Here is a 57,671-nt window from a genome sequence, read left to right as displayed (position 1 = left end):
GCAAATACAGGGGGCGTGGTCAAAACGATCGCCGATAGCACCAGCAAGGAATTTAACTTCTTTGGCTCAAGTGCGATCAACGATGCCGGGACGATCGCGTTTTTTGCGAGTTTTGGTGCTGGTGAATCTGGAATCTTTAGTAGCAGCAATGGGAAAGTGACACCCGTGGTTAGCACCCTGGGTGAGTTTAGTTCTTTTGTAGGCGGGATTGACACCGTGGGAGGCGACGGCCCATTCGCTATTTACACTATTCCTGGAATCAACAATTCGGGTAAAATTGCCTTCTCAGCAACCTTAGATACAGGTAAAAGCGGAGTCTTTGTCAGTGATGGCGGCACCGTCAAAACGATCGTTAGCAGCAAATTCAACCGATTTAGTTCTGCTGCTATCAATGATCAGGGAACGGTGGCGTTTGTCGGAGAATTGATCGGTGGAGATCGCGGAATCTTTACGGGCACGGAGAAAGGGTTGAAAACGATCGCCGACACCAGTGGCGCGTTCAGCCTTTTTACCTCTGATCCGGCATTGAACAACAATGGCGAGGTGGCATTTCTTGCCGAGTTAGATAATGGCGGCAAAGGAATCTTTAATGGAGCAGACCCGATCGCCAACAAAGTGATTGCAGTCGGTGACTTTCTTAACGGTTTGTCAGTGCTAGATCTAACCATCATCGACAAAGGCTTAAACGATTCAGGGCAGATCGGTTTTGGGGTGCTGCTATCAGATGGCAGTGAGCGGATCTTTAGGGCAAAGCCAGTTCCTGAACCGGGCAGTGTTGCCGGACTTGCAGCAGTGGGTTTGATCGGTGGGTGGCTTAAGCGTCACCGCCGCAAAAGTGTAGCCTAATCACGGTTGATGATCGCGCGATCGATGAGGCACTCAAAAGGGTGCCTTTTTTGGCGTTGCAGAACGAGGAGATAAATGGCTGTAGGGGTTAGCGCCCCCGTGCCTACCCCTGACGGAGGGCAACCACGGGATTGCCCCTACCCAAACCATTCCTCATTCAGCAACGCCTCTTTTTTCATGGTTAGACGGTGCCATCGTTTTGAACGGAATATAGCAATACGCTCGCGGCGGCAAATTCTCTAGAATGACTGATCGATAGATTGATTGCCATACGCTTGTCGTGGCACCACTGAGTCAGGTAATTTTTTAACCCAATGTAGGGACGACCGTTAGAGTCATGGCACACTTCAATGTCTAAGAATGGGCAGCGAGGAGACTGGTCAAGATTAGCGATCGCTTGGCTAAACGCTTCTTTTGCACACCAGATTCCAGAAAACGACGGCAATGGCTTTGATTTGCTTAAACAGTAATGACGCTCATAGGACGAGAAAAACTCGATATCACTCAGAAGTGAAAGTCTGCGATCGAGTTCTGCAATGGAGTGAATGACGCTTTTAATAATAAGCACGATCGTCAAAAAGTAATTCCACAAGTCAGCAGAGTTTCTCAATATAGACAGAATTTAGAAGGAATTCAAGATCTGACAACGCGAAGCAGATTGCTATAGAAAAACATTCATAACACAGACACAACTCCTACAGTCTTGATTCATCGGTTAGACATGCTCATGGCTCTGACATGCGAGACTGAAAGCCATCTGAGTTGCTCTATAGAAACTGGTATCCCTATTTAGCCATGATGCAATCCTTACTAGATGTGAATACGCGTGTGAAAGTCCGAGAATTTTTTCGTCGTCCTCAGCGCACCGAGACGGTGCCGTTAAATCGGGTCGATCGTGATGCTAAGACGGCTACTCACAAAGCCAATGCTCGACTGCATCGCAAAGTCATTAATGCCTCTGATAAAACGCTGCGCTCTCCGCTAGAGGGGTTTCGTCAAACCCGTGCCCTCGCGTCAGTTAGCTATCCGATCGCAGGCAACAACTTAGTAGAAACGATTCGCTACACGCTGCCTGAGTCAGATGTCGAAAGCGGGCTAGTTTGGATTAATCAAACTCAATATTTTGAAGGGGTTTCTCCAACCGTTTGGAACTATTCGCTAAGCGGAAGGCAGATTTGTCAGAAGTGGCTTCAAGAGCGTCAGGGCTGCACACTTTGCGAACAGAGCATTTATCACTATCAGCAGATTGTGATGATTCTCAAAGATGTCATTGATCTGATGACTGGAATTGATGGAATTGTTCAAGAACGACAATCCAATAAGGGACATTTAGCGATCGCGTTTTCTCACTAAAAATTGTCGCCCGACGCAAATATTGATTGATTTGCAGTAATCGTTTTTAGATTGGTATTAGATCCAAATTTACATTCCTAAACGGGTTGAGAATTATGGTGGTTACGAATTCAGAAAAAGCCAGTTCGCGTCCCACGGGTGCCTCGTCTATGCCCCCGCAAGTGGTCATGCTGCAAATGGCAAATGCTTATCGGGTTTCGCAAGCGATTCATGTCGCTGCAAAGTTGGGCATTGCCGATTTATTGACCGACGGTGCAAAAAGTATCTCGACCTTAGCAGAGGCAACGCAAACCCACCCTCAATCGCTCTATCGACTATTGCGATCGCTGGCCAGCATGGGCATTTTTGCCGAAACCGAAACGGGTGATTTTGAGATGACTCCACGCGGGGCAACCTTGCAAAGTGGCGGCTCTGGTTCGCTCAGAGACTATGCGATCGTCGCGGGTGAGCAGTGGCACTGGCAGACTTGGGGCGACGTTCTCTACAGTGTCAAAACTGGAAAGCCCGCGTTTGATCACGTTTATGGCATGGAGTTTTTAGACTATTTTGCTCAAAATCCTGACCTTGCTAGCACGTTCGATCGCAGCATGGTCAGCTTGCTAGAAACCATTGATACGAGCATTCTTGCAAATTATGATTTCTCAGATGCGGGCACGATCGTCGAGATCGGCATTCCGGGTGGATATGGAAATCTGCTGGCGCGAATCTTGACCGCAAATCCCGTTCTGCGCGGCGTGTTTTTTGACCTTGCCCCTGGGTTAGAACTGGCAAAAACCCTACTCACTGAGCAGGGAGTCTACGATCGCTGTCAACTTGTTGAGGGAGAGCCATTTAGCTCGTTGCCCAAAGGCGGCGATCTCTATATTCTCAAGAATTTTATTCACGACTTTAATGATCAGGATGCGGGTCGAGTTCTAAAGCACTGCTGTGAAGCGATGGATGACACTGCCAAACTGCTGGTCGTCGAAATGGTAATTCCGCCAGGAAACGCGCCTGCACTGGGCAAAATTGTCGATATCGAGGCGCTGATCATGTCATCGGGCGGCTATGAGCGCACCGAAGCGCAGTATCGATCGCTGTTTGCCGCCGCAGGGTTGACGGTCATAAATGTGATTTCGTCTCGATCTCCTTTCAGCATTATTGAAGCGGTCTGCGCCTAATTGCTCCATCATTCGCTGGGAGGAACGATCGATGAAAACGGCATGGGTGTTTCCAGGTCAAGGGTCTCAGTCTGTAGGGATGGGCAGCGATTTGCTCAAAATTCCAACAGCAGCCGCTAGATTTGAGCAGGCAGAACAGATTCTAGGCTGGTCGGTTTCTGAGATCTGCCTTCAAGAAGACCGCCTCTCGCAAACGCTTTATACTCAACCTTGCCTCTATGTGATCTCCGCCGTTTTAGCTGATCTGCTGCAAGCCCAAGGCGATCGACCCGACTTAGTAGCAGGTCACAGTTTAGGAGAATATGTCGCGCTCTATGTCGCGGGCGTATTTAGTTTTGAGACTGGGTTGCAGCTAATCAAACGACGAGCCGAATTAATGCATCGAGTCAACATTGGCAGCATGATGGCGCTGATTGGGGTCGATCGAGATCAGCTAATGGCACAGATTGAACAAACGCCGAATGTCGTGCTTGCTAATGACAACCATCCGGGACAGGTAGTGATTTCGGGGTTGAGCGACGCGATCGCAACGGTGCTGTCTCAGGTTAAAGTCCGGCGAGTCGTGCCGCTGAAAGTGAGTGGCGCGTTTCACTCTCCAGTGGTGGCCGAGGCGGCAGAGGCGTTTTGTCAAGTCCTCAAAGCGGTGCCGTTTCGGTCGGCTCAGATTCCGGTAATCTCAAATGTTGAGCCGACTCCGCAGACCGCAGCCGATCGCCTAAAAGCTCAATTAATGCAGCAGATGGCTGGCTCAGTCAGATGGCGCGAAATCTCTTTAAGACTCGCGATCGAAGGAGTCGATCGCGTGGTCGAAGTCGGTTGTGGCAACGTGTTGACGGGTTTAATTGCCCGAACCTGTGAGGCTCTGATTCTAGAAAACGTGAGATCTTCAGAAGATCTGGCTCACGATCATAAATTAAATGACTCCGAGAACTTTGTAGCTCAGGCATCTTGACTTAGACCCATTTCAAAAACAATTGCGACGTACGGGCGTGGCAATGCCGTGCCCTCTTGCGGATCTGTCACGTAAATCAACGTGAGTCCGACGAGTTTTTTCGCTTCGTTCTTAGCGGCTTCTGCCCCCTAAATCCCCCAATTTGGGGGACTTCAAGCCAAAATTTCTGGTTCAAAGTTCCCCGATTTTGGGGGATTTAGGTAGCTCTCCCGAATTCATCATCGGAGTGAACCACTTCTATCGAACTCACGTTAAATCAAACTGGCATTAACCCTTCTGCTGCTCGACTTTTCGCGCACTCACCTTTCGTGCTTGCACTAACTGGGTTCGCGCCGCTTCTAACTGAGGGCCCGGATCGGTTGTGACCCAGCTAGACCCTTTCTGCTGTCTAGTTTCATAGTGCAGGTGCGGCCCGGTCGATAGCCCTGTGCTGCCGACTCGCCCAATAATCGTGCCCGGTTTGACTTGCTCACCAGGGCGCACAAACATCTGTGACATATGAGCATAAAGCGTGTCTTGCTTGCCCTTAGCATGCTGAAGCACCACCGCTATTCCATAACCGCCCATGCGATCGGCGACGGAAACTCGTCCGGTGCGCGTGGCTAAGATAGGCGTTCCTTGAGCCGCACCCAAATCAACGCCCGCATGAAACCGCCGATCGCCGTTAACCGGATGGACGCGCCAACCATACTTAGAAGTGACAGGTGCCGGGACGGGCAGAGGATACATAATCTGTTCGCCCGTCAAATTGTTAGGAATGGGCACGGTGCCTCGATAGGCTTGCAGCTCTGGTGCTGACGGGTTGGTAGTGCTGTAATCTTGATTGGCTGCTCGTAGCCCTGATGAATCGCTGCCACTCGCTGCACTGGCTGCGGCAACTTGGCGATTAATCAACGGCTGGGTTAAATGCTGAATGGGGATCGGCACCGACTGAAAGCCTGGATTCACCGACGCTTGACTAGGCGCAGGCTTAGGCAGGGGTGGCAGACTGGGCACCGATCGCAGCAGATCTTGCTGGCGCTGTGAAAGTTGGCGCTGGTTGAGCACAATTCTGACAGGTTCGGTTGCTTGAGTAACGCCTACTTTGCGACTCTTGGCTTCTAGACCATTGATAGTATTCACCAGGTCTGCCCGCACCGTTCCCGAAAGGGTAGGATCTTGCAGCAGTTGCCGAGCCTGGGCAAATTCTCCCTTGCTGACAGACTCATAAGCGCGAGTGACTAAACCCTCCTGAGCTGCTTTTTTGGCGGTGTCTTTGGCAACAATCTCCGCGAGGCGTTGCTTTAAGACTTGTCGGCGTTCTAATAACTGATTTGACTGATTAGAGCCACTGTTCTGCAAAGGCGTTTTTTGCTTGATAGACGGCTCAGTTGTCGGAGTGGCTGCGGCTTGATTCTGAACTGAATTTTTGACGATCGGCAATGCAGCACTAGTCGGAAGAGGATTGGCGATCGCAGTACCTGAAACTTGCTCTGCTGGTTTCTCTGGTGCTGGCGCTTCTCGATCCACAACCACTTCAAAAACTGGTGCTGGTTTCTGCTGAGGGGTGGATTGAGCCGTGAGTTTTACCGTTTGAGGCGGCGGGGTGCTTTGACTCACGACCTGTGGGCGTTGCATGGTAGATGAAGCAGCCAGATTAGAAGTTTGAATAGTGGGTGCAGTAGCAACCGGGGGTGGAACTGGCACAGGCGGTAATTGCTTTGAAGAGGCTGAAGGTGCTGGAGATGATGACTCAGGTGGCGCGATCGTGACGATCGGAGCAGGAGCCGCAACTTCTTGTTGAAAAACAAGTTCAGTCCCCGTTGGCTGAACGTCATCAAGCGCGAGCTTTTGAGTCGTGAGTTGCGATAACAGAGAAGGGATCAGGTCTAGCATTCTACTCCGGGTGAGGGGGACACCTAGCTAATACGCAGACCCGTCGTCATTCCAGGACAACTTCACCGATTCACCGTAATCCTACTGGTCCCACTACGAAAGCTTTATATAGATGAAGATTGAGGGTCAAAAAATTCCTCGTGTGTGACTCAACCCAGACGCGGCTCAGAATCGGTCTCTGTGCCACTGATGTCACTGTTAGAACTGGAGTGCTAAGTTAGAAATACTCGCCCTCCCGTACAGATCAGCAAGCTGCAACCTAAAACTACCCAGCATGTCAAAACAAACCTTCACAACGTTGGATTATGAGACACCGCAAGACTCAGGGGTGTTGTCTGCTTCGCCCATGCTTGGAGGCAGTATTGTGTTAATTCTCTTAAGCGGAGTGGTGGGTTGGCAGGTGATTCGTCAGCGTCGATCGTTAAAAGTAACTCAAGGGCTGGGTTCCCAGAAAAGCACCGAGAATGCAGCAGATATCCCCCCGCGCTTTACTCAAGCTCTGCAATGGATCGCCTACGCAAAAGAGCAAGAGCGATCGCAGCACTATGAAGCGGCGATCGCAACTTATAACCGGGGCTTGAGTGATCATCCTGACGATTTTCGGCTGTGGCATGAGCGCGGGTTGGCATTGGCAAAACTTCAGCGATTTGAGGCAGCAATCACAAGCTACGATCGCGCCTATGCCCTGCAACCCAAACAGCGAGATTTAGCTCACGAGCGCGGTGATGCCCTCTTGCAGCTAGAGCGCTATGAAGAAGCCATTGCCTCGCTGGATACGTTTTTGCGATATAACCCTGGCAATGCCCACGTCTTAACCGATCGTGGCTATGCCTACTGTCAACTCGATCGCCCTGAAGAAGCGTTGCAATCGTTTAATCAAGTGCTGACAACCGAGCGGCGCGATCGTAATTCTCTCATTCGTGCCCGCTACTATCAAATCGAGGCACTGCGTCAGTTAAGACAGTTTGAGGCAGCGCTGCGATCGTCTCAGGAAGCCATGAAGCAACATTCTGAAGAATTCTTTAAAACGCAGCACGATGCCTTGAGACGACAGATTGCTGATGATTAACGTCCCGGCGTTGCAGAATCAGGTCAGTAACGCCCATTATTTGAACTCAACATTACGCGCAGTGCGACTTTCCCAAAATTGCCCAAAAGCATCCCTCTCCCACCGGAGAGCTACTGTGTACACACGAGTCTTCTGATCACTGTCATCGCCGAGGTCTTCGCCCCCTAAATCCCCCATGAGTGGGGGACTTTGAGCCGAGATTCCAGTTTCAAAGTCCCCCAGAATGGGGGATTTAGGGGGGCTGAAGCCGACTGAAACGGAGCGACGAACAACTTGTGTGTACACAGTAGCGAAGGTGAGGGTTCTTAGTCGCACCTCACGTAACATTAAATGATCTCAGAGGCAGTTTCAACTTGTGCTTGCGCTTGCGGCTGAAACTGAAACAACGAGTACACCACGTCTCGACGGATGTTGATCATCATCTCTAAAAACAGTTCGTAACCTTCGCTCTTATACTCAATGAGCGGATCTTTTTGTCCATAACCCCGCAGACCAACCGATTCACGCAGCGCATCCATTTGCTGAAGGTGTTCTCTCCAAAGAGTATCAATGCGGTTGAGAATGAAGAATCGCTCGGCTTGACGCATTAAACCAGGTTGAAGTTGATCAACTTCGGCTTCTTTGAGGTCATAAGCGATGCGCGCCTGTTCGTGCAGGAAGGTTTTGATTTCTCCGATCGTCATATCTGATAGCTGGTCTGGCTCTAAGTCAGACAGTAGATAGACAAATTCTTTAACCTTGCCCACTAGCTTATCGAGTTCCCACTCTTCGGGAGGCAGGTCAACATTAATGTAAGCCGTGACGATATCATCCATCGTTTGCTCGGCATATTTGACAACTTGCTCTTTGAGGTCTTGCCCCTCTAGCACTCGACGACGCTCGGCGTAAATCGCACGACGCTGATTGTTCATCACTTCGTCATACTCAAACACCTGCTTCCGAATGTCGTAGTAGTAGGTTTCGACTTTCTTTTGAGCGCCTTCGAGCGATCGGGTTAACATTCCCGACTCGATCGGCATATCTTCTTCAACGCGGAAGGCGTTCATCAAGCCCGCCACGCGATCGCCGCCAAAAATCCGCAGTAAGTTATCTTGCAGGCTGAGAAAGAACTTGGTCGAACCGGGGTCGCCTTGTCGTCCCGCTCGTCCGCGCAGTTGGTTGTCGATTCGCCGCGACTCGTGACGCTCGGTGCCGATCACGTGTAGTCCGCCGAGGCTAACAACTTCTTCATGCTCACGATCGGTAAACGCATCGTATTCTTGACGAACTAGCTTATAGACGGCTCGTAGTTCTTGAATCGCCGGATCACTCGTGGGCGCTTTTTCTGCCGCCGTTGCGATCTTGTCTTCTGCCTCTAATTCGGGAAGGCTGCGTTCGCCATATTGTCTAACGGCTGTAGAAACGGCATCTTTAAGCAGTTGCTCGGTTTCACGAGATAAATCAGTGGGATAAATGTCAGATTTGACTTTCCAGGTTTTCACCTTTTGACCTGCACCAAAGCCTTGTCCGCCACTGCGCGTATCGCCAAACCCGCGCCCCCCACCAAATTGGTCTTCGTCTTCAGGCTGCACGATCTTGGGCATTAAATATTCACGAATCTTCAGACGCGCCATATAGTCGGAGTTGCCGCCGAGAATAATATCGGTGCCGCGCCCTGCCATGTTGGTGGCGATCGTCACTTTTCCTTTACGTCCGGCTTGAGCAATAATCTCAGACTCTCGCTCAACGTTTTCGGGTTTAGCGTTGAGCAGGTTGTGAGGAACGCCCTGATCTGCCAGCAAGCCTGAGAGCAATTCTGACTTCTCAACGCTCGTGGTGCCGACTAAAACTGGACGACCATCGCGGTGCATCTCGGCACATTCTTCAGCGATCGCAGTCCACTTAGCCTCTTCGGTCTTGTAGACAACATCGGATTGATCAGTTCGCTTGGTGGTGCGGTTAGTCGGAATGATCGTGACTTCTAGCTTATAGATCTTCTCAAATTCGGCCTCTTCAGTCTTGGCGGTGCCCGTCATGCCAGCGAGTTTGGGGTAGAGCAAGAAGAAGTTTTGATAGGTAATCGTCGCCAACGTTTGAGTTTCGTTTTGAATCTCGACGTGCTCTTTGGCTTCGATCGCTTGGTGCAAGCCATCGCTCCAGCGACGACCGGGCATCACCCGCCCTGTAAACTCATCGACAATCACAACTTCATCATTGCGAACAATATAGTTTACGTCTTTGATAAACAGTTCTTTGGCTTTGATCGCATTAAACATATAGTGCGCCCAAGGATCTTGCGGATCAAAGAGATCAGTAACTTCTAACAAGTTTTCGGATTCGATAAACCCTTCATCGGTCAGCAGAATGTTGCGCTGTTTTTCGTCTACTTCGTAATGTTCATCGGGGCGGAGGGCACTGGCGATCGTCGAGGCTTGCAAATATTTCTCAGTTGGACGCTCAACCTGACCTGAAATAATTAGCGGAGTTCGGGCTTCATCAATCAGCACCGAGTCTACTTCGTCAATCACACAATAGTTAAACGGACGCTGCACGACTTCTTCCATCGAAGTTGCCATGTTGTCGCGCAGATAGTCAAACCCTAGTTCGCTGTTGGTGGCGTAGGTGATGTCACAGGCGTAGTTTTTCTGACGCTCGGCGGGACTCATATTTTGCTGAATCAGCCCGACACTCAAGCCCAAAAAGCGGTGGACTTGACCCATCCATTCCGCGTCGCGTCGGGCTAGATAATCGTTGACCGTCACCACGTGAACGCCTTTGCCTGAGAGCGCATTGAGGTAGGCAGGCAGCGTTGAAACGAGGGTTTTGCCTTCTCCCGTTTTCATCTCGGCAATTTGCCCATTGTTCAGCACCATGCCTCCCAAAAGCTGCACATCAAAGTGACGCATTCCTAAGACGCGGCGGCTCGCTTCTCGCACGACGGCAAACGCTTCGGGCAGCAAATCATCTAAAATTTGCTTCTGCTCGTTGTCGTTTTTTGCCTTTTCGAGCCGTTGCCTAAATTCTGTGGTTTTTGCGGTCAACGCCTCGTCTGAGAGTGCCTGAATTTCATCTTCTAAGAGCTTGATCTCAGTGATGTAGGGTTGATATTTTTTAAGCTTACGTGCGTTGGGGTCGCCCAGCAGAGTTTTAAGCATGTCAGGAGGAATAAGACGTTTTTGAATCTTTAGGATTTTGAGCGGGTTGAGTGGGCGATCGAGCCACTGCAAAACCGTCAAAACTAGGGACTGAATTACTCATTCAGCGTATACCAATCTTATCACTCTGGGAGAGTGGGTGACGGGAGAAGGCGATCGGGTGAAATCCGTACTCTTGCCTGGGCGATCGATCAGCAGAAACAATTTACCGCTTCTATCTCGATTTGAAAGGTTTTCAGTTAACGTCAGTTCGACGAGTTTTTTCGCCTCTCTCAGCGGCTTCTGCCCCCTAAATCCCCCAGAATGGGGGACTTCAAGCCAAAATCTCCGGTTCAAAGTTCCCCAATTTTGGGGGATTTTAGGTAGCTCTCCCGAATTCATCAGCGAAGCGAACGACTGCTGTCGAACTGACGTTCAGCTAACGAGGTTCACGGAGGCGACGGGTGTCACATTCTGAGCGTTAAGCCGTTGTGCTAAATAAGCATCTACCTGAGCTTCAATCTGATCGCGCACAATCTGGCGATATTCCAAAAAATGTTCTTCGTGGGCGCAGGTTGAGAGATAGTGTTTCCAGACGGCAGGGTTGCGCCTGATCATACTAAACAGATGATGCCAGAACTTCCAGCGAGTGTTGCGCTTGATGCCCTGTCGCCAAATGATGATCAAAAGCGCCCGTAACTCGATCCAGCTAATCGGTTTTGCCGGGAGTTTGCATTTAGGCGCACCCATAATTAAGAAGTGACGATAGGTACGATCGAGAAACCGTTCCGGGTCGTATAACTCACAAAACGCCTCGATATATTCTCGCGCAATCTCTTCTAAGGGGCGAGTCGGGACGAAATTCATCAGCGTCGTTTGATTTAGATTGCTTTGTCCGAGCATTCTGCCTTCTTTTTCGAGACGATGCCAAAGTGCGGTGTTGGGCAAGGCTTGCAGCATCCCAAACGTGGTGGTGGGAATGTTGGTGGCTTCAGCAAACCGGACAATGCGATCGCCCGCGCCTGCTTTTTCGCCATCAAAGCCGATGATAAACCCTGCCATAATTCGCAAGCCCGATCGGGTGATCGCCTCCACAGAATCCGCGAGAGAATTGCGGGTATTCTGAAATTTCTTCGTCATTGCCAAGCTTTCTTCGTCGGGCGTTTCAATCCCTAAAAAGACGGCGTTGAAGTTGCACTGACTCATCAACTCTAGCAACTCGGCATCTTGACCCAAATCGATCGAAGCTTCGGTGCTAAACCGAAAAGGAAACTGATGATCTTCTTGCCAAACTTTGAGTTCTTTCAGAAACAGTTTGACGTTGCGCTTGTTGCCAATGAAGTTGTCATCGACCATAAAAACAGGTCGTCGCCAGCCGAGATCATAAAGATAATCCAGCTCTGCCAATAATTGCTGAGGGGTTTTGGTGCGGGGTTTGCGTCCGTAGAGCACAATAATGTCGCAAAACTCGCACTGAAAAGGGCACCCCCGCGAAAACTGCACCGACATCGCATCGTAGGCAGTGAAATCTAACAAGTCAAATCGAGGAATCGGCGTGCCTGTAATATCGGGTTTTTCACCATCCGATCGAAACGTTCCGTGAGTTTCACCTCGTTCTAACGCGGCGACAAACAGAGGTAAAGTGATTTCGCCCTCATCAAGGATTAGATAATCTACTCCCGCGTCCGCAGGCTCATGAGGAATTGATGTCGGATACGGCCCGCCAACGGCAACTGGCTTGTTGCGGCGTTTGGCTTCTCGAATTTGGTCGAGCATATCTTCTTTCTGTACGATCATGGCAGAAATGATGACCAACTCTGCCCAGTTCCATTCATCGTCAGTGATTGAGCGGACATTGCGATCGACCAGCTTAAACTCCCAGGTTTGGGGCAAAATTGCGGCGACTGTGACCAAACTTAAGGGAGGCTGTAGAACTTTGCGATCAATTAGTTCCAGTAATTTTTCATAAGACCAGAAAGTCTTGGGAAACTGAGGATAAATAAGCAAAACGCGCATAGCTGAAGCCTCACACAGAAAAACGTGCTACAACCGTAATTCTCCTGAGAGTATCGCCTCACCGCCGCGTTTCTGCTATTTCCTGGGAGAGATTTTAGAATTCGTATCAGTCTTGGCTCAATTTGATGTCAGTTCGACGAGGTTTTCCGCTTCGTTTGAGTCGGCTTCTGCCCCCTAAATCCCCCATTCTAGGGGACTTTGAAACTGGAGTCTCTGCTCAAAGTCCCCACAAGTGGGGGATTTAGGGGGCTTCCCGAATTCACAACCGGAGCGAACCAATTCCTGTCGAACTGACGTTAATTTGCTATCTGCGTCGCCGAGGAATTCCACTAATTTTTAGAACGTCGTAGAGCGTCGCACAGTAGGTCGGCAGCCCAAACGTCGCCGGACTGACCGCATTTTGGTAAGTGAAGTGCAGATAGTGGAGTGAAAACCGTTCCCAGTCGCCCATCTGAATGCGAAACAGAAAAATAAAGAAATCTGCCAGCCAGAGCGAGAGCGGAATGCGGAAATAGATTTTTTGGTTGAGATAATCACAGGTTTCTTCGATCGCCTGATTCACCGTGATTTTTTCGTTGCCTAACACCATGTCACGCGGCTCGTTTTCATCGGCAGCATGCTCAACGAGATGGCGCACCACTTGGGCAATATCTCGACCGTGAACAAAGTGAAAACTCCCCTCTGCGTCTAAAAATCGGATCAGCTTGATCCACTTCACCACATCTGATATTCCCGATGAGATGTGTGAGTAGGGATAGCCATCGCCGCCGCCCAAAACCAGAGTCGGAAAAACGGTCGTGACTTTGGGCGCGATCGCCAATTCTCCAAGTCTTGAATAGCAAATATATTTAGAGCGAATGTAATCGCTACCGATCTCTCCGGCTTCTTTGAGCGGCTGATTATCGCGACCCAACACACTCGCTGTGCAGAAATAAATCACCCGATCGCAAACGTCTGGGTCAAGCAGACTCATTAACTCCAGTGTTTTGACCACGTTGATCTCATGAACATCGTCGCCGCCCCAGGCTGTCGCCGTTAGCACCGCACAGTTAATGGTTTTCAGGAGACTGCTGTGCTGCCCAATGTCTCGCATATCAGCGCGAATCACCGTCACACCAGGACGAGCATGAACGTTTAACTTGAGCTTGTCAGGGTCTCTGACCAGCAAAAACAATTCATGCTCGGTTTCTTGAATTAAGGCTTCGGCAATGTAGTGACCGATGCAGCCACTCGCACCAGTCACCAAGATTCGCTTTAAGGTCATTTGAGCGCGGGTAGGGTGTCGGGGTTTCACCCTTAATAAGTTGATGTAGCTAGTAGCTTATCAACCTGTTTGGCAGTTTCAAAGAAGAACGCCGCATTTTCTTCAGGTGTAAGGGGAAGAATACCATGTCCGAGGTTGAGAATGTGTCCTCGATTACCTGCTTTGCGAATGGTGTCGAGAATGCGATCGCGGATGAACGCTTTAGACCCAAACAAAACGCCGGGGTCAATATTGCCCTGCACTTTGACATCTTTGCCTAATCGGGCCCGCGCATCTGCCATATCGACTGACCAATCAACCGAGACGATATCTGCCCCTGATTTTCCCATTCTTTCTAACACACCCGCGCTGCCGCTGACCAGCAAAATGAGCGGCGTGTCAGGATGGGTGGCTTTGACTTGCTTGAAGACCTGCTGCTGATAAGGCAGGGCAAACGTGTCGTAGTCTTGAGGGCTGAGTTGACCCGCCCACGAGTCAAACATTTGTACCACCTGAGCGCCACAGTCAATCTGATAGCGAATGTAAGTGGCGATCGAGTCTGCCAATTTCCCTAGCAGTTGATGCAAAATGGTCGGATCTGAGAACGCCATGTTCTTGATCACCGAGTAGGTTTTAGAGCCTTTGCCCTCAACCATATAAGCAGCCAGCGTCCAAGGTGCGCCGACAAAGCCCAACACCGTTGACTGGTTGCCGACTTCTTGACGCAGCGCGGTGAGGATTTGTTTGATAAAGGGCAGCGATTCTTCTGGCTCTAGGGGGCGCAGTTGATCGACTTGCGCCTGAGTGCGAATCGGCGAGTCAATAATCGGTCCTTTGCCCTCAGCAATATCCATCTCAACGCCCATCCCTGGTAGGGGCGTAACGATATCTGAAAAGAGAATCACGCCGTCTGGCTGAAACGCTTTCCAAGGTTGGAGAGAAATCTCGATCGCCACGTCTGGAATCTCGGAGCGCTCACGAAACGAGGGGTAGCGATCCCGCAAATCTCGATAGGCTTTCATATAGCGACCCGCTTGTCGCATCATCCACACGGGAGGACGATCGAGGGCTTCTCCTCGTGCCGCCCGCAATAAGTAAGGAACCTGCTGCCCCGTCATTTCCGCCTCTTTTGATAAGTGTTTCAAATTCATCTGTCAGCTTATCACTGTGAGTCTTCGCTTTGGCTGAGAAGTCTTGTAATGTAACGGTTTTGAAATGTTTGCCGAGAGTCAGGAGTCTTTCAATAGGTGTACGATCCCGATCGCTCAGTTAACCAAACCGCTACTTAAAGAAGATAGGGATCTCAAGCCTAAGAATGATTCTGAACGAGTAGAGACTGCATAGGCTTGTATTGTTCAAGCGAAATATTAGATTAAGGGACTTCAATCATGAAAACAAATGCAATCACTAAAGTTTTAGCAGCCAGCGCAGTTGCGATGAGTCTGGCAGTTCTCCCAGCTTCTGCTCAAACCGGAGGCACAGGCACCGGAACTACAGGTACAGGCACCGATGCGACGGGCACCACAACGACCCGAACTGATTACAATAATAACGACGATAGAAATGGTTATTGGGGCTTGATGGGCTTATTAGGTCTGTTTGGCTTGATGGGTCGCCGCAGCAAGCAAGATGACACAGCGAGTGCTTACCGTGACCCCAGCACGTCTGAAACGACGGGTTCACGCCGTTATTAATTCAGTCCTTTGATCAGGCATTTTTTGGGGCAAGCGTGATGTTTGCCCCATTTTCATTTTCAAGAAACTCTAGTGTAAATCTGCATCCCACACGGCAATGTAAATCCGATCGCGGTTATTGCGCTCAATTACGCCTTTCAATCCACCTTGCTGAAAGCTATATTGATTGGCTTGCCGTTGGTAGACACGCTGAAGCCCTGCCATCACATCGGCTGGGGCCTGACTGCCCAACATCCCGTTAACGGTGACTCGCATCAGTAACTCATCCAGCGAGGGAGCAAATGAGGCTTCGGTTTGACGGACTTTATTAGAGGTGCGATCGTAGCTATACGCTAAAGTCACCCGATCGGGAATGACTTCATACAAATCGCTGCGTGTGTTTGCCCAATAGCCTTTCTGGGTGGTGGTAGGTTCGCCCAAGGTAGCTTTAATCTCAGATTCAGACGTGCCTGTAGGAAAGCCTGGAATTCTAGAGGGAATTTGACCAGAGGGTTGAGATTCTTTGGGCTTTTGAGTCGGTTGGTCGGGCGGAGTGGGATCTGAGACTGGCGGGGGCGTTGGCTCGATCGAGACGCTAACTTTCGGTGAGGGTTGCGGAGATGCAGAGACAGTGGGACTGGGTGAAGATTCGGGGGATGGCGCGATCGAAGGCGAGGGTGAAGGTTCGATCGCAACGGGACTTTCTGACGGTTGAGGCCTAAATAGTAAAGCTGCGATCGCAACGACCATAATCGTGATCCCAGAGGCAGCCGCCATCCACTTCACTAATCTCAAACCGGATTTGCGCGGCGATGCTTCGATGCTTCGATGAGAACTGCCAATCTCGCCGATCACTTGTGTTCCGGTCGAGATTTCGCTAGGCAGGTTGCGATCGGGTGAACGAGGAATCGGCGGGCGCGGCACCATCGGGACAGTCGGCTCATGCACTTCGTAGAGATTGGGTGATTGAGAACCGCTTAAATTGCCTGGAAGGGTCGCTTCACGGGGGACAGTAAGGTCAGGACGCTGTGATTCAGAAGTTGGTAAGAGTTTTAGCCAAGCCTCCACCGTCGCCGGACGATATCGCACATCGAGTGCCATGCCTTGCATAATGGCTTGATTGACGGAGGCGCTGAGGTGAGGCTGCAACGATCGTGGGTCAGTCATCGGCTGACGATCGCGCAAAATCGAAGCGGTCGGAATCTGAGCCGTTAGCAGGGCATAAAGCGTGGCTGCCAGTCCATACACATCCGTGGCTGGGCTGCGCTTTTCTTGGACAAAATATTGCTCGATCGGCGCATAGCCTGACGAAATCATATTGGTGTGGGTTTGCGTCGAACCGGGCGTAAACTCACGAGAGATGCCAAAATCGATCAAAACAACTTGCTGAGTTCCGGTTCGTAGAATAATGTTTTGGGGTTTGATGTCTCGATGCAGCAGTCCGTTTTGATGCACCACTTGCAGCGCCGAGCCAATTTGCCGAATGTAGTGAATGGCGGTTGCTTCGGGCAGGGGGCGATCGGGAAAGACACACTCTTCTAGCGTGGGCCCAGGAATATAGTCCATCACCATAAACGACAAGCCATCTTCTAAGAAGAAGTCACTGACCCGCACGATGTTGGGATGAACGCAGATCGCTAAACGTCGGGCTTCATCTTGAAACTTACGCTGAAACTCTAAGAAGTTGGGATCGTTTCTCAAAGCTTCGTTGAGCGTCTTGATCACCACGACTTGATTGAGGTAGTGATGAGTCGCTTTGTAGTTAATGCCAAAGCCCCCTCGTCCGAGTTCTGCGTCGAGCGTATATTTGCCACCCTGTAGCGTTTTGCCGATTAGCGCATCCATGTTTTGTCGGTTGACGGCTTGTCCATTCTAAAACGACTTCACATTAACGTAATTTGCGGAACGATCGATCAGGCTTCTAGGGCAATCACAGGAATGGAACATTGAATGCGATTGAGCGGCTCTTGAGTGTCTGCGGAGTTTTCTAACCGTTCTAATCGCCCATTCATGACCTCCATCAAGGTTTGGCTCAACAGAAAGTTGAACCCCGACGATCGCGCTTTCAGTGGCTCAAAGGAATCTGATTTCGGCGATTCATCCGAGATCGTGACCGTTTTTAACAGGTCGATCGACTCACGCCAAAAATCCGCAGGGCGTTCGTCTTCTAACACCACATGGGCAAATTCTGAATCGACCGCGATTGCTGAGAGAGTGATTTTACCTTGCTGCATGGTGTCGATCGCGCTGTTGACCAAATTGAGCAACACTTGTCGAAACCACTTGGGGTCTGCCAGCACGTAAATCTCAGGGTCAGGCAACTCAACGGTCAACCACAAGTTGCGATTTTCGGCTTTGAGATGGGTCAAGTCTTTAACTTGTGATAGCAACCCTGCGAGTTGAACAGGCTGTAGCTCTAGCACGTCGGTTCCTTGCTCAACTCTGGCAACGCCAATGACTTCATCTAAAATCTGCACCATTTTGAGAGCAGATTCGTGAGCTTGAGTGATGAATTCTCGCTCCTCGGCGGTGTTTTCGCACAGGTCAGCCAGAATGAGTTGATGAACGCCAATGATGCCATTAAGGGGCGATCGTAGCTCGTGAGAGGTGCGTGAGAGAAACCCGCCTTTAAACTGACTCATCTCAACTGCCATTTGGTATGCCAGTTCAAGCTGCTGATAGCGGTTTGATAAAGAATCTGCGCCAGTTGTCGGTGCTACTGACTGAGAATTCTCTGGGCGGGGTTTTGTATGCCAGAGCCACCAGCCTGCTGTGAGTCCTAACCCTAGCCCGCTTCCCAGACACATCCAATTTATCCAGTTCATTTAATTAACACTGTTCTAATAGGACTTGACAGGTGCATCGAAGGGTTTCTAATCGAATGGGTTCCAGCCTCGTCATCAAATGATGAAGTGATTCACAAGTATTCTAAGATTCTCCCTGATTTGGCAGATTTAACTCGATCGCGCCTTGACGAAGAATCTCCCATCCGTGACCCGTCCATTTTGCAACAGTAGAAGGCATCCCGGAGCCAGCCTGATTGTCAAATTTTAAGCGATCGAGTTCCAAGGGCAACAGTGTCATCACTTCTAAAAATGCTGTCTCGATTTCAGACATGGTTTGGAGGGCGGGTTGTCCTGACTTGTTAGCGCTGGTGGTTGCTAGAGCGCCCGTCTCTGACAAAATAGCGCGAGCGATCGAGTGATTGGGGACTCGAACTCCGATCGTAGTGGGATTGTTGGGATTCATCGTGGCAGGCACGCGATCGCTGGCAGGAAGCACTAATGTTAATGCACCTGGTAAGTAGCGTTCAGCGACTTGTTGCCAAACTTGCCGCTCTGCGTCAGTACCAGTGACATATTGCCATAAGTCAGAGACTTCTGCTGCCATTAAGATCAGTGGTTTGTCTAAACTACGCTGTTTAGTAGTGAAGATTAGATCGGCTCGATCGGGTCTAGCGGCTAATGCTGGAATGGTATCGGTCGGAAAGCTGATTAAGTGATCACCCGATCGAACGCCATCAACTAGGGTTTGAAGAGAGACTTGAGACATTAGATTGTACGGAAAAAGAGAACAAAGATTCTATGTTAATAGTTTTGGATGAGTAGTTCTCGACCTTGAGCAGCACATTCTTGCTTGTAGTTGTTCATCCCATATTGAAGCGTCCATTCAGTAATATTGGCAAACTCGAACAACTTCCTAATCTCAGGAGAGTCGTCATAAGTAATTAGCCATTTGTGCTGACATTGACGCATGTTGTCAGCAAAACGCTCATGATCAAAAGCAGTATGTAGGTTTCCTCTCAAGCCGTAGAGCTTTGATTTTGTAGCACTTAAATAGGGCGGATCGAGGAAGATAAAAACGTTTTCGCCGTTTTGAAACAATAGGTTTTCGTAGTCGCCATGAGTGATGTGAATAGACGATAAGTGAACAGAGAGGTTTCGTAGCCTGGCGATCGATGAATCTGTAAACCTTCGGTCAAAAGCTTGCTGAGAGTAGCCACCTGAGTCAACGGTGCCTGAAAAAGTAATGCGATTTAAGACAAAAAAACGGACTGCTCGCTCAAAGTCACTAAGTTTTAGATCCTCACGAGTGAAATACTTAAATAGCTCTCTACCATCAATACATTTTTGTTTGATTCTGTCTACTTCGTCAGCCAAAGATTCGATCTCTGTTTTTGCATATAGCCAAAAGCAACACAAATCAAAGTTTAAGTCATTGACCCAGTATTGTTTTATTCGGCTACCAAATAGTTGTTTTACTGCAAGGAAAACTGAACCACCCCCTACAAAAGGTTCTCTATATTCGCCAACGTTTAACGGAATATGCGGAATTATTTTATCGAGAGCTTTTGACTTGCCCCCAGGGTAACGGAGCGGGCTTTTGGCTTGAGGCATAGTAGTAAGATACTTCCGTGTCATCGGTTTGTATGAAGTCACTTGCACTAGATCTGTTAGGGTCAAAATCTGCAAAAGGTACAAACGCAGCCTCTTTAGAGCAGTGCGCCTTCTGAAATAGGTTGATGATGCAGCACCATTAATTGTTCATCCCTTAAAGTTTCCACTGCATAATTTCGTCCTTGCGTATCGCTGAACTCAACCTCAAATACCCCAGGCTCATACACTTCAACAATAGTTCCAACTTGTCCACGATATAGCTCTAGTTCTGGTAAGTTTTCAATTAATGCAACAACATCCAGCAATTGCATGGGTGAACTCATTTGCTAAATCTCCTTAACGGCTTGGTCAGAGTTTGGCAACTTCATAGACACAATGATAAGTCTGTCGCCGCTCAACCGCATTGTTAGCTCGTTAAACCCGAAAGCCAAAGTTAAGCTTTAAATACGATCGCCCCAACCCTCATCAAATTCCTCAGCAGGAATCCAACATCTTCCTCTAAAGTGGGAAAGCTGTCTAAAAAGCGTCTGATGACCGATCGGAGATCTGCTGAAAAACACTTGATTATTTTTACTCGCTACCCAAAGCCAGGGAAAGCAAAAACTCGACTGATTCCAGCGTTGGGCGCAGCAGGAGCCGCAGCGCTACATCGGCAAATGGCAGAACACACGGTGTCACAGGCAAGACTGCTTCAAGGCGATGTAGACATTGATGTGCTGTTTGTGGGGGGCGATCGCGCTCAGATGCAAGACTGGCTCGGTCACGATTTGCACTATCACCCTCAGAGTGTTGGAGACTTGGGCGATCGCATCACTCACGCATTTCAATCAGCGTTCGATCGCGGTGCAAAATTTGTCGTCGCGATCGGAACTGACTGCCCTGATCTCGATGCGTCTCTATTAACACTAGCATTCCAAAAATTAGTCACTCACGATTTAGTCATCGGTTCTGCTACAGATGGTGGCTATTATCTAATTGGATTACATTACCCGATTCCAGATCTGTTTCAAAATATTACTTGGAGTACTTCGATTGTCTATCAGCAGACGATTGCGATTGCAGAGAAATTACAGTTATCAATTGCGAATTTACCTATGTTGAGTGATATCGATCGTCCCGAAGATTTGGAGAAATTCTGAACCCTGTGACCGAAACCATCTCTATTATCATTCCCGTTCTCAACGAAGCTCATCAGCTTTCTAAAATTCTGCACATTCTGCAACAAGCACTTGATGTAGAAATCATTGTCATTGATGGCGGAAGCCAAGATCAGACGCTAGAGATTGCAAAAAGAGCCGGAGTCAAGATCATCCAATCCCCGATCGGACGTGCCCACCAAATGAATGCAGGAGTCGCCGATGCAACAGGCGATATTTTGCTATTTCTGCATGCTGATACTCGGCTACCTAGAGACTTTGACCTCACGATTCGCGACACTCTCAGCCAATCAACGGTGATCGCAGGAGCTTTTCGTCTAAAAATCGATGCGCCTGGCTGGAAGCTACGAGTGATTGAATGGGGCGTAAATGCGCGATCGCGCTATTTGCAAATGCCCTACGGCGACCAAGCTATTTTTCTCAAAACCACGACCTTTCAAGCCCTCGGAGGGTTTCCTAACCTGCCAATTATGGAGGATTTTGAACTGGTGCGGCAGTTAAAGCGACAGGGACGAATCGCGATCGCATCCACTGCCGTGATCACCTCTGGGAGACGTTGGCAAAAATTAGGCGCGGTCAGAACAACGCTGATTAATCAGTGTGTGATTTTGGCGTATTTGCTTGGGGTGTCACCTGATCGCGTTGCTCAATGGTATCGCAGCGGCATGAAACGCCTGAGAAAATGATCCCGCTCAATGCACCGATCGGCAGAATTCATTAGACTAGAGCAAACCGCGATCTTGACCATTTATTGAATTCCATCTAGCGCTTATGGCAGTTCGTAAAGACACGATTTTTGAACAATATCTGGCACCGATCGCTCGTCTGTTTATCGACGAACCCGCCCTACGACGATTTTATGAAAGCATTGACTGGCCAACCGAGAGCGATCGCTTTCGAGATCCTCAACTCACTTATCCCACTTATTACAGCAGTCAAAACTTTCACAGCATCGAAAACGGCTATCTCAATATCAGTGCTGCCGTTTCCTACGATCCGATTACGCAATATGCGCTGCCTCCTAATGAAATGTGGGTGCGTCAGGGTTTAATTGATGCCATTCAAGCCAAACCTCGTCGCATTCTCGACTTAGGTTGCGGCACAGGCTCCACTACGCTTTTGCTGAAACAAGCTTTTCCCCAGGCTGAAGTCATCGGCATTGACTTGTCCCCATATATGCTCGTCGTCGCTGACCATAAGGCAAAACAAATGGGGTTGGAGATTCAATGGCAGCAAGGCAACGCTGAACAGACTCGCTTTCCTGGTGCCTCTTTTGATTTGGTTACTGCATCACTGTTGTTTCACGAAACGCCCCCGATCGTCGCCCAGTCCATTCTCCAAGAGTGTCATCGGCTTCTGACCCCTGGCGGCGAAGTTCTGATCCTAGATGGCAGCCAAAAAACCCTGAGACAGACCGAATGGTTAACTCAAATCTTTGAAGAACCTTACATTCAAGACTACGCTGCTGGCAACCTCGATGCCTGGATGGGAGCGGCGGGATTTGGGGCAGTTCAGACGCAGGAATTTTGGTGGATTCATCAAGTGACTCGCGGCGTGAAGCCGTTACTGGTTCAGCGAGTTCGACCTGAACAATTGATAATAGAAGATGGACAGTGGGCGACCCCTTGCGGGTAACTCGAAGAGATCGGCTAGAAGAATTAGACATTACAGATGATTTGGGTAGGGGCAATCCCCCCGTGGTTGCCCTCCGTCAGGGGTAGGCACGGGGGCGCGACCCCTACAGCCATCTCATCTCCTCATTTTGCAACGCTGAAAAATCTTTACGTTCGATCGTTTCCTCCCATCTCTTGCCGCAACTGCCGCAAAACTTGACTGGTGCCTTCCTGGAGAGCTTGCTGAACGCGATCGGGGATGAGTTGTGTAATGGGCAAATCGGGAAACACGAGACTGGTAGCTGATTCCTGATAGTTACTGTCGTTGAGCAGATTGATTTTAAGCTTGCCTTTGTTGTAGATCCAGACTTCGGGCACCTGAATTCCGGCGTAAGCTTCTAGGGTGGTTTTTGAGGTGACATCGGCTTCGATCGCTAAATCGGGCGGCGGATACACATCCAGATTCATCGACATCATGCACTCTCGCACTCGCTTTGCATTCTCTCCGATATAAAAACAGGTATCGGGTTCTAATCCAGCTTGCTTTTTTTTGCGTCGAAAGGTCGTCGAGCCAAAATCCTCCCAATCTAAATTTCGAGCATCCAGCAGGATTTTGACGAGATCTCCAATAATGCGGTTGGGACGTTCGTGGGCGGGTAAAGGTGACACAATTTCTAGCACTCCATTGCTGTAGGCGATGCGGGCACTTCGCTTTTCGCCCAGTTCTTCTAAGATGGCTTCAAATTTTTCCCAGGTGATGTCTGTAATGGTCAAGACGCTACCTGGTTCAAGCACAATGTTTTTGATGGGGACTGTGACTGGCGTTACGATTTGAGTGGTCATTGCTAAAACCTCGATCGCGCAACAAGTTGAAATTCGCCTACACGGGTAATCCTAACGCTTTGGCAATCAGGGGCAGCAGTTTGCTAGAGGCTTCTGCAAGTTTGGCGGTGTCGGGAAGGTTGGCGATCGTGCCTTTCAAAAAAATCATTGCTTTCTCACCGAGGGATTTTTTCTCTGGCTGTTCAGGGTTTTGTCCGACTTCTGCCAGGGTTTTGACTTGTTCTAAAGCGTTCGTTTTGCCTTTTCCTGAGAGTTCAGAATCGGATGCGATCGCCGTTTGCAGTTCTGTGAGCAGTTCTTTAATTCCAGGTTGTTCGGTTGTTGATTCTGGCAATTGATTAATCGTATTCGTCACGTTGCCGCTAATGTCACCTAAGTTGAGTGCTTGTCCACTTGCGTTGAAGTTTCCGCCAATGTTACCAATGTTAATATTACGGCTTGAATCATTAGTTTCTTGCATGGTTCCAGTTCCTACAGCTTGATTAGTAACGTTTAAGGGATGACGGGCTAACTCTAGAGCAATATCTTTAATGTCAGCCGATCGCAGTTGTTGCAGGTGATCGATTTTTGCTTGGAGTTGTCGCACCTGATCTTCATAGGGTTTGAGAAAGTCTTGAGAGATTTTGGCTTTGTCGGCATCGGGGGCGACTTCTAGCGTTAATAACGCATCGCTGCCTTTACGTTCGATCGCTAAAATCGATTCATGGGTGATGTCTGGATTTTTTTGCATCAATTCCTGAAAGGCTGCGGCAAAGGCTTCTCGATTCATGCCGTCGCGAAGCAGAATTTGGACGGTATCCATAATCTTTTTGTAGAGCTTCTCAAAGTCTCCGGGCTGAAACACTTTGTCGGGGTCGTGGGGGCGACGTTCTCGACTACCGATCGCGTTGGGTTGCTCTAGCAAATAGACAAACTGACAATCGACCCGATCGAGTTTTGTGGTGTGGTCGATGTTCCAAGATTCTAGACAAGCTCCGGTGAGATAGGCTTGGCTAAAGTCTGCTCCAACGGCGAGGGTTTTGGTCAAATTTGCGTGATTGAGATTGGCTTGCTGAAGGGCTGCATGGCTCAAATTTGCCTGTTCTAAATTGGCGCATTCGAGGTTGATTCCTTTGAGATTTGCATTGTAGAGATCGACATTTTTATAGGATTTTTTGTAGCCGTTCCGTATGGTTAATAATTCACAGACCGCAGGGTTTGCAAGAATGGAAGTTCCGAGACGGGCACGATCGAGCTTCGTGGCGTTTGACCAACAGACTTGATGCAGAATGGTTTGTTTTTGTCTGGTGTGATTGAAGTTGGTGCTTTTGATAATGGCTTTGGTGAAGTCTGCATCGGTGAGATCAGCGCCGCAGAAGGAAGTGCCCCCGATCGCGCCGAAGGCAACTCCGATTGTCCGAATGAGCGCAAATTTTTCATCGCCCCTTAATGCACGCCAAGCGATGTAAGCACTCAACAACGTGAAAGCGACAGCGACAGCACCAGCGACAGCACCAGCGATAGCACCAGCGACAACGACAGCGACAGCACCAGCGATAGCACCAGCGATAGCACCAGCACCAGCGATAGCACCAGCGACAGCGACAGCGACAGTGGTAGCACCAGCACCAGCGACAGCGACAACGCCAGCGACAGCGACAACGCCAGCACCAGCGATAGCACCAGCGACAACGCCAGCACCAGCGATAGCACCAGCGACAGCAATGACAACAAATCCAAGAGCTGCTGCTATGCCCTGACGAATCGTAAGAGTAAAGAAGAGGGTATATATCAGTAGTACAATGCCACCCGCAACAGGATTAAAATTATCACCAGGAATGAAATAATAGATTGCTAGGTATCCAGCAATACCTGAGAACAATCCTGAGAAAGCTGATAGCAACAATGAAAAAATCACTAAACTGACTGCCCATCGCTTTTGCAATCCTGCTTTTGCCCCTGTAAAATTTGCCCCTCTCAAAATTGCGTTGCTAAAATTTGCCCCTCGGATATCGGCGTGCGAAAAATTTGCCCCCGTCAGATCTTGCCCTCTAAAGTTACGTCCTCGCAGATTTTGACCAGAGAAATCCATAGCAAAGAGGGCTAAGTGGGTTTAACAAACCAGTATAGAAAAATAAAAACAAATCCGGTAGTCTTTCCTGAGATTGGGGCAAGAGATCCTACCGTGTACACACCCCTCTTTCGATTCGTTATGGCTGAGACCTTCGCCCCCTAAATCCCCCAAAATTGGGGGACTTTGAGCCAAGACTTCCGGTTTCAAAGTCCCCCAGAATGGGGGATTTAGGGGGCACAAGCCGACTCAAACGGAGCAATCAACGACTTGTGTATACTCGGTAAGGAAAGAGATTAGGGGTTTGAACCGATCGCTTCTCTCCTCCTGGTAAAGTGAGAGTAGTCTTTTTCATTTCTTCATGGTGCTCAAAGCAGTTCTTTTCGATTTCAACGGCGTGATCATCAATGACGAACCGCTTCACGAAAAGTTGATTGAGCAACTTCTGATCGAGGAAAATCTTCGCCCCAAGCCAGGAGAATTTCGGGAGATGTGTTTAGGGCGCAGCGATCGCGCCTGTCTCTCAGATCTGCTAGAAAGTCGCGGCAGAATCGTCAGCGATCGCTATCTCGACGACCTGCTCGATCGCAAAGCCAAAGCCTACGTGCAGCAACTCTCAGTCTTAGAAACCTTACCAACTTATCTGGGGCTAGACGATCTAATCTTTAATCTTCGCTCGACTCAGTGCAAACTAGCGATCGTCAGTGGTGCCAGCCTGAGTGAAATCGAGCTTATCTTAGAACGATGTAAATTGCGGGAATATTTCACTACGATCGTGTCGAGCAATGACTTAACCGTAAGTAAACCCGAACCCGATGGCTATCTTCTAGCAGTTGATCGCTTAAATCAGACGTTTCCCGATCTCGATTTGCATCCGGCTGAATGTTTAGCGATCGAAGACACCTTCGCAGGCATTGCCGCCGCAAAACGGGCAGGCATTCCCGTAGTCGGGGTTGCCAACACTTATCCGTTCCATATGTTGCAGCGCTGCGCTAATTGGACAGTAGACTATCTCTCAGATCTAGAACTCGATCGGGTTCAGCAAGTTTTCTCTAAAGAGACTCTTGAGTCAGAAACAGAGTAGTTTTGAGATGGTAGAATATCACTAAACGGGGAGTTAGCTCAGTTGGTAGAGCGCTGCGATCGCACCGCAGAGGTCAGGGGTTCGATTCCCCTATTCTCCATCCCCTAAATTAACGTCAGTTCGATGAGTTCTTTCGCTTTGTTGTTGAGCGCTTCTGCCCCCCAACCCCCCAATTTTGGGGGACTTTTAGATAAAATTTCTCGTTCAAAGTCCCCCAATTTTGGGGGATTTAGGGGGCAGCCCAGATTTGCAACCCCAGCGAAAAGCTTCATCGAATTCACGTCAAATCAATTGTTCATTAAGGAGCTATTTATCAACAAGTCATCAGAGCGGTAGTTCAAAGTCTTGTTGTCTACATTCCAGGCTACTTGTTGATTGTTCTACTAAACCTCAGTCTGAATCACAAATAGAACCTGATCGATCGCAACTAACTGCCCCTGAGTGCATCGAACATTCAGAATCGTACCTGAAACCGGAGCGATGATCGCGATCTCCATTTTCATCGCCTCTAACACCACGAGCTTATCTCCAACCTCAACTACGTTTCCTTTTTCGACTACAATCTGCCAGACATTAGCGGGCATGTGTGCCTTCACCACCTCGCTGTTGGGCGACAATTCTAACTCGCTTTCTGGGATTGCTGCGGGAGGCTCGATCGCCGTCTCAACTTGAATATTGAGTTCTGCCCAGCGATCGCGCTCTGCTTCAAACGCGGATTGTTGGGTTGTTTTGAACGCGATCGTTTCGTTGGCTATCGATCGCAAAAACTCGTTATAGTGTCTCAGACTAAAGGTTTTTTCCTGAATCTCTAATTTCACCTTGCCCTGAATAAATGCTTCGCGATACTTCAACAAGTCAGGGGCAGACATGGGATAGAACCGAATCTGATCAAAAAAGCGCAATAGCCAGGGTTTTCCTGCCTGAAAATCAGCCGTTTGTTGATAGCGATTCCACATCTGCACAGTGCGACCCACAAACTGATAGCCACCGGGGCCTTCCATGCCATAGACGCACAGATAAGCGCCCCCAATGCCGACCGCATTTTCGGGTGTCCAGGTGCGAGCGGGGTTATATTTTGTTGTCACCAACCGATGACGCGGATCGATCGGAGTCGCGACGGGTGCGCCTAAATAGACATCGCCCAATCCCATTACTAAATAGCTGGCGTTAAAGACAATTTCTTTGACTTGTTCAACACTGTCTAAGCCGTTAATCCGGCGAATGAATTCAATATTGCTGGGGCACCACGGCGCATCACTTCGCACCGATTGCATATATTTTTGAATCGCCAATAACGTCGATTCGTCTTCCCATGAGAGCGGGAGATGAATGATTCGCGTCGGGACTTCCATGTCCTCGATCGCCGGAAGTTGCTTTTCAGCAGCTAGTAACGTTTCTAGCAGTTGCTCTAAGTGCAAAACCCGACTGTCATAATGAACTTGTAGCGATCGTATTCCTGGTGTTAAATCTAGAATTCCAGCAATCGGATTTGATTGCAGCCGCGTCATTAGCGCATGAACTCGAAATCGCAGATTCAAATCTAAAACCAGTTCGCCATATTCGATCAAAAGATATTTATCTCCTGATGGGCGATAAGTCACCGCGATTTGATCAGGTGTTTCAGAAATCTCGTGCAGTGTTGCTCGATCAGATCTGTCTTGTGTTAAAAATTCTGATGGATTAGTAATCAATACAGCATCTTTAGACGGTATATTTTTTTGCAGCGTGTTAATCTCTTGATCTTGCTCAAGTTCTTTTTGCAGCGCTTCCGCAAACGTTAACTGATGGAATCTAATTGTGTCACCTGGTTTAAGCTGCCCCACTTTCCAGAGGTCAGACTGCACGATCGTAGCAGGACAGACAAATCCACCTAAGCTCGGCCCATCGGGGCCCAAAATCACAGGCATATCTCCGGTGAAATCGATCGTGCCGATCGCATACGCGTTATCGTGAATATTCGAGGGATGCAGACCCGCTTCGCCGCCGTCCGTCCGCGCCCACTGTGGCTTTGGGCCGATTAAACGAACCCCCGTTCGAGAAGAGTTGTAGTGTACTTCCCAATCGGTTGCAAAAAAGGTCGCAATGTCTAACTCTGTAAAGAAATCTGGCGCACCGTGAGGGCCGTAGAGAACGTTAATTTTCCAAGTGTTGGTGTAGTGCGGAATCAGGGTTGAAGGAAGCGATCGGAGAGGCTGACTTTCACGAACACGATGTAATTTCAGCACGTCTCCGGTGCGAAGGGTGCGTCCGCAGTGTCCGCCAAATTGCCCTAACGTAAAGGTGGCTTTGCTGCCCAAATAATCGGGAATTTTGAATCCGTTTTGCACTGCGAGATAGGTTCTACAGCCGTGTCCTTGAATCGATTTAAGCCGTAAAATACTGCCCGCAGAAATCGAGATCGTCGTCCACAAAGAGACGGGATTGTCGTCGATCGTGGCTTGCATCTCAGCTCCCGTCAGACAAATCACGGCATCGGTGTTAAAGCGCAGCGTCGGCCCCGACACCGTAAACTCTAGCCCTGCTGCATCCGACGAATTGCCCACCAACTGATTAGCAAACCGAAACGCCAACGAATCCATTGGCCCTGATGGAGGTACACCTACATCCCAATATCCCGTACGCCCCGGATAATCTTGAATCGTGCTGAAGGTTCCCGGTTCTAAAACGTCGATCGTACTGGGCGTATAGTGGAATGACTCTAGAAATCGCGTACTGATATCACCAGTGTTGTAAGTCTCATTGTCTAAAATTTGTCTTAGATAATCTAAATTACATTCAAGTCCTGCAATTTGGCATTCATCGAGCGCTGATTTTAATTGCTCGATCGTGTCTTCGCGACTATCTCCATGCACAATCACCTTCGCGATTAAGGGATCGTAAAATGGTGTAATTTCAGTGCCGCGATCGACCCACGTATCACACCGCACAGAATGGGGAAACACAACCTCTGTCAAGAGTCCAGAACTTGGCTGAAAGTTTTTACCCGGATCTTCTGCGTAAATTCTGACTTGAATCGAATGTCCTTTAGGCTGATGTCGATACTCCTCTAACGGAAATAGGTCATCAGCCGCTAATCGCACCATCCACTCGACTAAATCAACTCCGGTCACTTCTTCGGTGATGCCATGCTCAACCTGTAAGCGAGTGTTGACCTCTAAAAAATAAAACTCGCTTGTCGTTGCATCAAATACAAACTCAACTGTGCCTGCTGACTGATAGTTAACCGCTTTAGCAAGTCTCACCGCCGCATCTGCTAAATCGTGACGAAGTTGATCGCTGATTCCGGGTGCAGGCGTTTCTTCAATCACTTTCTGATTGCGCCGTTGAATCGAGCAATCCCGCTCACCGAGAGCAATCACGCTGCTGCCGTCACCAAAAATCTGCACCTCTAGATGTCGGGCCCGATCGACATATTTCTCTAAATACACCCCACTTTGACCAAAATTATTCTGACTCAAACGCTGAACAGTTTGAAATAATTCTGGCAATGCGGCTTCGGTGCGACAAAGCTGTAGTCCAATTCCGCCGCCGCCCGCAGTGCTTTTGAGCATCACCGGATACCCGATCGTACTCGCAGCAATCTGCGCCTCTTCTAAGCTTCCCAAAAGCGAACTCCCCGGCAGGAGTGGCACTTGATTTTGGGCGGCTAACTCTCGCGCCGTATGCTTTAGCCCAAACCGTCGCATCTGATCCGGGGTTGGGCCAATAAACACGATATTTGCAGCCGCACACGCTTCCGCAAACTCAGCATTCTCGCTCAAAAACCCATACCCCGGATGGATCGCTTGAGCATCTGTCTGCTGCGCTGCCTCTAAAATTCGCTCCCAGCGCAAATAGCTATCGGCGGCGATCGCTGCTCCAATTTCCACAGCTTCACCCGCCATTGTCACATGACGAGCATAGGCATCTGCTTCAGAATAGACCGCAACCGAGGCAATCTTGAGACGATCGAGGGTGCGAATAATTCGACAGGCAATCTCACCCCGATTTGCGACTAAAACTTTGTTAAACATGGTGAATAATCAGGAGATTAGCGTGTCAATGCGGGAATCTGTGTAAGGGCATGGCACTGCCGCGCCCATTGTCTTTGCAAATAACCGATATGATTTAACTCACAATCTTAAAACACATCCCAAATCAATAATTGAATCGGAGTTGGATTGTAAGCATTACATGGGTTATTCATCTGTGGACAATTAGAAATCACCACGAGCGCATTCATCTCAGCGCGCAAATCTACAATGCTGCCGGGATCAGAAATGCCATCGACAATTTCTAACGTGCCGTCTTTGCTGACAGGGACATTCATAAAGAAATTGATGTTGCTCGTCATATCCCGTTTGCCCATTCCGTAATCTTTGAGGGCGTAGAGAAAATTTTCGACACAGGCATGCTGCCACTTTTTATCTAACCCAAACCGCACCGAGTTGCTTTCACAACTGCACGCACCACCCGATGTATCATGCTTCCCGCAGGTGTCTTTAACCACTGTCATCAGCACCTTTCCATCATTAGAATAGAGTTTCGTTCCTGTTGTAATGAAAATATTGTTCTGCATCCGAATCGTGTCAGGCGCACTATATCGCTCACTCGGATCATCGGCATTGTAGACCAAAAAATCGACTGCCTGATTGCCTCCTAAATCAACAATTCGTAGAGTCTGACCTTTTTTGATCACTTGTGCCCAAGGCTTTCGGGCGGCGAGGACTTGATCGTAAACGGCTAACTTAGGATCTAATTCGGGTTGTGTGGTTGAAATCATTGTGTGCTCCTGCGTAGTGAATTAAATAAACAAAGCATCCGTGTTTTGAAACCCGCGAATCGCTTCGGGTGATGCAGTTCGACACAAATCATTAACACTCGGATCAGGCGATCGCCAAACCACAACGCGAATGGGTTTAGGATCATAAGTCGAAATCGGATCGAGCACATGCGGACAATTTGAGAGAATTGCTAAAACATTCATCTCTGCTCGCAAATCAATCAAGTCTTCTGCCTTAGAAGCGCCGTCTATCCACGTCATCGATCCGTCTGGCTCAACGACCACTTGAGAGAACAGATTCAGATTCGGCATAATGTCTTTTTTGCCCATATTTCGCTTAGTCAAAGCAAGTAGAAAATTGTCGCGAGAGTTGCGGTTGTCATCGCTATATTTGGCGGCATTGGTGGCAACATTGCTACATCCCGATAATGTGTCGTGATGTCCACTCGTATCTTCAGTCAGCGAGAACAACACGCGCCCCATATCGGAGTAAAGCACCATTCCCTTTTTGAGAAAGGCGTTGAACTGAATTTTTGCCGTGTCTGCCGCGTTATATCGCTCTACAACATTGTCGGCGTTGTAGCACAGCATTGAGACTCCTCTAGAGCCTTCTAAATCGATAATTCGCAGGGTGGTGCCGCGCTGAATCACCCGCGACCAGTAAGCCCCACCCGGAACAATTTCATCCCAAATAATCAAAGCGGGATCAATCTCTAACGAATGCTCGGTTGTTGGCGCTGTAGACATGATTGGCTCCTTAACAATAAATGGCAAAAGCCCAGGAAGCCGCAAACAGTGAAAGACTGCTGTATGGCTCTCCCGGGCTTTTTTCCCGCCGTGTGACCGTTTGATTAGAAACGGTTGCTTCTCTCGGACCAGACGTTTAACTGAGCTAAACCGGAACCCTAGAAGCGAATTCTGTTGTGCTGTGCTGCGATCGTGAAACCAAAAACTAAAAGATTTGCAATTAGTATACGTCTTTTAGCAAAGATTCAACGTCTACAAAACGGACTATTTTAACGTCAGTTCGCTGCGTTCTTCAGCGCTTCAGCCCCCTAAAACCCCCAATCCTGGGGGACTTCAAGCCCAGAATTGAGGTTCAAAGTCCCCCAATTTTGGGGGATTTAGGGGGCAGCTCAGATTCGCAACCGCAGCGAAAAGCTTCATCGAATTTACGTTATTTTACCTCTCCTTACTACTAACAAAACTGCCAAAAGAAACCGTATCGAGAGATACATTCCCTCACCAACCGAGTGTTCATCAATTATTGTGAACCATGAGAAACTGACCGTTGCCGTTAATCTCACCATCGCAACAGGCAAAGTTGGAACCCAGCCAGATCAGATAAAATCGCCAGATGCGACGGAACTTAGCCGGGTCGATGCCATAGCCTAGATTTTTAACCTCGTCATAGCTATCATCAAAGTTTTTCAGCCAAGCTTCAAAAGTTTGGTGATAATTTGTGCCATTCAGATACCATCTATCGATCGTTTTGAAGTCTTTGTTGAACGTAGGAACGGTATCAAAACTCCAATAGCGACCGTGAGGAAAGATGTATTTGTGCGTAAAAACGCTAGAGATGTTGTTGGGAGTGCGAACCGTGATGATGTGAAGGAAAAACTTGCCCTCTGGCTTTAAGAATGAAGCCAATTTTTTGAAAGCATTGGTTAAATTTCCGACATGGCAAAAGACCCCAACGGAAACAATTTTATCAAACTTTTCTTCAAACTGAACCTCGTTGAGATCTCCTTCTACAAGCGTGAATCGACCTGAACTGAGATAACTCTCAGGATCTTGCATCTTTTGACGCATATATTCACACTGCTCATGGCTGAGATTCAAGCCCGTAAATCTGACATTCGGAAACTTAGACAAGATATAGTTTGGAACGCAGCCCCAACCACAACCAAAATCTAAGATGTTGTCGCCATCTTGAATCTCAAGTTTTTCAATCATGTCGTCGATCATGTGCATTTGAGATTGCTCTAGATCAACCGCTCCTTTTTCCCACAACCCCATGCTGTATTTGGGGTAAATCACCTTCCAATCACCAATCATTCGATTCAACATGCCTTGGGGGAGATCATATTGAATCTTCATCAACTCCTTAGAGCCTTCTGCCAAGTGGTCAGTTTCTCCTAAAACCCATTCATACGGGGCGAGGAGTGATGGGAAATGCTTGAAAATCACAGGCATACAGGTATTAAACAGCGATCGCAAAACCGAGTCGGGCACCTCTAGCCCATTAATATAAGACTCAGCGACCGCCATCTGCACCGCGTTCACAACTTCGACGACCCCGCGAGTTGCTCTATAGGCTAAGGGGTTTTTAGCAGAAATATCACCGACAATAGGAACGTAGCGCTGAAAATCTTGTCCAGTGGATAGGGAAGTCATAGAATTATCTCCAGGCATCCTCTGATGGATTGAAGTAAGATGCCACAGAGAAAATAGTTTTTAAGGCTTCTTAAGCTTATTTCAAGCTTGTCTCAACATATATCAAACTAAGCTTACAAAAATTTATGAATGTCATCGATCGCGAACGCTTGATTACGCAAGCAGAATATGCCAAGCAATTGCGCCCTTTGCTGCCTCCAGAAGCATTTCTTTCTGACCACAGCAAAGTCTGGATCTTGTTGATTAACGTTGCAATTTTAATCTTGGGCTGGGGAATTGCCGATCGTCTGCCCCAGTGGAATGGCTACTTCTTGTGGCTTTATTTACCGCTCACTTTGGTGATGGGAAACAGTGTAATCGTTTTAGCATTTAGTACTCATGAGGTAATGCACAGTTGTGCGATTAAGAATCCACACTTGAGACGGATTGTTAGTCTTTTAGGCTGGACAATATTATGGACACCCCCCACATTATGGAAGGCTGTGCATAATCGGGAACATCACAACAAGACCAACTCTTTGCACGACCCCGATCGCAACTATTTGCATGAGCAACCCAAAAACTGGGGAAAATGGATTCGGAATCTCCTCACCCCATCGGCAGAAATTCATCCATTCTGGTTAGGAGTTGGGATGGCTCATGCGTGGGGCTATCACACATTTTGCAACTTAATGTCAGTGCTGTTGTTTAATGATGGTTTAACCGAGTTTCCTCCGGCTGCATTCAAAGTGAGCTTAAAGGAACGCAGGGCGATCGCGCTTGAATTCTTGGTAATGTTAGGCATTCACCTCAGTATCTTAACTTACCTCGGATTTCATCCTATAAAACTGCTGCTTAGTTACTTTCTGCCCATCTGGATTGGCTACAGTGGTGCCATCTTTTACATCTATACCAATCATCTAATCTGCCGGATGACCAGCATTAACGATCCGCTAGTTAATAGCCTTTCAATCAAGGTTCCCAAACTATTTGACTTACTCCACTTGAACTTTTCCTATCATACAGAACACCACATTTTCCCAGGCATCAACTCAGACTACTATCCAGTCGTTCAAGAACTATTGCAGGCTCGATATGCCGATCGGTTCAATTTGTTGGATGCTGGAGAAGCTTGGCGCTTGATCTTACAAACACCCCGACACTATAAAGATGAGAATACCTTTACCGATTGGTCAGGAACAAAGTCTGTCCCCTGTCCCCTTTCTTCTACAGACGATTGAGAAATGAAATTCTTCTCAACTTTTATAGCCGCTATTCTTGCAGTTGTTCTACTACCTTCCTTTATGGTTCTTGCTCAAGGGGCTGCGATCGCGCCCAACGAAAATTTAGTGACTGAGGGCATTCCCTCAATCCCCGCTACGCTTGCCGAAACCGTCGATCGCTATACGCAATTTCGATCGGCGAGTTTGTCGAGTTGGCATCCGACTAAGCGAGAAATGTTGATTTCGACGCGCTTTGCAGACACGCCACAGGTGCATTTAGTCAAGTTTCCGTTGGGCAGTCGTCAGCAGATGACGTTCTTTCCTGAGCGGGTGAGTGGGGCAACCTATCAGCCCACTCAAGGCGACTATTTTGTGTTGAGCAAAGACATCGGCGGCAACGAGTTTAGCCAAAATTATCGCCATAACTTCGAGACGGGCGATGTGACGCTGTTGACCGATGGCAAATCAAAAAACAGTCGCGGCATCTGGTCAAATCGCGGTGATCGCATGATCTACACCTCCACTCGGCGAACGGGTCAAGATACTGACTTTTACAGCATCGATCCCGCAAATTCGCAGAGCGATCGCTTACTCTCCACAGTGGAAGGTGGGGGCTGGGGCGGATTGAGTTGGTCGCCTGACGATCGCCAACTGCTGATTCAAGAATATGTATCGGTGAATGAAAGCTATCTTTGGCTAGTAGACACGCGATCGGGTGAGAAAACTTTAATCACGCCTAAAAACGGCAAAGAAAAGATTTCTTACCAGGGTGGCGTATTTAGCAAAGATGGCAAAGGTTTGTATGTCGTCAGCGATCGTGACTCAGAGTTTTCTCGTCTCGCTTACGTTGACTTAGCTACGTCTCAACCCACTTATCTCACGAGCCAAATTCCTTGGGATGTTGAAGATTTTGATCTCTCTAAAGATGGCAAACACCTCGCCTTTGTCACCAACGAAGACGGAGCCAGCGTTCTCCATATCCTAGATACCGCTACCCGCAAGGAAATCTCGCTGCCAAAATTGCCAGTCGGATTAGTTTATGGCATCACCTGGCATCGCAACAATCAGGATTTGGGCTTCACGCTGATTTCTGCGCGATCGACCGCCGATGTTTATTCTCTAAATCTGGTGACGAATAAAGTCGATCGCTGGACAGAGAGCGAAACAGGCGGTTTAAACACCTCCAAGTTTTCAGAACCAGAACTAGTGCGCTGGAAGAGTTTTGACGACAAATCAATCTCTGGATTTCTGTATCGTCCGCCTGCCAAATTTGCGGGCAAACGTCCGGTGATCATCGACATTCACGGCGGCCCTGAAGGACAATTTCGTCCCGTTTTCTTAGGACGCGCCAACTATTACTTAAACGAGTTGGGCGTAGCGATGATCTTTCCCAACGTGCGCGGCTCTACAGGCTACGGCAAAACGTTTCTCAAGTTAGACGACGGATTTTTGCGAGAAGATTCTGTCAAAGATATCGGCGCACTGTTGGATTGGATCGCCACCCAACCTGATCTCGATAAAGATCGAATTCTAGTCACAGGCGGCAGCTATGGCGGCTATATGTCTCTCGCCGTGGCAACCCACTACAGCGATCGCATTCGCGCCTCGATCGATATTGTCGGCATCTCAAACTTTGTCACGTTTCTCGAAAAAACCGAAGGCTATCGACGAGATTTGCGCCGCGTCGAATATGGCGACGAACGCGACCCCAAAATGCGAGAATTTTTGCTGAAGATTTCGCCAGTTAACAACGCCGATCGCATTCAAAAACCTCTATTTGTGATTCACGGCAAAAACGATCCGCGGGTGCCGCTCAACGAAGCCGAGCAAATCGTCGCAACCGTGCGAAAAAATCAAGTTCCGATCTGGTATTTGATGGCAAAAGACGAAGGACACGGATTTTCTAAAAAGAAAAACGTTGACTTCCAGTTCTATGCCACCGTCACCTACGTCAAAGAAACCTTGCTCAAGTAAATCAGTTCGATGAGTTTTCTCGCTTCGTTATTCAGCGCTTCAGCCCCCTAAATCCCCATTTTGGGGGACTTCAGACCTAGACTTTCAGTTCAAAGTCCCTCACTGGTGGGGGATTTAGGGGGCGTTTCGGAGGTGCAACCGCAGCGCAGGATCTTATCGACATGATTTAATATCAGTTCGATGAGTTTTCTCGCTTCGTCATTCAGCGCTTCAGCCCCCTAAATCCCCCATTTTGGGGGACTTCAGACCTAGACTTTCAGTTCAAAGTCCCTCACTGGTGGGGGATTTAGGGGGCGTTCCAGAGGTGCAACCGCAGCGCAGGATCTTATCGAATTCACGTTGATTTAATTCACGATCCTGGTTTGAGCAAGATTTTCACCCGACCGTCTCAGGCAATGTCATAATGGAATCTGTTTGGCTTCCATCACGATCGCGTGCTATTCTCATTGCCTGGATGACGCACGATGGAACCGTCATCAAATCAGAGCATTCTGATTAACACTCCACTCAACCCCACGTAGGAAGTTATGTCACAAGGACAGGGATTTGGCTTTGGTCTGGGCAAAATGAAGGAACTGAAAGAAGCCTTCCAAAAAGCTCAACAAGTTCAAGAAGGGGCAAAGCGCCTTCAAGAAGAACTTGAACAAATGCGAATTGAAGGCGAATCGAGCGGTGGATTGGTTAAGGTTGTGCTGAGTGGCAATCAAGAACCGATCGATGTCACCATCTCTGCCGATGCGCTGAAAGAGTCGCCAGAGCTAGTTGCAGATTTAGTCTTAGCAGCCATGCAAGATGCTTATAGCAAATCGACCGCAACCATGCGCGAACAAATGGAAGAACTGACTGGCGGGCTAAACCTGCCTGGCATGGGGATGTAACGTCAGACCGTTCACCTGTTTTTCTCAACCGGGCTAACCGATTAATCTAAAATACGGTAGCCCGGTTTTTGCATTCAAAAAAGATGACTTATAAACTACTTTTCGTTTGCCTGGGCAACATTTGCCGATCGCCCTCGGCAGAAAATATTATGAATCACCTGATTCAACAAGCGGGGTTAGCCGATCAGATTCAGTGCGATTCTGCGGGCACGTCAAGCTATCACATCGGCAACCCGCCCGATCGTCGCATGAATGGGGCTGCCAGACTTCGAGGCATTGAGCTAGTCGGTCATGCCCGTCAGTTTACAAAAGCTGATTTTGAAGAATTTAACCTAATTTTAGCGATGGATCGCGACAACTATGAAGGCCTTTGTGCCCTCGATCGATCGGGTCGATATGGGCAGAAGGTGCGCTTGATGTGTGATTTTTGCACCCGCCACACGCTTAGGGAAGTTCCTGATCCCTACTACGGGGGTGAAGAAGGCTTTAATCAGGTGATTGACCTGTTGTTTGATGCCTGCGAAGGGTTGCTAAATTGGGTTGTAACCGAAGAAAGGTTGGCGAAAAAATAAACTGCCTGATGGATTCAACATCTTCAGCAAAATCAACAGGACTTACGCATTTTGACCAAAACCTCGGAGGTTTAAGCCACTCTGTCGATCAGATGCTTGATTCTTGGTTAAAACCTTCGCGGTTTGTGTAAGCCCTAATCAACTTAGTAAATGATGCACCATTGCAAACCGAACTAACTCGGCTCGATTGCTGGTGTCGGTCTTTCTGAGCAGACTACTGACGTGTTTTTCAACCGTGCGGGGACTCAGATGAAGCTTGTCTCCAATTTGACTATTCGAGAGTCCTTCGCTTAAGAGATACAACACTTCTGTTTCACGATCGGTCAGGTCTACTACGACCGTTGGCTCATAGATTGACACCTTGGCAGAGGCTTCATTAACTCCAACTGCCTGCACCCGCGATCGCCACTCAGACTCAATCATCTGCGATCGCTCTAGCAAATTGCGAACGACAGCTCCTAGCTCAGATAGCTCAAACGGCTTGGCTAGATAGATATCGCAGCCAAGCTGATAGCCCAAAACCCGCTCTTTAGGGTCGGTGCGTCCGGTGAGAAAAACCACAGGCAACAGACGCAAAGAAGGCTGCCGCCGCACCTGTCTGACCAGTTCATAGCCATCCATCTGGGGCATTGTGATGTCTGTCACTATCAGGTGAGGCTGATAAGTTTCGACCATCCCAAGCGCCTCCTTGCCGTTCTCAGCCGAAATAACCGAGTAGCCAGAGGCTTCAAGATAGTCGCCAATTGAAAGGCGTGTGCCTGAATCGTCATCAGCAACCAAGATCGTCAAGGGCATGGAAACACGTCAATTTGCGAACTTAACCTCTAGGGTAGGTCAAGTTCACATCAAAAATCGGTGAGTCTTAGCATTAAGCGGCGGTTAAGTCGCCAACCGACTCAAATCATGATCTCATAGTAGAAAATTAGTCACCTCAATGGGTGATGGCTTTGCGCTTGAGCGGCTGATGTCTCAATCCCGGCTTGACAGAGTGATGCTAGTATGTAGATACTATAAATAGTACTATTATACTATACTAATCCTTAAATTCGCTAGACTCAGGAGCCAACATGAGAGAACTGAAATCAGAAAGTCAGATTCAGCCCGATCAAGGAGAGCCTGGTGTTAAATCCTCTGAATCAAAAGAAAATTCCTCTGACCTCGATCGAGCAGAAGCAGACAGTTCCGCCCTTGCCGATCTGACCACACCAGTGCAAGAGGCTGCCCCCGCCCGCAAGCGTCGCGCAACCACCCCAAAGACTGTCGCCAAAACCAAACAGCAGACTTCTCTCAAAGCCAAACAAGCGACACCTAATCAGGTCAAGTCAATTTGGGAGCCAACTCAGCCGTCGATCGTGGCCCGATTTCAGATCTTAGAGCAAGAATTGCGACAGCTAAAAACGCAAGCAGATCAGATCAACCAACAGTCGATCGAGATTCAATCCGAGATGCAAGAACTGCGGACGATCGCTCATACCGCTCATCCACAGGCTCCGGCAGTGACGAAGCAAACGCCGTCTCCCCCAGCGTCTGGTCAATCGGCCGAACTCAACATTCCGCCATTTTTGCGCGATCGTCGTGCCTCTAAAACTGAGCCTGTTGCAGCCGCGACCCCTTCAAACGACAGCACAGTCATAGCATCTGCTGATCAGTTAGTCGCAATGCAGCCCAAAATTGCCTCAACCAACTCTTCAGAAACGCCGCCTAGATTCTCGACTTCTCCACGCCCCCAAATGGCGGTTCCGCGTCGTCGCACCCTCCGCTATTATTGGAAGCGACTTCAGCCTCGGCTGCAACTGCCGCAAAGGCCAGGGGTGATCGCGCTCGATGCCGTGATCTGGACATTGACTGCCACAGGTCTACGCATTGGGCTAACGCTGCTGACAAAAAGTTTGCCTTTCCTAAATTTGCCGATCTTTCTCCTGCTGTTTTGCCCAGCCGTGCTAGCAGGTTATCTAGCTTTCTGTGTGCCCAAGTCTAGCCCAGTCTTGATCTACCGTCTGCTGCTGCTGACTCTGGGGCTGTTGATCGGGGGGAAGTTATGACACACTCCCAGCCAAGACGTTTTAACCGTAAACAACTGCTGGCAGGAGGAGCCGCTCTGCTGGCACTAGGGCTGTTTGCTGACCTGCGAGGCTTACCTTCTTTTGGCACAAAACCAGGTACCGAACTCTGTCCATTAACCTCGTCTCCTCAGGGTAAGCTGACTAGGCAACAGGTCGCTAAATTATTGACCGTGGCAGAAGGCGATCAAAAAACCAAAATTCGGGAAATTGTGGGTGAGCCTGCTTGTAAATTGCCAAGTTTGCAAGTGCGATCGGGATCAACGGCTGAACGAGAAGTTTATGCTCTAGAATTTGACCCACAAAGGCAGATTGTGGTTCTCTATGAGGGTGATCAGTATGCAAGCTATAAGTTTTGGTTGCGTTAGGGCAAGACTGATCCTCTTCGGTGCATTGCTTTTTTTGATCGGCGGCTGCAATTCTCAACCATCCGGTCAACCCCCGATCGACATTCAGCTATTTCAAAAGTGGGAACTGCAACCCGGAGACACGATCGCTGGCTACAAAGTCTTGGGCGGGTTGGGAGACATTTCGATCGCGCTGAAAGGTAGCCCTGTCTATGCCCCGTTTGATGGCGAAGCGCAGATAGACAAGCGAGGCTGTGTCTTCTTCTCGACCGCAGAAATTCCTGCCTACAAATTTCGATTTTGTGGGCTAAACGCGCCCCAACTTGGAAAACTGCGGCAAGGAGACACGATCGGCAGTGGTGACACGATGCAGTTTGCTGCCCTTCGCAAACAGCCCGATGGCAAGTGGGCGATCGTAGAACCTGCCAAAAGCATCTTAGAACGGACGCTCAAAGCCTCTTAAAACGATGTCAGTTCGATGAAGCTTTTCGCTACGGTTGCAAATTCAGGTAGCCCCCTAAATCCCCCACAAGTGAGGGACTTTGAACCTCAGTGCTGGGCTTGAAGTCCCCCAAAATGGGGGATTTAGGGGGCAGAAGCCGCTGAGAACGAAGCGAAAAACCTCGTCGAACTAGCGTTAAAACGGGTCAAAACTCGCGAGTGGAAAAGATGAGCGAGGCGATCGTCAGCACCAAAATCGTGTAAATCAACGCATACAACGCATTGCTAACTAGCACATCGGAACTAGGAATTAAGTGATAGGCAGCTTGGTTTTTTAAATCCAGACGGGCGAGATCGGGAAGTACAAGATAGAGTCCTTGCGTGACGGACTCGATCGACGGATTTTTTGCCAACTTGCCCAACGTCACCAGATCTCGACTGAGTTGCCCCATTAAATAAATCGCAAACGTAAACAGAATGGCTAACAGAGAACTCGTGAACACGCCAAACCCGATCGCCACTGCCGTAATCAGCGATAGCTGCAAAAACAAAAAGCTAGAGGAAATTAAAATATCTCGTAACGAGAAGGGAACTTGGTAGAAAGACAGGATTAGTAGCGCGATCGCAGTCATCGCCGCGACCAACACCGCCAACACCGCAGACAATCCCCAGTGTTTGCCGATGATAAACTCTGCCCGGCTAACAGGTTTGGCAATCAAAACAAAGACGGTGCGCTTCTCGATTTCTTTGTTGACTAATCCAGTTCCCACAAAGACGGCGATCACCAAGCCCAACATACTCATCGTCGCCAAACTCAGATCTAGCAGGATTTTTTTCTCAGTAGTGGCAGCAATTTCGGGTAAGAGTCGCCCTGCTAGCATCAACGCCAGCGCATAGAATCCGATTAGATAGAGGATGCGATCGCGAATCACTTCTCGAAAAACATTCGTCGCGATCGTCACCACTCTGCCCAGGGTGCTGCCCACGCTGACTACGTGCTGTGTCATAGACTTCCTTAAGTTGGCGTTTGTGGAGGAATTGGTAGAGGCTGACTGGGCGCTTCACATTTAACGGTGCCGATCGCGCGCGATCGCGTCGTAGACCCCGCAGACGAGCTAACCTCAAAATCGGCGGGTGGGCCGGCTTTGCGACCTTGAGTGATCTGACACGCCTTGGTAATGTAGTAGCCTTCTGTCTTTGCGCTCGGCCCTTGCCAAATCGCTTGCAGTTCTAAAGTATATTGGGTATCGGGCAGCACTCGTCCGCGCAGATCCCACAGGTTGCTTTCAGACAGAAGCGGCATCTTTGTGTGCGCGTCAGCAGCTAATTTGGGTATTTCTTGATTTAACTGTTCTGGAGATAGCCAACGTTCTACGTCTCCCCAAGGCTTGCCTTCTAAGCGAGTTTTTAAGCTTTGTTCGGCAGCATCTAAGAGATCGATGCCCTTGATGTCTGGCTGACTTTGAGGGTTTAGCGCCACCACAAAGGCGCTGCGTCCAAAATCATCAGAGCGAATGCTTGGATAAGCGACCAGCCAATCTTGCAGCAAGAAATGCAGTTGAAACCAACAGCTAATCACCAGGTTGCTCAAGAGCATCAAAACGATATCTTGACGAGCAGCAGGCGTAGGAACCGTGTAAGTTGGTGTTTTCTTGTCAGGGTCAGTTTTGATAAACCGAGGAACTGACCAAATTAGCGCTGAAACCGGAGGCCAGCTAATAAAGGAAGCCGGAGTTGGGGCACCGTTCCAACTGCCGAATAGCCAAAGACAGACGATCGCGCCTACAATCCACGGCCCAGTAAATAGCCCGTTAAACGTCAGCCTTTTCTTAACCGTTGAGTCGTAGGTAAACCACCAAACCCCGATCAACAAAAACAGCCAGCCAAAGTTAGCAATGATGGTTTGAACGGGCGAGTGGGTCATGCCTGCCACAATCACTGAAAACACGCTCAAGGCAATAAAAGTTTGCCAAGATGCCCAACCAATCTCCTTCAAGCGTTTCTGAATGTTTTCAAAAAATTTGGTCATGATGCTGATGAAACAGGGCTAGACGTTGAGCGATTAGAAGGTTCCGAAAGTTTGATCAAAAAGTAGGCGAATGCCAATCAGCAGCGTGATGGCGCTAAAGCTAATCGCATTTGCCCACAAAACGGCTAACGGACGATTGGGCACCGTGGCAAAAGCAGCTCTCTGGGCGCGTCTTCCTTGAAACTTGGCGGTGGCTCTGGCTTCGGTTTCTACATCTTTTTTCATGCCGAGCAGCAGTTCTAGCCAGGTAATGCCTTCGAGTTTGACCAAAAATGTGGCGATAAAGCTGATGAACGCGAGTCCGATCAAGAGGGGAGGATTAGTGGTCAAGTCAAAAAAGATGTAGCTGATGAGCTGCGATCGTAGCTCAGGTGACAGCAGTGGCTCGACGATAAAAAACAGCATCCAGCCAATCACGGTTGACAGCAGATTGGTCGTCGCCGCAAATTGAATGCTGATTTTTCGACCGATTCCTAAACGGTTTCGCAGCACCATCGATTCTAGGGCGATCGCAGTCACCAAAAACAAAAGTTGAAACAGCACCGCCCGCAAAGGCAAGACATCAAAAGAAGACATGATCAAAAAAAGAGTAGGACGATCGCTCTGAGCTTCGCAAAGTAAATCAGCATCGTGAACACAGACGATTTTACGTTTAGTCGGCTGATCTGCACAGAAAGTTTGAAAAAAGACATCAATTCTCTACCCCTAAACATCTTTTATAGTTTGACCGCTAGATGTAGCGTCGAGTGAGCATTAACCTGCTAATCTTATCAGGGTCAAGTTCGTTACAATAAAGCTGCACGCTGCTGCAATCGATCGGTCTGGGCATTCACAATTTTCTCAAACCTGTGTGCTGCGGTTTCTTAAAGAACCTGGACGCATCTAATGATGAAGATGCCTAAGATCACCTAGCCAATCACGATTGACAGCAGATTGGTTGTTGCCACAAAATATACTCCAGGTTTCTGACCATCTAAACGGTTTCGCAATACCATTGATTTTAGAGCGATCGCCAGGTAATATGCTGATTGAAAACATGAAGTTTGTGGGGAAGTAGAACAAACGCAGTCGCTGTGAGTAAGGGCGCTACATTGGTCTGCGTTTTCGCCTGAAAATTTAGTGAGGTTTCAGAAATTGCTGACGACTTGGCGCAAGAAGTCTTCACGCTATGGGCGTTCAGGAGACTACTTAAATCAGTTTTCAGTATCTTCTCAGACGAGTACTGGCTCAAGGCCCACAACGCTAGAAGAATTCAAAATGATTCCCTTAGAAGCAAAGAAAGCCGAGTTTGGGTCGCCCTTGAGGGTAGAGTTTGTGGATGGATTGCGGGGAACGGCGGCTCTGATTGTTCTGCTGTGGCACGTCATTGCCGTATTTTCTCCAGCAGCAGCTAATGGGGTCAGTAGTATTTCTCACTCATCGTGGGAAGTTTTTCTCTTCCATTCGCCAATCACTTTCTTCTACAAAGGAAGTTTTGCAGTTTGCTTATTCTTTGTTCTAAGCGGCTTCATTCTAACGCTGAGTTTTTTTGAAGCAGGCGATTCATCTATTATTTATATCAGAGCTTTATCACGTTACACAAGGCTAGTCATTCCGGCTGGTTTTTCGTCTTTGTTCGCTGCTCTCTTAATTAATTTTAATCTTTATTATATTCAAGAACTGTCGCTATTGAACGGAGCTAATCAGGTGCTTGACTACACTAATCTCTTTAAATTACCAGTTGATATTACACACCTCTTGAAGAGTGTCCTGTTAGATGTTTGTTTCGGGAATAGCGAATTTTCAGAATTATACAATCTCGTTCTGTGGACAATGCCAGTAGAATTTCTAGGTTCAATTCTGGTTTTTATATTTTCGTTGTCTGCATACAAAAGTAAATTCAGCCTCATAAATATAGTAGTTATTGCATTCTTTTTCTTAATTATTAATAAGAGATTTGAGATTTTTTTACTTTCCTTTTTGATAGGAGCTACTTTAGCCAGATTTCATAGATCTCTACCCCGGTTCAACTCTATTCAGGTTAGTAGCTTGTTGCTTGTATCTCTATATTTGGGTGGATTTGGTGAGTCGTCAAAATCCTATGCCTATTTGACTGTTCTTAAACCATTACTTCTTAGACTTAATCTTGATATCAATGTTTTTATGCACTTTCTAGCATCTGTAATTATGCTTTATTTAGCGATTACTAGTGAAAGTATAGGTTCCTTTTTTTCTAAACGATTTTTTGTCTACTTTGGCTTTATTTCTTTTCCCTTATATCTAATTCATCAACCACTGGTCAACTCACTGTCTTCATGGATCATTTTAAGATGGGGATCTACCTTTGGTTATAACCTTGTTTGCCTAGTTTCTTTTCTAATTCTAGTGGCGGTAGCTATCCCATTCGCTCACTTGATGAAAATCACGATTGACGACTTCGCAACCCACTGGTCTAAAACGATCGCAAAGAAGCTGCTGATTCTCCTTAAAAAGAGCTACATCATAAGACTATCTAGAGGGTGAACCAAACAAGCATCCTTGAGCAAAGCTTTCTGCAGCAGGTAAATCTAGTTCATCGGTTGAAATCTTTGTTAAACTGCTCATATTGAGCTAGGCGAGAGTTCATAATCTAAATCTTAAGATACCAAAGTGTTGCTCATGGTTGCTTACTTCTCTTTAGTTTCAGACAGAGCAGTCGAATACATCAAAATGGTGGCGATCGCGTCATTCATTCTCATCATCTTTGAGCTGCTTTTTCCAGGAGAGAAGCAATCATTTAAATCTAAGTTAAAAGGGGCTTACTTTTGGATTGTATATATCTTAATCACCGTCGCTCTACAGACTCTTATAGAACAATTACTGCTTATTAATCATTACCAATCCCTCTTCCATTTGAACTTGTCTGAGCTTTCTCAATCACAAAACTCCATCTACAAGGCTGTAGGGCTGATACTGCTACCTTTCATTCCTTATTTAGTTGCTGATTTATTCTATTACTGGTTTCATCGGTTGCAGCACTCTAATCATTTTTTCTGGCAGTTTCACTCAGTTCATCACTCGCTTAGAGAGATGAGTGCCTTTAATGATGTTCACCATTTTTCAGAAGAAATTTTTAGAATACCGCTGATGATCATTCCTCTGAAGCTTTTGGTTGAAATCGATATCGGTGAAACAATGGCGCTCTTTATTCTACTTAGAGGGTGGGGTCAACTCATTCATTCAAACACCAGTTTCAATTTTGGCAAACTTCAATATCTATTTGTAGATCCTCATTTTCACCGCATCCATCACTCTCGATTTAAAGAACATCGTGGCAAGAACTACTCAGCCGCATTTTCGTTGTGGGATGTTTTGTTTGGAACAGGATACTTTCCGAAAAAAGGAGAGTATCCGCCAACTGGTTTAGACTATGTTGGTGAGCCTGCTAATCTTCAAGAATTTCTGTTCAGACCTTTCTCAGGCAAGATGGTTCGCTCAGGGAGTAGTCTACTAACAAGCGCTGCGAAACTCAAGAATAAGAAACTTCGTTAAGGATCGTGAGTTAAACAAAATCTAATTTTCTCAGGTCAGATTGAAGGACGAAATCTCAATGCTTCGATTATCTCACTGAACAATTCTTGGGTTGAGGCTTTGCGAACTTCAGCATATAGAGTGTCGGCGTTATTTAGCCCACATTCCTCTGATAGAAAACCATGTATGAATCAAGGTTATGACCAGAACGGGCATTGGCATTCGGACGGCTCAAGCGCGATCGGAGCGGATGATCGGGCAGATCCACGTTTATGATGGTGCCGGGAAGGGAAAGTCTCAGGCGGCGTTGGGCGTAGTGCTGCGATCGATTGGTCTGGGCATTCACAATTTTTCTCAAACCCGTGTGCTGCTGCTGCGGTTTCTCAAAGGGCCCGGACGCACCTATGACGAAGATGCAGCGATCCAGGCACTTCAGCGCGGTTTTCCTCATTTAATTGACCAGGTTCGCACTGGGAGAGCCGAATATTTTGGGGCAGACGAGATCACAAAGTTCGATCGTCAAGAAGCTCAACGCGGGTGGGATGTGGCAAAAGGCGCGATCGCATCCGGTCTTTATTCAGTCGTGGTCATGGACGAACTGAACCCGGTTTTGGATTTAGGATTGCTGCCGATCAACGAAGTGATCAGCACCCTCAAGCGCAAGCCCGAACCGATGGAGATCATTGCTACAGGTCGAGGCGCACCTCAAAAATTAGTTGACATTGCTGACTTGCATTCAGAGATGCGACCGCTCTATCATCCCGCCGCAAAACCAGGCATCGCAGGGATCGAAATCTACGCCGGGTCAGGAAAGGGCAAGTCTACGAGCGCGTTAGGCAAAGCATTGCAAGCGATCGGTAAGGGCATTGGGCAAGACAAATCTCACCGAGTTTTGATTATGCAGTGGCTCAAAGGGGGGGCAGGCTACACCGAAGATGCGGCGATCGCGGCACTGCGCCAGATTTATCCCAGTCTGGTCGATCACCAGCGATCGGGGCGCGATGCGATCGTCTGGCGTGGACAACAGCAAGAACTTGACTATGTTGAGGCAGAACGCGCTTGGGAAATTGCCCGCGCCGCGATCGCATCGGGACTTTACAAAACCATTATTCTGGATGAATTAAATCCGACGGTAGATTTGGAATTGTTGCCCGAAGAACCGATCGTGCAGGCACTGCTCCGCAAGCCTCGTGATACTGAAATCATCATCACCGGACGGTGTAAAAATCCTCTAGCATACTTCGACCTGGCCACGGTTCATTCTGAGATGATCTGCCACAAACACTACGCTGAGAAAGGCATCGATCTCAAGCGCGGCGTAGATTTTTAGCAGAAATGGCTGTATGTGAATTCGATGAAATTTCTCGCGGCGATTGCCAATCCGGGAACGCCCTAGCCCCCAATTCTAGGGGAATCGGAGTTCAAAGTCCCCCAGAATTGGGGGATTTAGGGGGCTGAAGCCCTGAAGAACGAAGCGAAACTACATCGAACTGACGTGGCTTTAGGGGTGGCGCTTACGCTTTAAGCAGCTTTACCATTTGTTCACCAACCCCGGCTGCTGATGCAGGATTTTGTCCTGTGACCAGTCGATCGCTGACCACTACATGAGACTCAAAATTCGCAGCTTTGGTATGAGTGGCACCGCGATCGGTGAGTGCTTCTTCTAGAAAAAACGGCACGACCTCAGATAAGCCAACTGCCGCTTCTTCGTCGTTGGTGAAGCCTGCTACGGTTTTGCCGCTGACTAAATAATCACCGTTAGACAGCTTGATATTCACCAACCCCGCAGGCCCGTGACAGACTGCGCCAACGACTCCACCTTGTTCGTAGATTGTGGACGCGATCGCCGCCAATTCTTGATTCTCTGGGAAGTCCCACATCGTTCCGTGTCCACCTGCATAAAAGATGGCATCATACTTCGTTGAATCAACTTGGGCAGGAGTCAGCGTCGTCTCAACCTGAGCAACTTTTGCAGCATTCTCTAAAAACGCTTGATTAAGCGGATCTTTTAAATCAATGCCGATCATTGGTGCTTTGCCCCCTTTTGGGCTGACGTAATCGATCGAGAACCCCGCCTTCTCAAACGCCGCTTCGGGATGGGTGACTTCAGGTAAATAAAACCCAGTTTCTTTGCCCGTGTTGCCTAGCGTGTCATGACTAGTCAAAACGATTAAAACTTTTTTAGCTGGCATAAAACGCTGTCTCTGAGTGGATTCCTCCCATCCTAGAGGCGCTTTATCTAAAAGTAAAATTATGAAAACTAGAGTTTGCTATAAATATATTTATGGTTGATTTTGAATGGTATCGCAGCTTTGTTGAGGTTTATCGAGTAGGCACAGCATCAAGAGCCGCCCAGGTTTTGCATCTAACCCAGCCTGCGATCAGTCAACACATTGCCGCTCTAGAATTTGCACTGGGATATTTGTTGTTTCAGCGATCGCCCCGCCGCATGATTCCCACCGAAGCAGGAAAACGGCTGTATACGCAAGTTGCTGCCGCGATCGAGCAACTCGAATCAATTCCGACTAAAAACACTGCATTAAACGCCCCTCAAATCATTCGCATCGGCACCCCTCAAGAGTTTTTTATCGAGCGAATTCTCAATCAGTTACCCAACGATGGACTCTACACAATTCGATTTGGGTTAGCTCAAGAACTCGTTGAGCAATTGCTGGCAGGACAATTAGATGCCGTGATTGCAACCCAAAAAATTACCCGTGCTGATCTCGACTATCAACTTATTTTTAGTGAAAACTTTTGGCTAGTTGCGCCTCCCGAAACCGTAATTCCGATTTCTCACGACATCTTGCAAACTGATCTAACCCAGTTAGAGCAATGGCTCAGAGGTCAAGCTTGGATTGCTTATGGTGAAGACTTGCCGATCGTGCGTCGTTTTTGGCGGGTGGTCTTTGGGCACAGAATAGACCTCAAACCCAGATTAATCTTGCCCGATTTGCGAGGAATTCGACAAGCGATCGCGGCTGGTTTTGGCTTTAGTGTGTTGCCAGATTATTTATGCGAAAAATGGATCAGTGAAAATAAATTAACGCTAATTCTAAAACCAGTGAATGCGATCACCAATCAGATTTGGCTGGTGACGAGAAAGCGTGATCAATCACTTCAACAAACAAAATTATTGATTGCTTTGAAAATTAATGGCTAAAAGCCCGATCGCACGATTCTTAAAATGTACTAATCTGAAGATCTAAAATTCTAGTTCTTTCTGCCCATGACTGTCTCGCAAGCTGCTGCTTCAAATCCGCTAAGTGAAATCTTGCTCGTCACTTTGGCCCAAAACACACGCAACGCCGCCCGACATTTGGGGACGCAGCCCAGCGAGGTGAAGAATCAAGCGATCGCTGCCATAGCAAATGCCTTAGAAGCCAACGCCGCCGAAATTCTCGCCGCCAATGCCGCCGACTGTGAAGCTGCCCAACTAGCCGGAATCGCCCCCGCCCTCTATGCACGATTGAAACTTGACGAAGCGAAACTCAAGGGCGCGATCGCCGGAGTGCGTGACGTGGGTAGATTAGCTGACCCGATCGGAGTCATTCAAATCGATCGCCAACTCGACGAAGGACTGATTCTCAAGCGCATTACCTGTCCGCTAGGTGTGTTGGGCGTAATTTTTGAGGCACGACCCGATGCCGTGATGCAAATTTCGAGCTTGGCAATCAAGTCAGGAAATGGCGTAATTCTCAAAGGTGGCAAAGAGGCAATTCGTTCTTGCGAAGCCCTTGTAAAAGCGATTCATCAAGGGTTAGCACAAACAGAAATTGATTCATCAGTTGTGCAACTCTTAACCACACGAGAAGAAACGCTAGAGTTATTAAAACTCGATCAATATGTAGATTTAATTATTCCTAGAGGCTCAAATTCTTTTGTGAGATTTGTGCAAGAAAATACGCGAATTCCAGTACTAGGACACGCAGAAGGAATTTGTCATTTATACGTCGATCGCACTGCCAATATTCAGAAAGCGATCAAAATTACAGTCGATTCTAAAACACAATATCCAGCAGCTTGCAACACGATCGAGACTCTACTCGTGCATCAAGCGATCGCATCAGAGTTTCTTTTAGAAGCAGCCTCTGCATTGCAATCAAAAAATGTAGAACTACGAGGCGATGAACGGACTCGTGAAATTCTTAACATCGCTGCTGCAACAGAATTAGATTGGGTAACTGAATATAGTGATTTAATATTAGCAATCAAAATTGTCGATTCTTTAGAAGCCGCGATCGAGCACATCAATACTTATGGGTCGCGGCACACAGACGCGATCGTCACCGAAGATTCAACATCGGCTCAAACCTTTCTGGCTCAAGTCGATGCGGCGGGTGTCTATCACAACTGCTCAACTCGTTTTGCAGATGGTTTTCGCTACGGCTTTGGTGCAGAAGTGGGCATCAGCACTCAAAAAATGCCCCCGCGTGGGCCTGTTGGTTTAGAAGGACTCGTCACCTACAAATATCAGTTAGTAGGTAACGGTCACATCGCCGCAACCTATTCTGGAACGAACGCTAAACCCTTTACTCACGGGGATTTGTAGAGCGCTCCTCAGTCAACCACCCACCGCTAATCGGAGTACCGATATAGCGGGGGCTTGAAAAGCCCACAGTTGACCAGCCTAAGTCTTAACTGACTCCGTTTTTAGGGTCACGATACCGATAAATGCGTCGCTAGTTTGTCGCTCTATCGCTGACGGTTAAACCAAAGCTACTGCCATGCAAGCTCTAACAACCAGTTTTACCCTGTCCACGGTTAAATCAGGGCTTGAGGCTCAAAATCTGCTTAAATTTTGTCCGAAGCATTATTTGATGTAAGAATTTGTAATAAAAACGCTCATCAAATCAGATTAACGTAACAAAAGACGCGGATATTACCAATTTTGAACTTTGGATTTAAGAGTCTCACAGCTTCAAATCCGAGGTTTAAATTCGATTGACCTTTGAGGCTTGACACGCCAGCAAACTACTTTAAGGTTGGGAAGTTTAGAATGAGCAGTAATCTAGCAACGAAGCTCCGCGAGGGCACCAAGAAAGCGCACAGCATGGCGGAGAACACAGGATTTATCTCGTGTTTTCTAAAGGGCACTGTTGAGAAAAATTCTTATCGCAAACTGGTGGCGAATCTTTACTTCGTCTACTCAGCGATGGAAGAAGAGATGCACAACCACCGCGATCACCCCGTTCTCGGCAAACTCTACTTCCCAGAGCTAGACCGCAAAGCTAGTCTAGAGCAAGACCTCGCCTATTATTTTGGCGCAAACTGGAAGTCAGAAGTTGCGCCGTCTGAAGCCACAAAACTTTATGTGCAGCGCATTCATGAGATTGCTGCGACTCAGCCAGAGTTGCTGATTGCTCACCTTTATACTCGCTATATGGGCGATCTATCCGGCGGGCAGATTCTTAGAAAGATTGCTCAAAATGCGATGAACTTGTCTGACGAAGAAGGCTTGGCGTTCTACTCGTTTAAGCAAATTCCTGACGAGAAAGCCTTTAAGCAAATGTATCGTCAAACGCTCAATGAAGTTGCAGTCGATGAAGCAACGGACGATCGCATCGTCGAAGAAGCCAACGACGCTTTTGGCATGAACATGAAAATGTTCCAAGAGCTAGAAGGGAATTTGATTAAGGCGATCGGCGTTCAGCTATTCAATCTGCTGACTCGCAAACGCAATCGTGGCAGCACCGAATTGGCAACGGCTGAATAATTCCTCTTCTGACTATTGATCAACGCTTTGCGTTATTTTGAATCCTGGCGGTTTGGTGATTTTCTAGTTGAGAACCATCAAACCGCCAGGATTCTAGCTTGAAAGGAGACAACATGGCTGCAAAAATCCCAGTTACGGTGATCACGGGGTTTCTAGGAAGTGGTAAAACAACGCTGATTCGCAACTTGTTGCAAAACAATCAGGGCAGACGCATCGCCGTTCTAGTCAACGAGTTTGGCGAACTGGGAATCGACGGAGATTTGTTGAGATCTTGCCAAGTCTGCCCAGAAGATGAAGAAGAGCCTCAATCCAATATTGTTGAGCTGACAAACGGCTGCCTTTGCTGCACTGTCCAAGAAGAATTTTTGCCCACGATGCTAGAGCTTCTCAAGCGCCGAGATAGCCTTGATTGCATCTTGATCGAGACTTCTGGATTGGCACTTCCCAAACCTTTGATTAAAGCTTTTCGTTGGCATGAGATCCGCAATGCTGCGACCGTCGATGGCGTGATCACGATCGTAGACTGTGAAGCCGTTTCATCTGGGACTTTGGCAAGCGATTTGCAGGCAGTCGAGGCCCAGCGGCAAGCCGATCCCAACCTCGACCACGAAACGCCGCTGCAAGAACTCTTTGAAGACCAGTTAGCCTGCGCGGATCTCGTAATTCTCAACAAGACAGATTTGGTGAACGAAGACATTCAAGCTCAAGTCAAAGCGCTCGTGCAGCGCGAACTGCCTCGATCGGTGAAAATTGTCTCAAATGGTCGAAGTCAAGCGCTCGACTCTGATTTGTTGCTCGGCTTTAATGCTGCCGTTGAAGATGACTTAGAAGCCCGTCCCAGTCACCACGATTTTGAAGAAGACCACGAGCACGATGATCAGATTGTCTCGACTCACGTTGTGTTGAATCGAGCTTTCGACCCCTCGCAGTTGAAAGCGCAGTTAGAAACTTTGGTGCAACAGCAAGAAATCTATCGAGTCAAGGGATTTGTTGCCGTTCCTAATAAGTCAATGCGGTTGGTAATGCAAGGCGTGGGATCGCGCTTTGAGCAATTCTACGATCGCCCCTGGCAACCCGAAGAAGCGAGACAAACCCGCTTAGTTTTTATCGGACGGGATCTGAGCCATGAGGCGATCGAGTCCCAATTAGTCGCGTTACCTGCCTAGAAGTTTTTGCCCTTGGTTGTGAAGTGGCTGAGGGCACTACCTCTGCATCGCATTCAAGCATTAGATAGTCTCACCACATTCATCGACTAGATAGCAAAGCGCGCGAAATCTCAAGCCAACGAACTGATCGTAGAGCGGGTTAAGCTTGCACATCGGCGGGATGTGGGCGACTTTTCGACCAAAGAGATTGATATCACGCTCAAAAGGACATTGAGCCGGGATCGCTTTGCAGATCAGGCGGGCGAGTTGCCGATCGTGAATTTCAACCCCGTCTAACCACTGACGAATTGGATTCAGTAAATTAAAGCGCGGTTGGTTTGGGCGATGAGAATGAAGTGATGAGATCGCTGAAAACGTTAGTTCTGTATTAGACATGAAACCACCTTTGTTGCCTGATTAAGTCAATCTTTTCTAGATAAATATGTTGAGAGAGTAGTTGTTAACGGTTGAGTTGGGTCTCAACTACAAGATACATACAGGAAGTTGGGTTTCCGTAAAGATAGGAATAGAATTACTGAACTTTCAGTTAAACTTCAGTAAACTAGCTGAACGTGAACAGTCCAAAGACCTCTCTACATCGAGAGTCCAGCTTTCTCTAGCTTTAATTCAACGTGTGAGTTAAAACTAGCTAAATGCGTTCTTACTTCTATTGATAAAGGCTGTTATTAAAACTTGGCAGTATCCAAAAGGGTAGTAATTCTCTGGGATCACTCAAAATGTATCTCTCGCGATATTCACCTTTCGACATAAGTAGAGAATTCTGTAAGCTACGGATGTAAATTTGTAATTTTAGCTACAAATTTATTAGGTTCGCGCTTACAGTTCGCCTTGATGGAATAGTTGTGAAATAGTTCCCTTAAAGTCAGTTCGATGAGTTTTTTCGCTTTGTTCTTCAGCGCTTCCGCCCCCTAAATCCCCCATTCTGGGGGACTTCAAGCCCGGAATTTAGGTTCAAAGTCCCCCAATTTTGGGGGGATTTAGGGGGCAACCCGGATTTGCAACCGTAGCGAAAAGCTTCATCGAATTCACGTTCCCTGAAAGTTGTCTTACAACCCTAAGTCAGTCGCAACGCGGTGGGCACAGGCAAACCCAGAAAACGCCACCGCATTTAAACCCTGCCCAGGAAACGTGCTATCGCCGACACAATAGAGATTGGCGATCGCCGTTCGGTTAAACGGCATGGTCAACAATCCGGGCAGTTTGCGAGCGGGGATCGGTCCATAGGTGCCGTTGTCGCGACCCAAAAAGCGGCGGTGAGTTCTAGGGGTGCCGACTTCTTGATAATCTAAATGCTGGCTCAGGTTAGGAAAGATCGTTTCTAAACGATCGATGACTCGCGCTGCCGCCGCTGCTTTTTTAGCTTCATATTCGCTAGGCGACAAATTTTGCCAGTTTTCGATCCAACTAGGCGTAAAGGTGTGAATGATGTGACAACCGTCTGGCGCAAGACTCGGATCGAGCAACGTCGGAATCGAGACAAAAATAGTTCCTTGTTCGGCTTCCATCGTGTCCCAGTTTTCTAGCAAAATGTGATGACATTCTGTGCCGATCTCCAGCGCTTCTGATTTAACACCGAGATGCAAACTTAAAAAACTGGGAGATTGCTGATAGCGTTGTTGCCACTTTTTCTCAGTTTTGGGCATCTGAGAAGCGGGAATCAGTTTCTCGAAAGTGTCCCAGCGAGTGGCATTAGAAATAATTCGTTTGGCTCGATAGGTTTGACCAGACGTGAGTCTAACCCCAACTGCACGCCCGTTTTCGGTCAAAATCTCGGTGACTCTAGCTTTATACTGAATCCGACTACCCGCCTTCTCTAAGCCTTCTACCAGCTTTTGAGCAATTTGACCCACGCCACCCTTGGGATAATTGATGCCGCCATAGTGACGATCGCTAAACACCATTCCCGCATTAATCATGGGAGTCTTGTCTGCCGGAACCACCGACCAGCAATAACACTCCATGTCAATAAACTTCAGCAATGCGGGATCTTTAATAAATCGACGAGCAATATCTCCGGCATTTTGGGGCAAATATTTCACTAACCCCAAACAGGCGAGAGGATGCTGGAAAAACACCCGCGTCAAATAGCCTAATTCTTCCAGCGACAGTAGATCCATGACGTTGAGGCAATTAAACACCTTCCAACACTCACCATAAAACTGCCGAATTCCCTTTTCTTCGTGGGGAAAATGCCCGATCAGTTCTTGTAAAAACTTCTCATAGTCTTTGTGGACTTTTAGCTCTAAATCGTCTGGCAGGTGATAGTGAATCTGCACCGGGTCGGGGATGGTTTCAATGTCCATACCGACAGCATCTAGCGCACGAGTCAACAGATTAGTCGTGCCCTGCTTGCCAAAGCCAAAAATCATCGATGCGCCGACATCAAAACGATAGCTCGATTCACCCTCTTGAGACGATCGCTCAAAATAACCCGCACTGCCGCCAGGAATCACATAGCTCTCTAACACTAAAACGCTGGCTCCTTTGGCGGCAAGCTGAGTAGCGGTCACTAACCCACCAATGCCAGAGCCAATGACGATCGCGTCATAGTCTGCAGGGGATTGCTGGTCACGAGAAGCCTGAGAAGCGGTTGAAACAGAAGCCATGAACACTGATCATAATGACACTGTTCTTAGTGTATCGGAGTTGAGTACGGGCAGCGGAGGGATGTCACAAATGGCTGGGAGTGCGAAAGCCGCCTCGAATTACGAGCGAATCCAACGATTTCTGTGGGGTTTGCTTAAACAGCGATTGCTACACCAGTCGTGACGCGCGATCGAAAATGGAGAGTACGCTGTTATTAGCGATTGCTGAAATCCAAAAGCGACAAAGCACTTAATTGGTCGATCGTGCAATGATTTGACCCAGATGTTTGAGAACTTGAAACGCCGATCAGTAGTTCACTGGCTACTGTATAGATCGAAAAGGCTCGTGACAAATCGTACTGCGGTGTCGGTTGAGAACTGAGTTTCACAAATAAAACATCATCGCCATTGGTCAACACACCAAACGTTGGCTGGTTTAGCGTTGGATTTGACATCATATAAGCCAATGCTTGAGGCAATGCCGATCGGGCTGAAATCGTCGTTTTCCTAGACTCCAGAACCATCACCCAAAGCTGGGTTTGCAAAATCAGAATATCAATCCGCCCTCGCAGAGTTTCTTCCCCATCGTCGATCGAAACTTCTACAGCAGCTTCCGCTTTCATTTTGAACGGTGGATCGTAAAAGCCTGTCAGTTCTAACAACGGCGAAGCCACTAACAGCGTCACTGCACCTTCTAACAAGTCCCCATCGGCTCGATGATACAAAAGCCTGCGTCGTAAAACTGTTAGCGCATCGTGTTCCGCTTCGGTCAGATCAGGCAATGAGGTTTGCCATTCAGTAAAAAAGTGTTCATCTTCAATCCGCCGCAATCCAAACCTTGCTTCTGCATCAGCCAAGCTCTTAATCGCGTCTGTAACGGTCACAGCTTTCGCCATCGACTTACTGACAGACCTCAAAAATTACTCAGTCCTCGTGATTCTAGCAAATGCACGAATTGAGCTTACAAGCTTGGCGACAATACAGAAGGGTGATACCAATTTCAAAAACAATTGCGACAGATGGAACGATTGCGAGAGGGCATGGCACTGCCCATTGGTGTCAACTCAGGTTCAAATCGTTGTGATGCCTGGCTTGCCGCCCTCATCCCCAAGGGGAGAGATTCAGGGTGAGGGCAATTTAAGTCTGTCTACTTAATTGGCGGCTTCCTAACGCTCAACTTCCTAGAGTTGAATGGTGGTTTTGTTGTGCAATTCCTCCACTTGAATTAGTGAACCGTTACCGATCGCGATGTTGAACTTCACTAAAGAACGTTCAACTTGATATCCCGGCAACACTCGAACGGTTTGATATTCAGTCATCAAATCACTCGTGCCATCCCATTTGAACAATGCCAGTTGGTTTGACGCAATCTCACTCAGTTGTGAAACAAACTCTTCAATGCTGTCCCTCACATTCACGAGAATGCCAGACGAAAGGAAGAGATAACGCTCTTGCAAATCCAAAGTCACACTAACCCGATACCGTTTTTCGGTTGAGCATCGCAACTCAAGAGTGAACGAAATCGAGCCAGGAACGATCGTCCTAACTCCCATATTATTTTGTCCTCTCGGTTAATTCAAAGAGGACAAGAATGCTGATTTCTCAGACA

General features: G+C 48.1%; 51 protein-coding genes, 1 tRNA gene, 1 pseudogene and 1 riboswitch (1 of these 54 running past the window's edge). Of the genes and pseudogenes, 25 read left to right on the top strand and 28 right to left on the bottom strand.

Going from position 1 to position 57,671, the window contains the following annotated elements; translation table 11 throughout:
* Positions 1-846, top strand: the 3' portion of a protein-coding gene (locus C7B65_RS17825) for a DUF7453 family protein (protein ID WP_073073072.1). The gene continues 414 nt to the left of window position 1, outside the view; the window shows 846 of its 1,260 coding nt (coding positions 415-1,260); the start codon falls outside the window, past its left edge; it ends in the stop codon at positions 844-846.
* A gap of 181 nt (positions 847-1,027) precedes the next feature.
* On the opposite strand, the gene C7B65_RS17820 is transcribed toward C7B65_RS17825, so the two are convergent.
* Entirely contained in the window at positions 1,028-1,414 is a 387-nt protein-coding gene (locus C7B65_RS17820; RefSeq protein WP_181314425.1) for a holo-ACP synthase, read from the bottom strand.
* A 227-nt stretch (positions 1,415-1,641) separates the two neighbouring features.
* On the opposite strand from C7B65_RS17820, the gene C7B65_RS17815 reads away from it, so the two are divergent.
* From C7B65_RS17815 to fabD, 3 genes are all read left to right on the top strand, one after another.
* Positions 1,642-2,199, top strand: coding sequence for a type ISP restriction/modification enzyme (locus C7B65_RS17815; protein ID WP_083583006.1), 558 nt, complete (start codon positions 1,642-1,644; stop codon positions 2,197-2,199).
* 95 nt (positions 2,200-2,294) lie between these two features.
* Positions 2,295-3,359 carry a methyltransferase gene (locus C7B65_RS17810; protein ID WP_083583004.1) on the top strand — a complete coding sequence of 355 codons (1,065 nt, stop codon included), beginning with the start codon at positions 2,295-2,297 and terminating at the stop codon, positions 3,357-3,359.
* Between the two features lie 31 nt (positions 3,360-3,390).
* The gene (gene fabD / locus C7B65_RS17805) at positions 3,391-4,311 is read left to right on the top strand and encodes an ACP S-malonyltransferase (RefSeq protein ID WP_073073068.1); all 921 of its coding nucleotides are present in this window, start codon (positions 3,391-3,393) and stop codon (positions 4,309-4,311) included.
* Positions 4,312-4,578: 267 nt separating this feature from the next.
* Here the strand turns inward: fabD and C7B65_RS28845 are convergent, their stop codons facing one another.
* Complete coding sequence (locus C7B65_RS28845) at positions 4,579-6,186, bottom strand: M23 family metallopeptidase (protein ID WP_073073066.1); 1,608 nt, start codon at positions 6,184-6,186, stop codon at positions 4,579-4,581.
* 274 nt (positions 6,187-6,460) lie between these two features.
* Between C7B65_RS28845 and C7B65_RS17795 the strand changes: the two genes are divergently transcribed.
* A complete protein-coding gene (locus C7B65_RS17795) occupies positions 6,461-7,255 on the top strand; it encodes a tetratricopeptide repeat protein (RefSeq protein WP_073073065.1) in 795 nt (264 codons plus the stop codon).
* Between the two features lie 326 nt (positions 7,256-7,581).
* Here the strand turns inward: C7B65_RS17795 and secA are convergent, their stop codons facing one another.
* The 4 genes from secA to hemE all read right to left on the bottom strand — a co-directional run bounded on the left by secA (position 7,582) and on the right by hemE (position 14,778).
* On the bottom strand, positions 7,582-10,470 hold the full coding sequence (secA, locus tag C7B65_RS17785) for a preprotein translocase subunit SecA (RefSeq protein WP_455566662.1): 2,889 nt from the start codon (positions 10,468-10,470) through the stop codon (positions 7,582-7,584).
* Positions 10,471-10,803: 333 nt separating this feature from the next.
* Positions 10,804-12,384 carry a B12-binding domain-containing radical SAM protein gene (locus C7B65_RS17780; protein WP_073073061.1) on the bottom strand — a complete coding sequence of 527 codons (1,581 nt, stop codon included), beginning with the start codon at positions 12,382-12,384 and terminating at the stop codon, positions 10,804-10,806.
* Positions 12,385-12,688: 304 nt separating this feature from the next.
* Positions 12,689-13,648 carry an NAD-dependent epimerase/dehydratase family protein gene (locus C7B65_RS17775; RefSeq protein ID WP_073073059.1) on the bottom strand — a complete coding sequence of 320 codons (960 nt, stop codon included), beginning with the start codon at positions 13,646-13,648 and terminating at the stop codon, positions 12,689-12,691.
* A gap of 32 nt (positions 13,649-13,680) precedes the next feature.
* Positions 13,681-14,778, bottom strand: a complete 1,098-nt coding sequence (gene hemE, locus C7B65_RS17770) for a uroporphyrinogen decarboxylase (protein ID WP_425320468.1) — start codon at positions 14,776-14,778, stop codon at positions 13,681-13,683.
* A 237-nt stretch (positions 14,779-15,015) separates the two neighbouring features.
* Here hemE and C7B65_RS17765 point away from each other — a divergent pair, with 237 nt between their 5' ends.
* Complete coding sequence (locus C7B65_RS17765) at positions 15,016-15,321, top strand: WGxxGxxG family protein (protein WP_073073010.1); 306 nt, start codon at positions 15,016-15,018, stop codon at positions 15,319-15,321.
* 69 nt (positions 15,322-15,390) lie between these two features.
* Here the strand turns inward: C7B65_RS17765 and C7B65_RS17760 are convergent, their stop codons facing one another.
* From C7B65_RS17760 to C7B65_RS17740, 5 genes are all read right to left on the bottom strand, one after another.
* The gene (locus C7B65_RS17760; RefSeq protein WP_073073008.1) at positions 15,391-17,145 is read right to left on the bottom strand and encodes a serine/threonine protein kinase; all 1,755 of its coding nucleotides are present in this window, start codon (positions 17,143-17,145) and stop codon (positions 15,391-15,393) included.
* Between the two features lie 68 nt (positions 17,146-17,213).
* Positions 17,214-18,125 (bottom strand): ATP-binding protein, encoded by a 912-nt coding sequence (locus tag C7B65_RS17755; RefSeq protein ID WP_073073006.1) that lies wholly within the window; start codon positions 18,123-18,125, stop codon positions 17,214-17,216.
* Positions 18,126-18,228: 103 nt separating this feature from the next.
* Positions 18,229-18,852: an L-threonylcarbamoyladenylate synthase gene (locus tag C7B65_RS17750; protein WP_073073004.1), complete on the bottom strand. Its 624-nt coding sequence runs from the start codon at positions 18,850-18,852 to the stop codon at positions 18,229-18,231.
* A 35-nt stretch (positions 18,853-18,887) separates the two neighbouring features.
* Entirely contained in the window at positions 18,888-19,697 is an 810-nt protein-coding gene (locus C7B65_RS17745) for a DNA adenine methylase (RefSeq protein WP_073073109.1), read from the bottom strand.
* Positions 19,698-19,792: 95 nt separating this feature from the next.
* Positions 19,793-20,020: a DUF4926 domain-containing protein gene (locus C7B65_RS17740; protein ID WP_219898631.1), complete on the bottom strand. Its 228-nt coding sequence runs from the start codon at positions 20,018-20,020 to the stop codon at positions 19,793-19,795.
* 207 nt (positions 20,021-20,227) lie between these two features.
* On the opposite strand from C7B65_RS17740, the gene C7B65_RS17735 reads away from it, so the two are divergent.
* From C7B65_RS17735 to C7B65_RS17725, 3 genes are all read left to right on the top strand, one after another.
* The gene (locus C7B65_RS17735) at positions 20,228-20,836 is read left to right on the top strand and encodes a TIGR04282 family arsenosugar biosynthesis glycosyltransferase (RefSeq protein ID WP_073073000.1); all 609 of its coding nucleotides are present in this window, start codon (positions 20,228-20,230) and stop codon (positions 20,834-20,836) included.
* Between the two features lie 5 nt (positions 20,837-20,841).
* The gene (locus C7B65_RS17730) at positions 20,842-21,540 is read left to right on the top strand and encodes a TIGR04283 family arsenosugar biosynthesis glycosyltransferase (protein WP_083583003.1); all 699 of its coding nucleotides are present in this window, start codon (positions 20,842-20,844) and stop codon (positions 21,538-21,540) included.
* A gap of 85 nt (positions 21,541-21,625) precedes the next feature.
* Positions 21,626-22,489 carry a class I SAM-dependent methyltransferase gene (locus tag C7B65_RS17725; protein ID WP_073072996.1) on the top strand — a complete coding sequence of 288 codons (864 nt, stop codon included), beginning with the start codon at positions 21,626-21,628 and terminating at the stop codon, positions 22,487-22,489.
* 146 nt (positions 22,490-22,635) lie between these two features.
* On the opposite strand, the gene C7B65_RS17720 is transcribed toward C7B65_RS17725, so the two are convergent.
* The 4 genes and pseudogenes from C7B65_RS17720 to C7B65_RS29650 all read right to left on the bottom strand — a co-directional run.
* Complete coding sequence (locus tag C7B65_RS17720; RefSeq protein WP_073072995.1) at positions 22,636-23,310, bottom strand: Uma2 family endonuclease; 675 nt, start codon at positions 23,308-23,310, stop codon at positions 22,636-22,638.
* Positions 23,311-23,347: 37 nt separating this feature from the next.
* Positions 23,348-24,769 (bottom strand): pentapeptide repeat-containing protein, encoded by a 1,422-nt coding sequence (locus tag C7B65_RS17715; RefSeq protein ID WP_244913229.1) that lies wholly within the window; start codon positions 24,767-24,769, stop codon positions 23,348-23,350.
* On the bottom strand, positions 24,763-25,023 hold the full coding sequence (locus C7B65_RS28840) for a hypothetical protein (protein ID WP_223257406.1): 261 nt from the start codon (positions 25,021-25,023) through the stop codon (positions 24,763-24,765). The genes C7B65_RS17715 and C7B65_RS28840 overlap by 7 nt, the downstream gene beginning before the upstream one ends.
* A 223-nt stretch (positions 25,024-25,246) precedes the next feature.
* Positions 25,247-25,381, bottom strand: a pseudogene (locus C7B65_RS29650) (pentapeptide repeat-containing protein); the annotation flags it as partial.
* A gap of 340 nt (positions 25,382-25,721) precedes the next feature.
* Here C7B65_RS29650 and C7B65_RS17710 point away from each other — a divergent pair.
* Together C7B65_RS17710 and C7B65_RS17705 are read left to right on the top strand one after the other, a co-directional pair.
* The gene (locus C7B65_RS17710; RefSeq protein WP_073072990.1) at positions 25,722-26,444 is read left to right on the top strand and encodes an HAD family hydrolase; all 723 of its coding nucleotides are present in this window, start codon (positions 25,722-25,724) and stop codon (positions 26,442-26,444) included.
* A 27-nt stretch (positions 26,445-26,471) separates the two neighbouring features.
* Positions 26,472-26,544 (top strand) — tRNA-Ala (locus C7B65_RS17705).
* Between the two features lie 283 nt (positions 26,545-26,827).
* On the opposite strand, the gene uca is transcribed toward C7B65_RS17705, so the two are convergent.
* The 4 genes from uca to C7B65_RS17685 form a co-directional block, all read right to left on the bottom strand.
* Positions 26,828-30,457 (bottom strand): urea carboxylase, encoded by a 3,630-nt coding sequence (uca, locus tag C7B65_RS17700; RefSeq protein WP_073072989.1) that lies wholly within the window; start codon positions 30,455-30,457, stop codon positions 26,828-26,830.
* 107 nt (positions 30,458-30,564) lie between these two features.
* Positions 30,565-31,206: an urea amidolyase associated protein UAAP2 gene (locus C7B65_RS17695; RefSeq protein ID WP_073072987.1), complete on the bottom strand. Its 642-nt coding sequence runs from the start codon at positions 31,204-31,206 to the stop codon at positions 30,565-30,567.
* Between the two features lie 21 nt (positions 31,207-31,227).
* A complete protein-coding gene (locus C7B65_RS17690) occupies positions 31,228-31,953 on the bottom strand; it encodes an urea amidolyase associated protein UAAP1 (protein WP_073072985.1) in 726 nt (241 codons plus the stop codon).
* A 67-nt stretch (positions 31,954-32,020) separates the two neighbouring features.
* Positions 32,021-32,126, bottom strand: a riboswitch (guanidine-I (ykkC/yxkD leader).
* Positions 32,127-32,466: 340 nt separating this feature from the next.
* Positions 32,467-33,603 carry an SAM-dependent methyltransferase gene (locus tag C7B65_RS17685; RefSeq protein ID WP_073072983.1) on the bottom strand — a complete coding sequence of 379 codons (1,137 nt, stop codon included), beginning with the start codon at positions 33,601-33,603 and terminating at the stop codon, positions 32,467-32,469.
* A gap of 125 nt (positions 33,604-33,728) precedes the next feature.
* Here C7B65_RS17685 and C7B65_RS17680 point away from each other — a divergent pair, with 125 nt between their 5' ends.
* The 4 genes from C7B65_RS17680 to C7B65_RS17665 all read left to right on the top strand — a co-directional run bounded on the left by C7B65_RS17680 (position 33,729) and on the right by C7B65_RS17665 (position 38,229).
* On the top strand, positions 33,729-34,823 hold the full coding sequence (locus tag C7B65_RS17680) for a fatty acid desaturase family protein (RefSeq protein WP_073072981.1): 1,095 nt from the start codon (positions 33,729-33,731) through the stop codon (positions 34,821-34,823).
* 63 nt (positions 34,824-34,886) lie between these two features.
* Positions 34,887-36,779 carry a S9 family peptidase gene (locus tag C7B65_RS17675; protein ID WP_073072979.1) on the top strand — a complete coding sequence of 631 codons (1,893 nt, stop codon included), beginning with the start codon at positions 34,887-34,889 and terminating at the stop codon, positions 36,777-36,779.
* A 527-nt stretch (positions 36,780-37,306) separates the two neighbouring features.
* Positions 37,307-37,657: a YbaB/EbfC family nucleoid-associated protein gene (locus C7B65_RS17670; RefSeq protein ID WP_073072977.1), complete on the top strand. Its 351-nt coding sequence runs from the start codon at positions 37,307-37,309 to the stop codon at positions 37,655-37,657.
* A gap of 83 nt (positions 37,658-37,740) precedes the next feature.
* Positions 37,741-38,229 carry a low molecular weight protein-tyrosine-phosphatase gene (locus C7B65_RS17665; RefSeq protein ID WP_073072975.1) on the top strand — a complete coding sequence of 163 codons (489 nt, stop codon included), beginning with the start codon at positions 37,741-37,743 and terminating at the stop codon, positions 38,227-38,229.
* Between the two features lie 138 nt (positions 38,230-38,367).
* Here the strand turns inward: C7B65_RS17665 and C7B65_RS17660 are convergent, their stop codons facing one another.
* Positions 38,368-39,024, bottom strand: a complete 657-nt coding sequence (locus tag C7B65_RS17660) for a response regulator transcription factor (RefSeq protein WP_073072973.1) — start codon at positions 39,022-39,024, stop codon at positions 38,368-38,370.
* Positions 39,025-39,296: 272 nt separating this feature from the next.
* Between C7B65_RS17660 and C7B65_RS17655 the strand changes: the two genes are divergently transcribed.
* Genes C7B65_RS17655 through C7B65_RS17645 form a run of 3 tightly spaced genes read left to right on the top strand, consistent with a single transcriptional unit; the run spans position 39,297 to position 41,099 of the window.
* Entirely contained in the window at positions 39,297-40,271 is a 975-nt protein-coding gene (locus tag C7B65_RS17655) for a hypothetical protein (protein WP_073072971.1), read from the top strand.
* Entirely contained in the window at positions 40,268-40,657 is a 390-nt protein-coding gene (locus C7B65_RS17650) for a hypothetical protein (protein WP_073072969.1), read from the top strand. The genes C7B65_RS17655 and C7B65_RS17650 overlap by 4 nt, the downstream gene beginning before the upstream one ends.
* A gap of 25 nt (positions 40,658-40,682) precedes the next feature.
* Positions 40,683-41,099, top strand: a complete 417-nt coding sequence (locus tag C7B65_RS17645) for a hypothetical protein (RefSeq protein WP_223257403.1) — start codon at positions 40,683-40,685, stop codon at positions 41,097-41,099.
* Positions 41,100-41,283: 184 nt separating this feature from the next.
* Here C7B65_RS17645 and C7B65_RS17640 read toward each other — a convergent pair whose 3' ends face one another.
* The 3 genes from C7B65_RS17640 to fraC are packed head-to-tail and all read right to left on the bottom strand — an operon-like array spanning position 41,284 to position 43,682.
* The gene (locus C7B65_RS17640) at positions 41,284-42,084 is read right to left on the bottom strand and encodes an ABC transporter permease (protein WP_073072966.1); all 801 of its coding nucleotides are present in this window, start codon (positions 42,082-42,084) and stop codon (positions 41,284-41,286) included.
* A gap of 8 nt (positions 42,085-42,092) precedes the next feature.
* Positions 42,093-43,106, bottom strand: a complete 1,014-nt coding sequence (locus tag C7B65_RS17635; RefSeq protein ID WP_073072964.1) for a DUF5357 family protein — start codon at positions 43,104-43,106, stop codon at positions 42,093-42,095.
* A gap of 33 nt (positions 43,107-43,139) precedes the next feature.
* Positions 43,140-43,682, bottom strand: coding sequence for a filament integrity protein FraC (fraC, locus tag C7B65_RS17630; protein WP_073072962.1), 543 nt, complete (start codon positions 43,680-43,682; stop codon positions 43,140-43,142).
* 558 nt (positions 43,683-44,240) lie between these two features.
* On the opposite strand from fraC, the gene C7B65_RS17625 reads away from it, so the two are divergent.
* The 3 genes from C7B65_RS17625 (at position 44,241) to C7B65_RS17615 (ending at position 47,925) form a co-directional block, all read left to right on the top strand.
* On the top strand, positions 44,241-45,608 hold the full coding sequence (locus C7B65_RS17625; RefSeq protein ID WP_143162068.1) for an acyltransferase family protein: 1,368 nt from the start codon (positions 44,241-44,243) through the stop codon (positions 45,606-45,608).
* 135 nt (positions 45,609-45,743) lie between these two features.
* Positions 45,744-46,616 carry a sterol desaturase family protein gene (locus tag C7B65_RS17620; protein WP_073072934.1) on the top strand — a complete coding sequence of 291 codons (873 nt, stop codon included), beginning with the start codon at positions 45,744-45,746 and terminating at the stop codon, positions 46,614-46,616.
* A gap of 178 nt (positions 46,617-46,794) precedes the next feature.
* Complete coding sequence (locus C7B65_RS17615; protein ID WP_073072932.1) at positions 46,795-47,925, top strand: cob(I)yrinic acid a,c-diamide adenosyltransferase; 1,131 nt, start codon at positions 46,795-46,797, stop codon at positions 47,923-47,925.
* Positions 47,926-48,109: 184 nt separating this feature from the next.
* Here C7B65_RS17615 and C7B65_RS17610 read toward each other — a convergent pair whose 3' ends face one another.
* Entirely contained in the window at positions 48,110-48,787 is a 678-nt protein-coding gene (locus tag C7B65_RS17610) for a type 1 glutamine amidotransferase domain-containing protein (RefSeq protein ID WP_073072931.1), read from the bottom strand.
* Between the two features lie 92 nt (positions 48,788-48,879).
* On the opposite strand from C7B65_RS17610, the gene C7B65_RS17605 reads away from it, so the two are divergent.
* The 4 genes from C7B65_RS17605 (at position 48,880) to cobW (ending at position 53,477) form a co-directional block, all read left to right on the top strand.
* Positions 48,880-49,758 carry a LysR family transcriptional regulator gene (locus C7B65_RS17605; RefSeq protein ID WP_073072929.1) on the top strand — a complete coding sequence of 293 codons (879 nt, stop codon included), beginning with the start codon at positions 48,880-48,882 and terminating at the stop codon, positions 49,756-49,758.
* Positions 49,759-49,824: 66 nt separating this feature from the next.
* On the top strand, positions 49,825-51,147 hold the full coding sequence (locus tag C7B65_RS17600; RefSeq protein WP_073072927.1) for a glutamate-5-semialdehyde dehydrogenase: 1,323 nt from the start codon (positions 49,825-49,827) through the stop codon (positions 51,145-51,147).
* Positions 51,148-51,594: 447 nt separating this feature from the next.
* Positions 51,595-52,311, top strand: coding sequence for a biliverdin-producing heme oxygenase (locus C7B65_RS17595; RefSeq protein ID WP_073072925.1), 717 nt, complete (start codon positions 51,595-51,597; stop codon positions 52,309-52,311).
* A gap of 113 nt (positions 52,312-52,424) precedes the next feature.
* On the top strand, positions 52,425-53,477 hold the full coding sequence (cobW, locus tag C7B65_RS17590; protein WP_073072923.1) for a cobalamin biosynthesis protein CobW: 1,053 nt from the start codon (positions 52,425-52,427) through the stop codon (positions 53,475-53,477).
* Between the two features lie 60 nt (positions 53,478-53,537).
* Here cobW and C7B65_RS17585 read toward each other — a convergent pair whose 3' ends face one another.
* From C7B65_RS17585 to C7B65_RS17570, 4 genes are all read right to left on the bottom strand, one after another.
* On the bottom strand, positions 53,538-53,852 hold the full coding sequence (locus C7B65_RS17585; protein ID WP_073072921.1) for a Mo-dependent nitrogenase C-terminal domain-containing protein: 315 nt from the start codon (positions 53,850-53,852) through the stop codon (positions 53,538-53,540).
* Positions 53,853-54,523: 671 nt separating this feature from the next.
* Positions 54,524-56,083, bottom strand: a complete 1,560-nt coding sequence (gene crtH / locus C7B65_RS17580; RefSeq protein WP_073072919.1) for a carotenoid isomerase — start codon at positions 56,081-56,083, stop codon at positions 54,524-54,526.
* A 194-nt stretch (positions 56,084-56,277) separates the two neighbouring features.
* Entirely contained in the window at positions 56,278-56,958 is a 681-nt protein-coding gene (locus C7B65_RS17575; protein ID WP_219898630.1) for a type I restriction endonuclease, read from the bottom strand.
* A 285-nt stretch (positions 56,959-57,243) separates the two neighbouring features.
* Positions 57,244-57,615, bottom strand: coding sequence for a hypothetical protein (locus tag C7B65_RS17570; protein WP_106254082.1), 372 nt, complete (start codon positions 57,613-57,615; stop codon positions 57,244-57,246).
* Positions 57,616-57,671: the final 56 nt, after the last annotated feature.

This window comes from Phormidesmis priestleyi ULC007 (assembly GCF_003003695.1).
Lineage (GTDB): Bacteria > Cyanobacteriota > Cyanobacteriia > Leptolyngbyales > Leptolyngbyaceae > Phormidesmis_A > Phormidesmis_A priestleyi_A.
Note: the sequence above shows the minus strand (reverse complement) of the source record. Positions and strands in the feature narration are given on the sequence as shown.

Excerpts from the sequence above, each read along its gene's own strand:
- C7B65_RS17815 (WP_083583006.1), top strand. The coding sequence starts at position 1,642 with ATGATGCAATCCTTACTAGATGTGAATACGCGTGTGAAAGTCCGAGAA.
- C7B65_RS17810 (WP_083583004.1), top strand. The coding sequence starts at position 2,295 with ATGGTGGTTACGAATTCAGAAAAAGCCAGTTCGCGTCCCACGGGTGCC.
- fabD (WP_073073068.1), top strand. The coding sequence starts at position 3,391 with ATGAAAACGGCATGGGTGTTTCCAGGTCAAGGGTCTCAGTCTGTAGGG.
- C7B65_RS28845 (WP_073073066.1), bottom strand. The coding sequence starts at position 6,186 with ATGCTAGACCTGATCCCTTCTCTGTTATCGCAACTCACGACTCAAAAG.
- C7B65_RS17795 (WP_073073065.1), top strand. The coding sequence starts at position 6,461 with ATGTCAAAACAAACCTTCACAACGTTGGATTATGAGACACCGCAAGAC.
- C7B65_RS17780 (WP_073073061.1), bottom strand. The coding sequence starts at position 12,384 with ATGCGCGTTTTGCTTATTTATCCTCAGTTTCCCAAGACTTTCTGGTCT.
- C7B65_RS17775 (WP_073073059.1), bottom strand. The coding sequence starts at position 13,648 with ATGACCTTAAAGCGAATCTTGGTGACTGGTGCGAGTGGCTGCATCGGT.
- hemE (WP_425320468.1), bottom strand. The coding sequence starts at position 14,778 with ATGAATTTGAAACACTTATCAAAAGAGGCGGAAATGACGGGGCAGCAG.
- C7B65_RS17765 (WP_073073010.1), top strand. The coding sequence starts at position 15,016 with ATGAAAACAAATGCAATCACTAAAGTTTTAGCAGCCAGCGCAGTTGCG.
- C7B65_RS17760 (WP_073073008.1), bottom strand. The coding sequence starts at position 17,145 with ATGGATGCGCTAATCGGCAAAACGCTACAGGGTGGCAAATATACGCTC.
- C7B65_RS17755 (WP_073073006.1), bottom strand. The coding sequence starts at position 18,125 with ATGAACTGGATAAATTGGATGTGTCTGGGAAGCGGGCTAGGGTTAGGA.
- C7B65_RS17750 (WP_073073004.1), bottom strand. The coding sequence starts at position 18,852 with ATGTCTCAAGTCTCTCTTCAAACCCTAGTTGATGGCGTTCGATCGGGT.
- C7B65_RS17745 (WP_073073109.1), bottom strand. The coding sequence starts at position 19,697 with ATGCCTCAAGCCAAAAGCCCGCTCCGTTACCCTGGGGGCAAGTCAAAA.
- C7B65_RS17740 (WP_219898631.1), bottom strand. The coding sequence starts at position 20,020 with ATGAGTTCACCCATGCAATTGCTGGATGTTGTTGCATTAATTGAAAAC.
- C7B65_RS17735 (WP_073073000.1), top strand. The coding sequence starts at position 20,228 with ATGACCGATCGGAGATCTGCTGAAAAACACTTGATTATTTTTACTCGC.
- C7B65_RS17725 (WP_073072996.1), top strand. The coding sequence starts at position 21,626 with ATGGCAGTTCGTAAAGACACGATTTTTGAACAATATCTGGCACCGATC.
- C7B65_RS17720 (WP_073072995.1), bottom strand. The coding sequence starts at position 23,310 with ATGACCACTCAAATCGTAACGCCAGTCACAGTCCCCATCAAAAACATT.
- C7B65_RS17710 (WP_073072990.1), top strand. The coding sequence starts at position 25,722 with ATGGTGCTCAAAGCAGTTCTTTTCGATTTCAACGGCGTGATCATCAAT.
- uca (WP_073072989.1), bottom strand. The coding sequence starts at position 30,457 with ATGTTTAACAAAGTTTTAGTCGCAAATCGGGGTGAGATTGCCTGTCGA.
- C7B65_RS17695 (WP_073072987.1), bottom strand. The coding sequence starts at position 31,206 with ATGATTTCAACCACACAACCCGAATTAGATCCTAAGTTAGCCGTTTAC.
- C7B65_RS17690 (WP_073072985.1), bottom strand. The coding sequence starts at position 31,953 with ATGTCTACAGCGCCAACAACCGAGCATTCGTTAGAGATTGATCCCGCT.
- C7B65_RS17685 (WP_073072983.1), bottom strand. The coding sequence starts at position 33,603 with ATGACTTCCCTATCCACTGGACAAGATTTTCAGCGCTACGTTCCTATT.
- C7B65_RS17680 (WP_073072981.1), top strand. The coding sequence starts at position 33,729 with ATGAATGTCATCGATCGCGAACGCTTGATTACGCAAGCAGAATATGCC.
- C7B65_RS17675 (WP_073072979.1), top strand. The coding sequence starts at position 34,887 with ATGGTTCTTGCTCAAGGGGCTGCGATCGCGCCCAACGAAAATTTAGTG.
- C7B65_RS17670 (WP_073072977.1), top strand. The coding sequence starts at position 37,307 with ATGTCACAAGGACAGGGATTTGGCTTTGGTCTGGGCAAAATGAAGGAA.
- C7B65_RS17665 (WP_073072975.1), top strand. The coding sequence starts at position 37,741 with ATGACTTATAAACTACTTTTCGTTTGCCTGGGCAACATTTGCCGATCG.
- C7B65_RS17660 (WP_073072973.1), bottom strand. The coding sequence starts at position 39,024 with ATGCCCTTGACGATCTTGGTTGCTGATGACGATTCAGGCACACGCCTT.
- C7B65_RS17655 (WP_073072971.1), top strand. The coding sequence starts at position 39,297 with ATGAGAGAACTGAAATCAGAAAGTCAGATTCAGCCCGATCAAGGAGAG.
- C7B65_RS17650 (WP_073072969.1), top strand. The coding sequence starts at position 40,268 with ATGACACACTCCCAGCCAAGACGTTTTAACCGTAAACAACTGCTGGCA.
- C7B65_RS17640 (WP_073072966.1), bottom strand. The coding sequence starts at position 42,084 with ATGACACAGCACGTAGTCAGCGTGGGCAGCACCCTGGGCAGAGTGGTG.
- C7B65_RS17635 (WP_073072964.1), bottom strand. The coding sequence starts at position 43,106 with ATGACCAAATTTTTTGAAAACATTCAGAAACGCTTGAAGGAGATTGGT.
- fraC (WP_073072962.1), bottom strand. The coding sequence starts at position 43,682 with ATGTCTTCTTTTGATGTCTTGCCTTTGCGGGCGGTGCTGTTTCAACTT.
- C7B65_RS17620 (WP_073072934.1), top strand. The coding sequence starts at position 45,744 with ATGGTTGCTTACTTCTCTTTAGTTTCAGACAGAGCAGTCGAATACATC.
- C7B65_RS17615 (WP_073072932.1), top strand. The coding sequence starts at position 46,795 with ATGACCAGAACGGGCATTGGCATTCGGACGGCTCAAGCGCGATCGGAG.
- C7B65_RS17610 (WP_073072931.1), bottom strand. The coding sequence starts at position 48,787 with ATGCCAGCTAAAAAAGTTTTAATCGTTTTGACTAGTCATGACACGCTA.
- C7B65_RS17605 (WP_073072929.1), top strand. The coding sequence starts at position 48,880 with ATGGTTGATTTTGAATGGTATCGCAGCTTTGTTGAGGTTTATCGAGTA.
- C7B65_RS17600 (WP_073072927.1), top strand. The coding sequence starts at position 49,825 with ATGACTGTCTCGCAAGCTGCTGCTTCAAATCCGCTAAGTGAAATCTTG.
- C7B65_RS17595 (WP_073072925.1), top strand. The coding sequence starts at position 51,595 with ATGAGCAGTAATCTAGCAACGAAGCTCCGCGAGGGCACCAAGAAAGCG.
- cobW (WP_073072923.1), top strand. The coding sequence starts at position 52,425 with ATGGCTGCAAAAATCCCAGTTACGGTGATCACGGGGTTTCTAGGAAGT.
- C7B65_RS17585 (WP_073072921.1), bottom strand. The coding sequence starts at position 53,852 with ATGTCTAATACAGAACTAACGTTTTCAGCGATCTCATCACTTCATTCT.
- crtH (WP_073072919.1), bottom strand. The coding sequence starts at position 56,083 with ATGGCTTCTGTTTCAACCGCTTCTCAGGCTTCTCGTGACCAGCAATCC.
- C7B65_RS17575 (WP_219898630.1), bottom strand. The coding sequence starts at position 56,958 with ATGGCGAAAGCTGTGACCGTTACAGACGCGATTAAGAGCTTGGCTGAT.
- C7B65_RS17570 (WP_106254082.1), bottom strand. The coding sequence starts at position 57,615 with ATGGGAGTTAGGACGATCGTTCCTGGCTCGATTTCGTTCACTCTTGAG.